The organism is Streptococcus cristatus (assembly GCF_003943505.1).
Taxonomy (GTDB): Bacteria; Bacillota; Bacilli; order Lactobacillales; family Streptococcaceae; genus Streptococcus; species Streptococcus cristatus_E.
Window position 1 is genome coordinate 229724 of sequence record NZ_RJPS01000002.1, and the last position, 42049, is coordinate 271772.

41 protein-coding genes, 1 pseudogene and 1 riboswitch (1 of these 43 only partly in view) are annotated in these 42049 nt (G+C 43.6%); of the genes and pseudogenes, 11 read left to right on the forward strand and 31 right to left on the reverse strand.

Annotation, left to right across the window (positions count from 1 at the left end; translation table 11 throughout):
* From D8792_RS03250 to D8792_RS03285, 7 genes are all read right to left on the reverse strand, one after another.
* Positions 1–222, reverse strand: partial view of an inositol monophosphatase family protein gene (locus D8792_RS03250; RefSeq protein ID WP_125372864.1) — the 5' end (the start) only. Its footprint begins 549 nt before the window's first position; the window shows 222 of its 771 coding nt (coding positions 1–222); it begins with the start codon at positions 220–222; its stop codon lies beyond the left edge, outside the window.
* Complete coding sequence (locus tag D8792_RS03255; protein ID WP_005590249.1) at positions 212–490, reverse strand: UPF0223 family protein; 279 nt, start codon at positions 488–490, stop codon at positions 212–214. Before D8792_RS03255 ends, D8792_RS03250 begins: the two co-directional genes overlap by 11 nt.
* Before the next feature lie 3 nt (positions 491–493).
* On the reverse strand, positions 494–892 hold the full coding sequence (locus D8792_RS03260; protein WP_005590248.1) for a Spx/MgsR family RNA polymerase-binding regulatory protein: 399 nt from the start codon (positions 890–892) through the stop codon (positions 494–496).
* A gap of 119 nt (positions 893–1011) precedes the next feature.
* Positions 1012–1935 carry a bifunctional riboflavin kinase/FAD synthetase gene (locus D8792_RS03265; protein WP_312023814.1) on the reverse strand — a complete coding sequence of 308 codons (924 nt, stop codon included), beginning with the start codon at positions 1933–1935 and terminating at the stop codon, positions 1012–1014.
* Positions 1936–2068: 133 nt separating this feature from the next.
* A complete protein-coding gene (gene galE, locus D8792_RS03270) occupies positions 2069–3070 on the reverse strand; it encodes a UDP-glucose 4-epimerase GalE (RefSeq protein ID WP_048763943.1) in 1002 nt (333 codons plus the stop codon).
* Between the two features lie 77 nt (positions 3071–3147).
* Positions 3148–4632, reverse strand: a complete 1485-nt coding sequence (galT, locus tag D8792_RS03275) for a UDP-glucose--hexose-1-phosphate uridylyltransferase (protein ID WP_125372866.1) — start codon at positions 4630–4632, stop codon at positions 3148–3150.
* 219 nt (positions 4633–4851) lie between these two features.
* Positions 4852–6030: a galactokinase gene (locus D8792_RS03285; RefSeq protein WP_125372867.1), complete on the reverse strand. Its 1179-nt coding sequence runs from the start codon at positions 6028–6030 to the stop codon at positions 4852–4854.
* A 198-nt stretch (positions 6031–6228) separates the two neighbouring features.
* On the opposite strand from D8792_RS03285, the gene D8792_RS03290 reads away from it, so the two are divergent.
* Both D8792_RS03290 and birA read left to right on the forward strand, forming a co-directional pair.
* Positions 6229–7230, forward strand: a complete 1002-nt coding sequence (locus D8792_RS03290; protein WP_048764688.1) for a LacI family DNA-binding transcriptional regulator — start codon at positions 6229–6231, stop codon at positions 7228–7230.
* A gap of 13 nt (positions 7231–7243) precedes the next feature.
* Complete coding sequence (birA, locus tag D8792_RS03295; RefSeq protein WP_125372868.1) at positions 7244–8179, forward strand: bifunctional biotin--[acetyl-CoA-carboxylase] ligase/biotin operon repressor BirA; 936 nt, start codon at positions 7244–7246, stop codon at positions 8177–8179.
* Positions 8180–8267: 88 nt separating this feature from the next.
* Here the strand turns inward: birA and D8792_RS03300 are convergent, their stop codons facing one another.
* The 3 genes from D8792_RS03300 to dnaG form a co-directional block, all read right to left on the reverse strand.
* Complete coding sequence (locus D8792_RS03300) at positions 8268–8606, reverse strand: metal-sulfur cluster assembly factor (RefSeq protein WP_045497205.1); 339 nt, start codon at positions 8604–8606, stop codon at positions 8268–8270.
* A 122-nt stretch (positions 8607–8728) separates the two neighbouring features.
* Positions 8729–9841, reverse strand: a complete 1113-nt coding sequence (rpoD, locus tag D8792_RS03305) for an RNA polymerase sigma factor RpoD (RefSeq protein ID WP_002895944.1) — start codon at positions 9839–9841, stop codon at positions 8729–8731.
* Positions 9842–9843: 2 nt separating this feature from the next.
* Entirely contained in the window at positions 9844–11646 is a 1803-nt protein-coding gene (dnaG, locus tag D8792_RS03310) for a DNA primase (RefSeq protein WP_312023812.1), read from the reverse strand.
* Positions 11647–11783: 137 nt separating this feature from the next.
* On the opposite strand from dnaG, the gene mscL reads away from it, so the two are divergent.
* Positions 11784–12170 (forward strand): large conductance mechanosensitive channel protein MscL, encoded by a 387-nt coding sequence (gene mscL, locus D8792_RS03315; protein WP_048764698.1) that lies wholly within the window; start codon positions 11784–11786, stop codon positions 12168–12170.
* Between the two features lie 253 nt (positions 12171–12423).
* Here mscL and rpsU read toward each other — a convergent pair whose 3' ends face one another.
* From rpsU to D8792_RS03355, 6 genes and pseudogenes are all read right to left on the reverse strand, one after another.
* Positions 12424–12600 carry a 30S ribosomal protein S21 gene (gene rpsU / locus D8792_RS03325; RefSeq protein ID WP_000048054.1) on the reverse strand — a complete coding sequence of 59 codons (177 nt, stop codon included), beginning with the start codon at positions 12598–12600 and terminating at the stop codon, positions 12424–12426.
* Positions 12601–12765: 165 nt separating this feature from the next.
* Positions 12766–13389 carry a Type 1 glutamine amidotransferase-like domain-containing protein gene (locus D8792_RS03330; RefSeq protein WP_125372870.1) on the reverse strand — a complete coding sequence of 208 codons (624 nt, stop codon included), beginning with the start codon at positions 13387–13389 and terminating at the stop codon, positions 12766–12768.
* A 13-nt stretch (positions 13390–13402) separates the two neighbouring features.
* Complete coding sequence (locus D8792_RS03335; protein WP_376739433.1) at positions 13403–13975, reverse strand: class I SAM-dependent methyltransferase; 573 nt, start codon at positions 13973–13975, stop codon at positions 13403–13405.
* A 479-nt stretch (positions 13976–14454) separates the two neighbouring features.
* Positions 14455–14910: pseudogene (locus D8792_RS03340) on the reverse strand (M56 family metallopeptidase); the annotation flags it as partial.
* A 15-nt stretch (positions 14911–14925) separates the two neighbouring features.
* Positions 14926–15303, reverse strand: a complete 378-nt coding sequence (locus D8792_RS03345) for a BlaI/MecI/CopY family transcriptional regulator (RefSeq protein ID WP_048765241.1) — start codon at positions 15301–15303, stop codon at positions 14926–14928.
* Between the two features lie 260 nt (positions 15304–15563).
* Positions 15564–15920, reverse strand: a complete 357-nt coding sequence (locus D8792_RS03355; protein ID WP_125372872.1) for a DUF1304 domain-containing protein — start codon at positions 15918–15920, stop codon at positions 15564–15566.
* Between the two features lie 192 nt (positions 15921–16112).
* Here D8792_RS03355 and D8792_RS03360 point away from each other — a divergent pair, with 192 nt between their 5' ends.
* Together D8792_RS03360 and D8792_RS03365 are read left to right on the forward strand one after the other, a co-directional pair.
* Positions 16113–17429 carry an FAD-containing oxidoreductase gene (locus tag D8792_RS03360; protein ID WP_125372873.1) on the forward strand — a complete coding sequence of 439 codons (1317 nt, stop codon included), beginning with the start codon at positions 16113–16115 and terminating at the stop codon, positions 17427–17429.
* 110 nt (positions 17430–17539) lie between these two features.
* Complete coding sequence (locus tag D8792_RS03365; protein WP_048766655.1) at positions 17540–18508, forward strand: NAD(P)/FAD-dependent oxidoreductase; 969 nt, start codon at positions 17540–17542, stop codon at positions 18506–18508.
* Positions 18509–18540: 32 nt separating this feature from the next.
* Here the strand turns inward: D8792_RS03365 and whiA are convergent, their stop codons facing one another.
* The 4 genes from whiA to D8792_RS03385 form a co-directional block, all read right to left on the reverse strand.
* On the reverse strand, positions 18541–19452 hold the full coding sequence (gene whiA, locus D8792_RS03370; RefSeq protein ID WP_005590210.1) for a DNA-binding protein WhiA: 912 nt from the start codon (positions 19450–19452) through the stop codon (positions 18541–18543).
* On the reverse strand, positions 19449–20426 hold the full coding sequence (locus tag D8792_RS03375; RefSeq protein WP_125372874.1) for a YvcK family protein: 978 nt from the start codon (positions 20424–20426) through the stop codon (positions 19449–19451). Before D8792_RS03375 ends, whiA begins: the two co-directional genes overlap by 4 nt.
* Positions 20423–21313 (reverse strand): RNase adapter RapZ, encoded by an 891-nt coding sequence (rapZ, locus tag D8792_RS03380; protein ID WP_125372875.1) that lies wholly within the window; start codon positions 21311–21313, stop codon positions 20423–20425. Before rapZ ends, D8792_RS03375 begins: the two co-directional genes overlap by 4 nt.
* A 67-nt stretch (positions 21314–21380) precedes the next feature.
* Positions 21381–21764 carry a RidA family protein gene (locus tag D8792_RS03385; RefSeq protein ID WP_125372876.1) on the reverse strand — a complete coding sequence of 128 codons (384 nt, stop codon included), beginning with the start codon at positions 21762–21764 and terminating at the stop codon, positions 21381–21383.
* Between the two features lie 133 nt (positions 21765–21897).
* A riboswitch (PreQ1 riboswitch) is annotated at positions 21898–21942 on the forward strand.
* 121 nt (positions 21943–22063) lie between these two features.
* Between D8792_RS03385 and D8792_RS03390 the strand changes: the two genes are divergently transcribed.
* Both D8792_RS03390 and D8792_RS03395 read left to right on the forward strand, forming a co-directional pair.
* Positions 22064–23041, forward strand: coding sequence for a nucleoside hydrolase (locus tag D8792_RS03390; protein ID WP_125372877.1), 978 nt, complete (start codon positions 22064–22066; stop codon positions 23039–23041).
* A 4-nt stretch (positions 23042–23045) separates the two neighbouring features.
* Positions 23046–23612: a LytS/YhcK type 5TM receptor domain-containing protein gene (locus D8792_RS03395; protein WP_125372878.1), complete on the forward strand. Its 567-nt coding sequence runs from the start codon at positions 23046–23048 to the stop codon at positions 23610–23612.
* A gap of 146 nt (positions 23613–23758) precedes the next feature.
* Here D8792_RS03395 and D8792_RS03400 read toward each other — a convergent pair whose 3' ends face one another.
* The 5 genes from D8792_RS03400 to D8792_RS03420 all read right to left on the reverse strand — a co-directional run bounded on the left by D8792_RS03400 (position 23759) and on the right by D8792_RS03420 (position 27797).
* Positions 23759–24676: an aspartate carbamoyltransferase catalytic subunit gene (locus D8792_RS03400; protein WP_125372879.1), complete on the reverse strand. Its 918-nt coding sequence runs from the start codon at positions 24674–24676 to the stop codon at positions 23759–23761.
* Between the two features lie 56 nt (positions 24677–24732).
* Positions 24733–26013: a uracil-xanthine permease family protein gene (locus D8792_RS03405; RefSeq protein ID WP_125372880.1), complete on the reverse strand. Its 1281-nt coding sequence runs from the start codon at positions 26011–26013 to the stop codon at positions 24733–24735.
* Positions 26010–26537, reverse strand: coding sequence for a bifunctional pyr operon transcriptional regulator/uracil phosphoribosyltransferase PyrR (gene pyrR / locus D8792_RS03410; RefSeq protein ID WP_125372881.1), 528 nt, complete (start codon positions 26535–26537; stop codon positions 26010–26012). The genes D8792_RS03405 and pyrR overlap by 4 nt, the downstream gene beginning before the upstream one ends.
* 286 nt (positions 26538–26823) lie before the next feature.
* On the reverse strand, positions 26824–27450 hold the full coding sequence (locus D8792_RS03415; protein ID WP_125372882.1) for a Pr6Pr family membrane protein: 627 nt from the start codon (positions 27448–27450) through the stop codon (positions 26824–26826).
* An 8-nt stretch (positions 27451–27458) separates the two neighbouring features.
* Positions 27459–27797, reverse strand: a complete 339-nt coding sequence (locus D8792_RS03420; protein ID WP_005590197.1) for a zinc ribbon domain-containing protein YjdM — start codon at positions 27795–27797, stop codon at positions 27459–27461.
* 207 nt (positions 27798–28004) lie between these two features.
* On the opposite strand from D8792_RS03420, the gene D8792_RS03425 reads away from it, so the two are divergent.
* The 3 genes from D8792_RS03425 (at position 28005) to D8792_RS03435 (ending at position 30517) form a co-directional block, all read left to right on the forward strand.
* A complete protein-coding gene (locus D8792_RS03425; protein ID WP_125372883.1) occupies positions 28005–28529 on the forward strand; it encodes a hypothetical protein in 525 nt (174 codons plus the stop codon).
* Positions 28530–28567: 38 nt separating this feature from the next.
* The gene (locus D8792_RS03430; protein ID WP_125372884.1) at positions 28568–29080 is read left to right on the forward strand and encodes a transcription repressor NadR; all 513 of its coding nucleotides are present in this window, start codon (positions 28568–28570) and stop codon (positions 29078–29080) included.
* A 138-nt stretch (positions 29081–29218) separates the two neighbouring features.
* Complete coding sequence (locus D8792_RS03435) at positions 29219–30517, forward strand: aminotransferase-like domain-containing protein (protein WP_125372885.1); 1299 nt, start codon at positions 29219–29221, stop codon at positions 30515–30517.
* A gap of 177 nt (positions 30518–30694) precedes the next feature.
* Here the strand turns inward: D8792_RS03435 and D8792_RS03440 are convergent, their stop codons facing one another.
* From D8792_RS03440 to D8792_RS03455, 4 genes are all read right to left on the reverse strand, one after another.
* The gene (locus D8792_RS03440; RefSeq protein ID WP_125372886.1) at positions 30695–32434 is read right to left on the reverse strand and encodes an ABC transporter ATP-binding protein; all 1740 of its coding nucleotides are present in this window, start codon (positions 32432–32434) and stop codon (positions 30695–30697) included.
* Positions 32431–34179 (reverse strand): ABC transporter ATP-binding protein, encoded by a 1749-nt coding sequence (locus D8792_RS03445; protein WP_125372887.1) that lies wholly within the window; start codon positions 34177–34179, stop codon positions 32431–32433. The genes D8792_RS03440 and D8792_RS03445 overlap by 4 nt, the downstream gene beginning before the upstream one ends.
* Positions 34180–34291: 112 nt before the next feature.
* Positions 34292–34963, reverse strand: coding sequence for an MmcQ/YjbR family DNA-binding protein (locus tag D8792_RS03450; RefSeq protein ID WP_125372888.1), 672 nt, complete (start codon positions 34961–34963; stop codon positions 34292–34294).
* A gap of 11 nt (positions 34964–34974) precedes the next feature.
* Entirely contained in the window at positions 34975–35607 is a 633-nt protein-coding gene (locus D8792_RS03455) for a copper homeostasis protein CutC (protein ID WP_125372889.1), read from the reverse strand.
* Positions 35608–35888: 281 nt separating this feature from the next.
* Between D8792_RS03455 and pepT the strand changes: the two genes are divergently transcribed.
* Complete coding sequence (gene pepT / locus D8792_RS03460; RefSeq protein WP_125372890.1) at positions 35889–37112, forward strand: peptidase T; 1224 nt, start codon at positions 35889–35891, stop codon at positions 37110–37112.
* Positions 37113–37285: 173 nt separating this feature from the next.
* Here the strand turns inward: pepT and D8792_RS03465 are convergent, their stop codons facing one another.
* Positions 37286–38434: a glycosyltransferase gene (locus tag D8792_RS03465; protein ID WP_125372891.1), complete on the reverse strand. Its 1149-nt coding sequence runs from the start codon at positions 38432–38434 to the stop codon at positions 37286–37288.
* A gap of 117 nt (positions 38435–38551) precedes the next feature.
* On the reverse strand, positions 38552–42049 hold a 3498-nt coding region (locus D8792_RS11790; RefSeq protein ID WP_125372892.1), incomplete at its 5' end, for a collagen-flanked surface repeat-containing protein.

Genomic DNA, 42049 nt, shown 5'->3' on the forward strand with positions numbered 1-42049 from the left:
GATGTCGTGTCTCAGCTCATTTTCCTCAGCCAAAATCGCGTCGTCAGGATACTGAGCTAAAATTTTCCCAACCAAGTCATCCTGGATGAAGCGGTCCATTTGAGTCACCAAGTCAGTCGGGCTGCTCTTTTGTAGGACATCCAGGTCATCATAGAGATGCTCCCTTAAAAAAGCGCCTGCCTGATAGACTATTTCTTTCGCAAAATGAAATTTATTTTCCAAGAGAAATCATTCCTTTCCCTTTCCTTTTTGCCTCCTGAACAGCCCGATAAAGAGAATAGCCACTGACCGTCTCAAATTCACGGCCGAGTCGCTTCTCTTCTCCCTTACTGGGAACAACTTTCTTGAAGACTGCATAAGACTGGAGCAGTTTCTCCGCTTGAATCTTCTGTTCATAGGCTTGCTCTACGTCATTAAAAAAAGAAAGCACTGAAGCAAGCTCTTCAGTGCTCCACGATAAGTCTAGTGGGTAACTATAATTTTTTTCCATATTTTAAATATCAGCACGCATAGTTGCGGCTCTTAGTTCTTCTTTCCGATAGCCTCTAGGCAAGAAAGCACGGATTTCATCTTCATTGAAGCCGATTTGCATTCGTTTACCATCGAGTATAATTGGGCGACGCAAAAGACTAGGATTTTCCTCAATCAGCTTAATGAGCGTTGAAATCGATAAATCCTCTACATCTAAATCTAGTTTTTGAAAAATTTTTGAGCGGGTTGAGATGATGTCATCAGTGCCATTTTCTGTCAATGAAAGAATGTGTTGCAATTCTGGAGCGGACAGAGGGCTCGTCATGATATTATGCTCCGTAAATGGAACTTCATGACCAATCAACCAAGCACGCGCCTTGCGACAGGAAGTGCAGCTAGGCGATAAAAATAGTGTAATCATGCTGTTCTCTTCTTATTTTTATATAGTAACTAATTCTATTATACTAAATTTTATCTCTCTTGACTAGATATTTTTGAGAATCGGCCTGAAATACTAAGAAAAATATCAAGAACTGACATTTATTCCGAACATTCCCAGTGTTTTGCCACTTCTTCATCACTCTTTAACTGACCAACCAGTTCTTCAATACCATCAAATTTGACCATGGAACGAATCTTATCTAGCCAGATAATTCGAATCGTATCGCCATAGATTTCCTCCGCAAAGTCAAATAGATTGGCCTCAAACCGAAGTTCATCTCCTTCAAAGGTCACATTTTTGCCAACGCTAGCCATGCCTCGATAAATCTTGCCATTGTGCTCAACATCCACCACATAGACACCATCTGCTGGCAAAATCACGCGATCCAAAGGAGCTAGATTAGCTGTTGGATAGCCAATGGTACGCCCCCTAGCATTGCCATGAACCACAATGCCACGAGTAGAGAGAGGATAGCCTAATAGCTGATGCGCCTTGGCAACATCACCATTTTGGATGGTTTCTCTAATCCGAGTAGAAGAGATTTTTTCCTCATCTTGATTGACTGATGAGACAATGACAATCCGACCATCGAAATAGTCTGCAAGCTCCTCTGCCTTTCTCTTGTCAGATCCAAAATGGTAATCAAAACCTGCTACAACTGCCTTTGCTTTAAGCGCAGCAACGTACTTATCAAAAAATTCTTGAGCAGTATTTTTAGAAAAATGGCTAGTAAAGTCAATCAAGTAAAGGTAGTCCACACCCAAATTTTCTAAGTGAGCAGCGCGTTCCTCCGGATAATTCAAATGCAACATCAACTCTGGCTGATAGCGGACAAAAGCTAATTTTGGCGACTCAGGAAAGGTCAGTACAGCAATCTTCAGTCCTTGCTCTTCTGCGATTTTCCTTGCTTCCTTAAAAAGTGTCTGATGTCCCTTATGCAGGCCGTCAAAATAGCCCAGAACCAAGACTGTATCTTCTTCCTGATTTATCTCTAATTCATTATTTATTCGTCTTATTTTCATCATTTTTCTATTTTACTATGTATCCGCTTTTTTTACAACAAATTAAATCCCATGAAAAGAACTTCTATCGCTCCAAGAAAACACCTTGCTATCTCTAACAAAGTGTCTCTGTAAATATTTTAAACTACACTGGTTACTGACGATCATCATAGCCATTCGGATGACTGGAATGCCATTTCCAAGCGGTTTCGATAATGGTTTCGATATTGTCAAATTTCGGCTGCCAGCCCAAAACTTTTCTCGCTTTCTCAGAGGAAGCAATCAGCGTATCTGGATCCCCTGGACGCCGCTCTGCTATTTCCAAAGGAATAGGATGTCCGGTCACCTTACGGGCTGCTTCTACGATCTGCAGGTTGGAAAAACCAGTCGAAGAGCCAAGGTTAAAGGCATCCGAAGGTTGACCAGCACGTAGATGCTCAACAGCCAGAATATGGGCGTCAGCCAAGTCGAAAGGATGGACATAATCGCGGACATTGGTCCCGTCTGGAGTATCGTAATCGTCACCAAAGACGGCAATCTTCTCACGTTTGCCCTGAGCCACCTGAAGCACAATCGGCAAGAGATGTGTTTCAGGTCCGTGGTCCTCGCCAATCGATCCGTCGGGCTTGGCACCCGCCACATTGAAATAACGCAGGGCTACAAACTTGATGCCATAGGCCTGGTCCGCCCAGCGCATAATGGTCTCCATCATAAGCTTGCTCTCACCATAAGGATTGATAGGCTTTTGCGGAGTCGTTTCCAGAATCGGAACTTCCTCAGGGATGCCATAAGTCGCCGCTGTCGAAGAAAAGACAATGTTCTTAACACCGCATTCCTGCATGACCTCCAAAAGGGAAACCATGCCGGCTGTGTTATTGTCAAAATACTTGAGCGGATCCACCATAGACTCTGCGACCAGTGAAAATGCAGCAAAGTGAATGACTGCATCGATAGATGGATGTTTGGCAAAGACATCACGCATAAAGTCCTTATCCGCCAAATCCCCCTCATAAAAGACCGCTTTCGGATGGACGGCTGCCCGATGGCCAGTCACCAAATTATCAACGACGACTACCTCTTCCTTGCCTGCCGCTACCAGACGGTCTACCATGTGCGAGCCGATATAGCCAGCCCCACCTAATACTAAAATTGCCATGTTTCTCTCTTTCTCGTCTTGATTTATACTTTAACTATTTTATCAAAAATAGGGACAAATGAAAACTCTCACTGCAATTATTCTTCTTTCAAACCAACAGATTGGACGAAGCGCATGAAAGCTTCCTTGCCCTCCTCTGTTCGCTTGTAAACTCCAGCATCTTCCAGTACTCGGCTGAAAATCTGTCCAACCGAGGCTTGAACTACTCCTTCCACCGTCTCAGCGGTAACATCTGGATTCTGGTCTTTGAGTTGATTGGCCCACTCCTGATGATAGACAGCAACCTGACAGTTTTCTCCCAGCAGAAACAGTTCCACCTGCTTGAGTTCTTCCTTGAGACGAGGCGGCAGAATAGCCAGTCCCATAACCTCAATCAGACCGATATTTTCTTTCTTAATATGCTGAACATCTCTATGAGGGTGGTAAATGCCGTCCGGATGTTCTGAGGAAGTTTGATTGTCCCGCAAGACCAAGTCTATCTCAAAAGATCCATCTTTCCTGCGGGCAATCGGTGTGATGGTATGATGCGGTTCACCCTCAGACTCTGCCAAGACCTGCACACTTGGGTCAGAATAGGCCCGCCAAGCTTGCAAGATCTTGTCTGCCAATTCAATCAACTGTTCCTTCTTCTCAGATTTCAGACGAATGACGGACATAGGCCATTTGACAATACCTGCTTCCACCTCATCAAATCCGCTAAAAGTAAAGCTACAATCCAGCTCTGCTATTTCCATAGGGAAGGTATGACGTCCGCCCTGATAGTGGTCGTGGGTCAGGATAGATCCGCCGACAATAGGCAGGTCGGCATTTGAGCCTGCGAAATAGCCTGGAAAGGTCTCGACGATGTCCAGCAGGCGCTCAAAGGTCAGCCGGCTAATGGCCATAGGAAGGTGCTGGCTGTGCAGAAAGATGCAATGTTCATTAAAATAAGCATAGGGCGAATACTGGAAGCCCCACTCCTGTCCAGCCAAATCAAATCGAATAATCCGATGGTTGGCGCGGGCTGGGTGATCCAAGCGACCCTGGTAGCCTTCGTTTTCCATGCATAGCTGGCAAGCTGGATAATGGCTATTCTTAGCCTTTTTAGCTGCCGCAATCTCCTTAGGGTCCTTTTCTGGCTTGGAAAGATTGATGGTGATTTCCAAATCTCCATATTCAGTTGGCGATTTGAAAGCAATGTTTTTAGCAATGGCCTTAACCTTGATATAGTCATTCTTTTGACTAAGTTGGTAAAAATCAGCCACGGCTTGCTCGGGATTGGAGGCATAAGTCATCCAGAAGTCCCGATTGAGCTGGCTAGGGGCTGGTGTGATGAAGTTCATAAGCTCAGCTCCCAGTATATCCTGCTCAGCCAGGGTATCATTAATCGTCCCATTCTTGACAGCCATAGCTACCAAGTCATCCTTCAGGTCAATTAGCTGCTTAGCCTTCGTCTCCTGCTCTGCCACTGTCTCTCCAACCAGAGCCATGACACGATTGCTCAGATAGATGGTGTCCATTTCCTCGAAACTGCTATTGTCAATCACTGCTGACACAAAAGCATCCAGTAACTTCTTGGACATAGATCTTCCTTTCTCTTGCTAATAAAGAGAGTGGGACAGAAATCGGTAATTCGTTAGAATTCGATTTCGTCGTCCCACCTCCGCACAGTTGAGTAGGGCTGTAAAAGCTGATGAAATCAGCGTAGTAGTGCCCACTCAACCACTGCGTCTTGCTCGACAATCCAAAGACAATTGAGAGGCTAGGACTTTTGTCCCAGACTCAAGTTCCTTTTCTCTGATTTAGTCCAGCACTCGGCTTCCGCCAGCTACTTCAGCAATGTAGAAGCTAGGTGCATAGCCGACAACTTCTTGATACTTGCGGCCGACATTTTCTTTGAAAGATTCCACCGCATCCTTAACAACTAAAGCAATGGCGCAGCCACCGAAGCCTGCTCCGGTCATACGAGCCCCAAGAACACCTTCTTGCTCCCAGGCCGTGTGAACCAAGGTATCCAGCTCTAGACCAGTCACCTCATAGTCATGTTCCAAAGAAACATGGGACGCATTCATGAGACGGCCAAACTTGTCAAGAGCACCTGCCTGCAAAGCTGCCCGCGCTTGCAAAGTGCGTTGATTTTCCAAAACAGCATGGCGAGCCCGTTTGAGACGATTTTCGTCCTCTATCAGATAGCTATACTCGTCAAAAGACCACTCATCCAACTCACCCAAGGTAGCAATAGACAGCTTGCGGTTCAGTTCTTCAACAGCTTTTTCGCACTCCGCCCGACGTTCATTGTACTTAGAGTCAGCCAGCTCACGACGCTTGTTGGTATTCATAATCACTACGACATTGTCCTTGAGATCAAGCGGCACCAAGTCATATTCAAGAGTATTGGTGTCAAGGTAAATAGCCCGCTGGTCAGCACCCATTCCGATTGCAAACTGGTCCATAATACCAGAATTAACCCCGATAAATTCATTTTCAGTTAATTTACCGATTTTCACTAGATCCAAACGTTCCAACTGCAAATCAAAGAGTTTCTCAGCAATGACACCCGTCAAAAGCTCTAGTGATGCAGAAGATGACAAGCCAGAACCATTTGGAATATTTCCATAAACATAGANATCCATGCCTCCATCAATCTTATGGCATGCCTCCTGCAGAAAATACAGGACTCCTTTCGGATAGTTGGTCCAGTTATGCTCAGGCTCAAAGTGAAGATTTTCCAGTGGCACTTCAATAATCCCTTTTTCTTCAAAATTTCCCGAGAAGAATCGCAAGAGCTGGTCGTCCCGCTTGCGAGCCGCCCCATAAGTTCCTAGANAAATGGCTGCAGGAAAGACATGACCGCCGTTATAGTCCGTATGCTCACCAATCAGATTGATCCGACCGGGTGAAAAGAAAGTATGGTCCGCTTCTACTCCAAAAATCTTGGCAAAATCTGCGCGGATTTGCTCCGCTGAAATTAGGTTTGACATAAACTAAACTCCTTTAAAATAAATAATCGATATTGTAATCGTTTTCTTGATTTTATTATAACTTTTTCCGAGTAAAACTTCAATAAATTTAGTAAATTTTTACTTAATAAAATAATTGGGTAATATTTACTAAATTCCTCTTTGTTATTTACTAGTTTTTGAGGTATAATAGCCCATATAAGACAATAGGAGAAAAAAATGGCTACGATTAAGGATATTGCACAGGCTGCTGGAGTCTCTCCCGCTACGGTCTCTCGCGTACTCAACTACGACCCAGGCATGTCAGTCAGTGATGGCACTCGTAAAAAGATTTTTGATATCGCTGAGCAGCTAAACTATAAAAAATCAAGAAAAAGGAAGCCAAGCAAGACTCAGGCCTACCGTATCGGGCTCATCGAATGGTACACTGAGCAGGAAGAGCTCGATGACCTTTACTACTACTCCATTCGTTTGGGCATTGAAAAAAAAGCTCAAGAATTGGGCTATGAGATTCTCAGAGTCTTTCAAAATGATTCTCTTGAGCAATTGAAAGACATTGATGGCTTGATTGCCATCGGCAAATTCAGCCCAGCTCAAATCCAGCAGCTGGAGCAGTACAGTAGCTACTTAGTTTTTGTCGACAGTGATACGCTCAATACAGACCACAGCTGTGTGACGGTTGATTTTGAGAATGCTGTACAGAAGGTCCTTGAGCACTTCATGAACGCTGGTTTTGACCAGATTGGCATGATTGCTGGGCAGGAAAGAACCTCTGACCAGGCTAGCCTCATCAGCGATCCTCGTCTAGCGAGCTTTCAGCAGTATCTGTCTGAAAAAGGAATCTTTCACGCTGACTTGGTTAAGGTAGGCAGCTTTTCTTCGGAATCAGGCTATCAGATGATGACAGAGCTTATCAATGAACGCAAAGACCAGCTACCACCCGCCTTCTTCATCTCTAGCGATGCTTTGGCAATTGGTGCCTTACGGGCTCTGCAAGAACACGGAATCCAAGTTCCCCAAGATGTCAGCATCATTTCATTTAATGATACCTCTATTGCTAAATACATCTATCCCAGTCTCAGTACGGTCACCGTTTTTACAGAAGAAATGGGCAAGCAGGCTCTGCATATTCTAAATCAAAGTTTAACATCCGAAGAGGATTCCATTCCCTATATGGTCAAACTTTCTACCAAGCTGACCATTCGAGAAAGCAGTATATAATAAAAAAGAACTTATGAAAACCTACGAACAATTATTTACCATCCTCAACCAAGCTGACGATTATGTCAACGGAGAAAGTCTGGCCCAGAAATTGGGTATTTCCAAGACTTCCATTTGGAAGGCCATTCAGCGCTTGGAAAAAGAAGGAATCCAGATTGATTCCGTTAAAAAACGAGGCTATAAGCTCAAGGCGGGGGATTTACTAATCCCAGAAATCATTGAAAAGAAGGCACCTATAAAGGTTTCTTTCAACCCCAACTGCCAATCTACTCAGATAGATGCCAAAGCAGGTCTGGAAGCGGACGGCGAAGCAAATACCCTCTATCTAGCTGCTGCTCAATCCGCTGGTCGCGGTCGCTTCGGCCGAGATTTTTTCTCTCCAAAACAGGGTGGGTTTTATATGTCCCTCCATCTCAAGCCTAACCTGTCTTTTGATCAGATCCCTGCTTATACTCTCCTCACAGCTGGAGCCATCTATCAGGCTGTAAAAAATCTAACCCTCATAGACATAGATATCAAGTGGGTCAACGATATTTACTACAAGGATAAAAAAATCGCAGGTATTTTAACCGAGGCTACTACTTCCGTCGAGACAGGCTTAGTCACAGATATTATTATCGGGGTCGGGTTTAATTTTTGCGTTAATGATTTTCCGGAAGAATTGCAATCTAAGGCCGGCTCACTCTTTACTGAGCAGGCTCCTGTCAGCAGAAATGAGCTGATTGCTGAGATATGGAGATGTTTCTACGAAAGCGATCCCCAAGACCTGCTCTATCTTTACAAAAAGCACTCTCTAGTCCTCGGTCGCCAAGTGAGCTTCCAGCAAAATAATCAAACCTATAAGGGAATTGCTAGCGATATCTCGAACAGTGGCCAACTTCTAGTCCAGTTGGATAAGGGACAAAGTATCTGGCTCAACAGTGGGGAAATTTCACTAACTAGCTGGTAGTCTACCTAATTGGCATTCAAAAAGCACTTGATGTTTCGTTTCAAGTGCTTTTTCGTATAATCAATCAATTTTTTCCAGTGTGATGTCGCTATTTAATCCCCAAAGCGATTCGAGCATAACGACTCATCTTTTCCACTGTCCAAGCTGGGTACCAAACCAACTTAACATCCGTCTTGGTAACCTCTGGAACATCTGACATAGCATCATAGATCTGGTCAGTCAAAAGATCCGCCAGAGGGCATCCCATAGTGGTCAAGGTCATATCGATTTCCGTTTCTCCAGTGGTCTCATCAAAACGGATCTCATAGATTAGACCTAGATTGACAATATCAATCCCCAGCTCTGGGTCGATGACCTGCTCCAAGCTCTCTAAAATACGCGTTTTAATCTTTTCAACTTCTTCAGGGCTGTATTTTTTTTCTGACATGCATATCCTCCTTATAGATATGGCAAAAGTTCAAGTTAACTTGAGGGGCTTTGTTTTCAGCTAGGTTTTCAGTCTTGACGCTTCCTGATGAAAGATTTCTGCTCCTCGCTGCTCTTCATTTCTTAATCTTCGATAAAGTCTCTGAGTGGTTTACTGCGGCTTGGATGGCGGAGTTTACGCAGGGCTTTGGCTTCAATCTGACGAATCCGCTCACGAGTCACATTGAAGACCTTGCCGACATCTTCCAGTGTCCGCATTTTCCCATCGTCCAGACCAAAGCGCAGACGCAAGACGTTTTCCTCACGATCCGTCAGCGTATCCAAGACCTCATCCAGCTGCTCACGAAGGACGACACGAGTTGTATAGTCGACTGGATTTTCAATCACTTCGTCCTCGATAAAGTCTCCCAGATGGCTGTCATCTTCCTCACCGATAGGTGTTTCCAAAGAAACTGGCTCCTGAGCAATCTTGAGAATCTCACGAACCTTATCTGGTGTCATATCCATCCGCTCAGCGATTTGCTCTGGTGTTGGATCCTGACCTAATTCCTGCAAGAGATTGCGTTGCTCGCGGACCAGCTTGTTAATGGTTTCCACCATATGGACTGGAATCCGAATGGTCCGAGCTTGGTCAGCAATCGCACGGGTAATGGCCTGACGAATCCACCAAGTCGCATAAGTTGAAAACTTAAATCCTTTGGTATAGTCAAACTTATCAACGGCCTTCATCAGCCCCATGTTTCCTTCTTGAATCAAGTCAAGGAACTGCATCCCACGGCCAACATAGCGCTTAGCAATAGAAACAACCAAACGAAGATTGGCCTCAGCCAGACGCTGCTTGGCTTCCAAGTCTCCCTGCTCTACCAAAATAGCCAGCTCCTGCTCCTCTTCATTGCTGAGAAGGGGCACAACCCCGATTTCTTTCAGGTACATGCGGACTGGGTCATTGACCTTGGCTGAATTGCTGCCTAAGAGCTCTTCATCCGTCAGCTCCGCTTCTTCCTCTTCAGTATTCAAGACACGCGCGCTGGGATTTCCTTCTTTATCTGTAATCGAGATGCCTGCATCCTGAATGCGTTGCAGCAAATCCTCAATCCCATCAGCGTCCAAAGTGAAAGGAATGACCAGCTGGTCATTGATTTCATCGTCTGTCGCTACACCTGTCTGCTTGTGATTGCGGATGAATTCTGCAATTTGAACGTCTAATGTTGTTACTTCTTTTTGTTTTGTAGCCATACCTACTCCATTCTTCTTTTTTGTGCGATTAAGCGCTCCACCTCTAATATAGCGGCATTCTCATCTCCAGTATGCAAAGCTTCTCGAACCTTTTTGCTAATCAGCTGATTATTCTTACGAAGCAATTCGCGTTCTCTAGTCAGCTCAACTTCTGCTAACTCTCCGTCTTCCATCTCCTCTGGCAAATCTTCCTCCAACATCCGATACCAAAGTTGCTGGACTCTTTCTGGTAAGCTAGATAAATCCTGCGAAGTCACTTCACCATTGGCTAGTAAAAGCTCGTATAACTCCTGCAGTTCCGCCGTATCAAAGGCGAAATCTATGCGAAGCCGATAATTATTTAAAACCAGCGGATTGTGTACCATACGATAAAGGATATGGATTTCTGCCTTTATCAGCCGTGATAGCTGTTTAGACAGCGGAAGATCTACCAGTACAGGTCTTCTTAGAGATTCCGACTGTTGCCCACTTCGGCTATTTCGTTCAGCCAAACGACTATTGTTAACCGTATTCTCTACCTGCTGGTAATCAAAATCTGGCAGCAACTCAGCCAACATATAAATATAGGAATTCTGAGCTGTAATAGACTGCGTCTGAGCAATGATTGGCGCCATTCGCTCCACGAATTCAATCTGAGCCTGCAGATTTTCAATATTATCCGGTTTGAGATAACGCAAAAGGAACTCTACATCACTAATTCGTGTTTTGGTCAGAAATTGTCGCAATTCCTCGGCAGAGTTTTTAGCAATAAACTCATCCGGATCCATATTGTCAGGAAAGGACACAATCTCTACCGGCATATCCCGCAGCTCTTCTAAAGCCTTGGCTGTCGCAGCCTGACCAGCCCTGTCTCCATCATAAGTCAGAATGATTTTCTTGCAATACTTACGCAGATGCTGGACATGCTCAGGAGTCAGAGCCGTTCCCATAGATGCGACTGCATTTTCAACTCCAGCCCGATAGGCCGCGATTACGTCCATAAAGCCCTCCATCAGATAGACTTCATGGCTCTTTTTAATCACCGGCTTGGCCTTATCCAGATGATAAAGCTCATAGCTTTTATTAAAAATAGGGGTGCTGCGACTATTCTTATACTTGGCAGTCTGTGAACCAGCCTCCGAATCTTGCCAAATCCGACCAGAAAAGGCGACGACCTGACCCTTGTCATTGGTCAAAGGAAACATAATCCGGTTCTGAAAAGCATCGTAGACCAGATTATTCTCTGCTAAATTAAAAAGTCCTGAGTTCATGATAGTGGACTCATCAAACTTACCAGCCATGCTCTTATGAAGATAGTTGCCTTCATTGGGAGCCAGACCGATTTGAAAATGCTTAATGACTTCATCCGTCAGCCCACGCTGGTAAAGATAAGCGCGTGCTTCTTCTCCTATTTTGGTCGTCATAAGAACCGCATGGTAAAACTTTGCTGCCTCTGTATGAATATCGTAGAGCGCCTGATGCGGATGAGCCTGTCTCGGTCGATCTGCGCTAGCTCTCTCCATACCTAAGGAAATGCCCGCTCTGTCCGCGACAATCTGCACAGCATCCATAAAGGATACGCCTCGATAGTCCTCAATAAACTTGAAAACATCCCCCGACTTGCCACATCCAAAGCAGTGATAGAACTGCTTATCCTCTACGACATTGAAAGAGGGCGTCTTTTCGCCATGAAAGGGACAAAGTCCCAGAAAATTTCTCCCAGCCTTGGTCAAGGCTACTGTTTCTCCTATGACATCGACGATATTGACACTATTTTTTATTTCAGAAATCATTTCTTTATCCAATAGACAATACCTCCAATTCATCACAGAATATCACTCTATATTTTATAATAATTTGACGCAAATGTAAAACATTTGATAGGCAAATAACTTGAAATAATTGCTACTTTAAGCTATAATATAATCACAAATATTAAATTATTTCTTGAAAGGAAAAGAAAATGTTAAAGGATCTTAAAGAATTTTTGCTACGCGGTAACGTGATTGACTTGGCAGTCGGGGTTATCATTGCGAATGCTTTCGGAGCAATCGTCAACTCATTGATTACTGACGTTATCACTCCTCTCTTCCTCAATCCAATTTTGAAAGCTGCAAACTTGAAGCAAATCGCTGAATTGAAATGGAACGGAATTGCTTATGGTAACTTCTTGAGCGCCGTGATCAACTTCTTAGTAATCGGTACTGTTCTCTTCTTCATTGTTAAGGCTGCGGAAAAAGCACAAAATCTTACTAAGAAAAACGAAGAAGCTGCTGAAGAAACACCAGCTGGACCAACAGAACTTGAAGTTCTACAAGAAATCAAGAGCTTGCTTGAAAAACAAAACTAATATGCAAACAGAGGCTGGGACAAAAGTCCTAGCCTCTCAATTGTATTTGGATTGTCGAGCAAGACGCAGTGGTTGAGTGGACTCTATTACGCTGATTGCATCAGCTTTTACAGCCCTACTCAACTGTGCGGAGGTGGGACGACGAAATCGAATTCTAACGAATTACCGATTTCTGTCCCACTCTCTGTTTTATTATACGCTTTCCATCCAAAAGAAAAAAACAGCCAAATCGGCTGCTTTCTCATTCTAGTTATTAGAATTTTTTACGTTTACGAGCTGCTTCCGATTTGCGTTTGCGTTTTACAGAAGGTTTTTCATAGAATTCACGTTTGCGTGTTTCTTGAAGAGTACCAGCTTTAGTAACCGCACGTTTGAAACGACGAAGAGCATCGTCAAGAGATTCATTCTTACGTACTACTGTTTTTGACATTTTTTTCACTCCCTTCAAGTCCAAGATCTATTCTATTCTACACGCAAAATAGATAAATGTCAAGAAAAAAACTGCCATAAACTTATATTATCTTCACTTTCTTTTTTAGAAGCAACAAATTGTTAGAATGAACATCATAATAATAATAGCAAAAAGAAATTTATTTTAAGTCTGTTCAGAAACGACTTCTCTTTCTTCACCATTTACAATTACGGCTTGGGAATTGTTTATTAGCATTAAACTGAGCTGATTTTTATACATTTCAAAGGTCTTCTGACTACTATCAGTAAAAGGTTCCTCACCATAATGTGGAAGGATGTAAAAATCCACTTCATCCAATCCTGCTGTATCAGATAACTCTGTCGCTACCGTCTTGTCGTCCATGAGTTTATTATAGTCAATATCCTTGGCTGTAATAATAGCCCCTGCTGATTCTCCTACATAAACCGACCCATCTCGTATTTGTTCTTTGATAAGATGTAGGAGTTGCTTTTTCTTTAATTCTTGCAATAAATAAAATGTATTTCCGCCTGAGACATAAATAATCTTACTTTGGAAAATCTTTGCCTGCGCGGTTTCTCGATCACAAGAAGCAATATCCAGAATCTCTATCTCAAAGCCTAAATCTCTGAATGTTTGCTGAGCCTCATCGATATAGGCAGTATAGTCCTCTTTGTTCCCAGCGGTAGGAATAAATAAAACCTTTTTTTCTAGATTCTTTTCCTTTGCATAATCACTAAAAAGATTTTTGACACCAGCAAAATATGAACATAAAAATAATTGTTTCATGATTGTACCTCCATTAGTTTTTAACGATTTTATAAAGGATCCACGATCCCTTTCTTTGACTAGTTACGAGCTCAAAGCCTATTGATAACAAGAATCGTCTAAATGCTTCTTCGCTTTGGACCTCTGGTAAAAAGTAAGACAACTTGTTATATTCACAAGCCAGTAAGAGCATCCCATCTGATTTGAGTATCCTTCGAAGCTCTATAAAAGAAGCATCTAGGTCTTGCCAATGAAAATGCGTTTGAAAAGCTGTAATCAAATCAAAACTTTCATCAGAAAATCCTGTCTCCCTAACGTCTCTTCGTTCAAAATTTAGATTGACCATCCCTATCTGTTTGGCTTGAGCTATTGCAGTGTCTGAAATATCGATTCCAGTTATAGTACTTTGCGGAAAGGTTTCTTTCAGTAGGATGGTTGAACGGCCGTTCCCAACTCCTACATCTAAGATTACAGGGTAAAATGTCCTATCCAGATGACGAATTGCCCATACAAACATGGGGATATAGGCTCGATTCCACAATTTCATCATTCGTTTTCCTAGAAAGCCCGAAGGATTCTTTGATTGCTGAATCAAAGAATGAAACATGAGTAATAAAAGTATGATAGAAATAATGATTATTATATGAAGCACTCTTCAACCCTCCACTTCTGGATAGCTACATTATACCATTTTTAGAGAGATTACAGCTAAATCAATCAACAAAATACTTGCATCCCAAAAGATAACTTTTGGGATGCAAGTCATTCAAAACGACTGTCTTTTACCTTACAAGTTTTTTCGTTTTTTGGCTTCTTTCGAGAAGGAAATATTCTTAATCTTCTCATAGCGTAAGAAGCGTTGGATGAGGCGTTGGTCGCTTACATCTGGTTTCAAATCAACCACATAGTCCAACTTGATAAACTTATTGTCAACTGACTGGATCGAGGTCAAATCAAAACTTTTGCAGGCTGTTTCAAAGATTGCTTCAAAAAGAACTTCATAGTCTAATTCAGCTGGAAACTGAATTTGGACATAACGTCTGGTTTGACTAACCGAACTAAATCCCATCTTTTCTTTGATCAAATGCAACTGGAACAAAGTTTCTTCGTCCTCAACCTCTGTCCCCCAACGTTGCAACATCTTTTTGAAACGGATATAAGAATAAGCATATCTCCCTAGGTTAAATGCACAACCAAGCAGCCAAATGGCAAAGAATATTTCAAACCAAGGCAGCCCTAGATAAGCCTCCCAGAGATTGGCCTGGCTAGCTTTTTCAGATACTTGAGAAACAGCTTGCTCTCCACTTGTCTGGGTAGCCCTAACGGCTGTCTGAACAGTCGATCCAGTACCAGCCGAATAAAGCCAGAATCAAACTGAGGTCGGAATGGGAACAGAAAACTCAGCAAGATTAAAAACTATGTAAAATACTTGACCTTGACCGAAATCTTGGTCTTAAGGGCTGCAAAAAGAAGGCTCAAAAACAGAACCAATATCGTGGTTGAGAAACTGGTTAAGAGGAAAGACATCAGGAACTGTTTCATGGATACTACCTCATGTTACTCTTTCTGATTCAGTAAATTACGTAGCTCATCCAGTTCATTTTCTGAGAAAGAATTGGACGAAAAGAGAGTCTTGACAAAGCCTCCCATTGAATGACCGCTGTAGCGCTTCAAAAAGTCTGACGTTTCTACCTCTAGGTACTCATCTTCCGAAATTAAGGCCGTGTACTGCCTTTCACGCCCCTTGCGAACACTTTCTAAAAAGCCCTTTTCCGTCAAGCGAGCCAGAACTGTCAACAAGGTCTGAGGCTTCCAATGATTATCTTCACCCAGCTTTTCCATAATTTGAGCAGAAGTCGTTGGATTTGGCAGGTGCCAGATAATCTTTAAGATGGCAAATTCACCATCTGGTAAACGTTTAATTGAATTATTCATCATATTCCATCCTTTCTAAAGTCTCTTCCTAATTTTATTCTACACATGTCTAATAAAAAAGTCAATCATTATGTAAAAAAAGAGAGTGGAACAGAAATCGGTAATTCGTTAGAATTCGATTTCGTCGTCCCACCTCCGCACAGTTGAGTAGGGCTGTAAAAGCTGATGAAATCAGCGTAGTAGAGCCCACTCAACCACTGCGTCTTGCTCGACAATCCAAAGACAATTGAGAGGCTAAGACTTTTGTCCCAGACTCCTTTTTAGAAAAATAAACTCAGTAACGTCAACATTGCCAAACCACCCTGCTTGAACAGGATTTTTGGGTCACTGGTCACTGCACCGTAAGCAGCTACCAGGATGATATAAACCATAAAAATTCCCAGCCAAACTAGACTAGGCTGCACAAAGGCCGCAATCAAGACCAAAACAGCTATCAGCCCGTTATAAACTCCTTGGTTTTTGAAAAGTGTATTGACCGACTGCTGCTCCAACTCCTCTTGAGGCATACCAAAGACCCGTGCTGTCGTAGCTGAAGTCGTCGCAATGGTCTCTAGGTACATAATATAGAAAAATTCCAAGGCAACCAAACTTGCCAAAATCAGTGTAAAAATAGACATTTCTTCTCCTTATAGAAATTCATGACGAAAAGAAGTATAACATAGTGCAAGAAAAAGCGCTAGAATTTCGTTCCAATAAAATGGACAAAGTGTACTAAAATGCTTTATAGTGCATTTTTAAAATAGGCGTAGCAAAATTCAGCATTTTCTGATTAGATATGATACAATCTTTTTGAAAAATGGAGGTAAATTATGTTAACCTATGATTTAATTGTCATCGGCTTTGGTAAGGCCGGTAAAACATTGGCAGCCAAAATGGCGGCCCAAGGAAAAAAAGTTGCTTTGATTGAGCGAAGCAAGGCTATGTACGGGGGAACCTGTATCAATATCGCCTGCATCCCAACCAAGACCCTACTTGTCGCAGCTGAAAAAGGTCTAGCTTTTGACCAAGTCATGGCTGAAAAGAATGCTGTAACCAGCCGTCTCAATGGAAAGAACTACGCAGCAATCAGTGGCGCTGGTGTCGACATCATTGATGCGGAAGCTCATTTCCTTTCAAACAAAGTCATCGAAATCACAGCTGGTGATGAGAAGGAGGAACTGACTGCTGAGACTATTGTCATCAATACTGGTGCTGTTTCCAATGTCCTGCCAATTCCTGGACTGACTGAAACCGAGCATGTCTATGACTCAACTGGCATTCAAAATCTGAAGGAACTTCCTAAACGTTTAGGAGTTCTGGGCGGCGGTAACATCGGCCTAGAATTTGCTGGACTCTACAACAAACTGGGCAGCCAGGTGACTGTGCTGGATGCTGCTCCTGTCTTTCTCCCTCGAGTAGAGCCTTCTATCGCTGCCCTAGCTAAGCAATACATGGAAGAAGACGGAATCCAACTCCTGCAAAATGTGCAAACCAAGCAGATTAAAAATGATGGTGCTGAAGTTGTCGTTGTGACTGAGGATGGAGAATTCCGCTTTGATGCCCTGCTCTATGCTACTGGCCGCAAGCCGAATGTTGAACCACTGAAGTTAGAAAATACAGATATCGAGCTGACAGAGCGCGGAGCTATCAAGGTTGATAAACACTTGGAAACATCTGTACCTGGTGTATTTGCAGCTGGCGATGTCAATGGCGGTCTGCAGTTTACTTATATCTCACTGGATGACTTCCGTATCCTTTATAGCTATCTGGCTGGCGATGGCAGCTACACACTGGAAGACCGTAAAAACGTCCCTACCAGCATGTTCATCACACCTCCTTTGGCTCAAATCGGATTAACCGAAAAGGAAGCTCAAGAGCAAGGATTGCCGATTGCAGTGAAGGAGATTCCAGTCGCAGCAATGCCTCGTGGACATGTCAATGCTGACTTACGCGGTGCCTTCAAGGCTGTTGTCAACACTGAAACCAAGGAAATTGTCGGAGCGACTATCTTCTCAGCAGGGGCACAGGAAATTATCAATATCCTGACTGTGGCTATGGATAATAAGATTCCTTACACCTACTTGAGCAAGCAAATCTTCACCCACCCAACCCTGGCAGAAAACCTCAATGATTTATTTGCTATTTAATGTTAAGCCCCTGATGGGGCTTTTACAATCCCTACAAAAATTTAACTACATTTCAACCTATTTTTGTGATACAATAATCCTAGTTTATTTTAAAAAGATTGAGGAAAATTATGTCTGAACTGTATGATATTACGATTATCGGCGGCGGTCCAGTTGGCTTATTTGCTGCTTTTTACGCTCATTTGCGCCAAGCCAAGGTGAAAATTATTGATTCCTTGCCTCAGCTGGGCGGTCAGCCAGCCATTCTCTATCCAGAAAAGAAGATTCTGGATGTGCCGGGCTTTACTAATTTGACTGGCGAAGAGTTGACTCAGCGTCTGATTGAGCAGCTGGAGACTTTCCAGACTGACATTTGCCTCAATGAAACAGTGCTGGATATCGTTAAAGCGGATGATGGGTTCACCATCACGACTTCTAAGGCTCAACATCAGACCAAAACCATTATCATCGCCATGGGAGGTGGTGCTTTCAAACCGAGAGCTTTGGAGCTAGACGATACTGAAAGCTACAGCAACCTCCACTATCATGTTTCAAACATCAACCAGTACGCAGGCAAAAAGGTTGTCGTTCTGGGAGGCGGCGACTCGGCTGTTGACTGGGCGCTAGCTTTTGAAAAGATTGCGGAAACCAGCCTAGTTCACCGTAGGGACAACTTCCGGGCTTTGGAGCATAGTGTGGAAGAACTCAAGGCTTCTAGTGTTGAGATTAAGACACCATTTGTACCCAGTCGATTGGTCGGCGAAAATGGCAAGATAACCCACTTGGAAATCAGCCAAGTCAAGGGAGAGGAAAGTCAGCTTTTGCCTCTGGATCATCTCTTTGTCAACTACGGTTTTAAATCCTCTGTCGGCAATCTCAAAGATTGGGGCTTGGAGCTCAACCGTCACAAGATCTTGGTCAATAGCAAGCAGGAAACTTCTGTACCAGGAATCTATGCAGCTGGAGACTGCTGCAGCTACGAGGGGAAAATTGACCTGATTGCAACTGGGTTGGGTGAGGCACCTACTGCTGTCAACAACGCTATTAACCATATCTATCCTGAGCAAAAAGTCCAACCCAAACATTCTACCAGCCTATAAAAAACAGCTGCCGAGCTCGAGCTCAGCAGCTTTTATAATTCATCTGCGATTTTATTGATTTTTCTCAAGCGATGATTGACACCGCTCTTAGTCAGTGGTCGGCTCAGACTATCAGCTAGCTGCTGGATGGAGTAGTCTGGATGTTGGATACGAAGCTGGGCTACCTCCTGCAAATCTACAGGTAGACTCTCAATGCCGATATTATCGCTGATTTTGGCAATATTGTTGATGGTTTTCATACTGGCTGTGACCGTGCGAGCGATGTTCGCTGTCTCCGCATTATTGGCGCGATTAAGATCGTTGCGCGCTTCCCGCATGAGCTTAAGAGACTCGAACTCAGCCATGGCTTCCATAGCACCGATGACAATGAGAAAATCCATAATATCCTCAGCCCGCTGCAGATAGGTGACAGCTCCCTTCTTGCGCTCAATGGTCTTGGCATCCAGCAGAAAACGCCGCATCAAGGCAGCTAAATCCTCAGCATGATCCAAATAAACGGACAGGATTTCCAGCTGGTACTTACCTGAGTCCGGCTCCCGCATGCTGCCATTTGAGAGAAAGGCCCCTCGTAGGTAGGCTCGGCTAGCTTCGTCATCTGACAAAATAGCCTGATCAATCCCTGCCTCGATACCAAAAAAGGAATCAGCCAAGTGCAGGTCAGAAAGGATCTCTTCCACTTTCTGATCTAGAAATACTGTATAAACTCGGTTCTTGCGCAAGTTGGTCTTCTGATGGTGGCGGATTTCTGACTTGACCTGATAAAGATCCAACAGCAATTCATAGAGATGGCGAGCAATCTTGGCATTTTCTGTTGAAATGGATAAGGTGAGGCCAGTCGAAGAAATTCCTAAACTACCAGCCATCTTGATCATGGCAGCCAACTCATTTTTGTCTTTTACAGATAAGCTTAAAAGCTCTTCTTTTACTTTTACTGTAAAGCTCATTTGCGCACCTGTATAATCTGCATCAATTCATCAACAACCAACTCACCGTCATGGAAAGCCCCGCCATTTTCCAATCGAAGGAAATTCGATGAAATGACACGCGGAACTTGCTCTTGCAGCCCTTGAAAATTATGCTCAACCTGAACCAGATATTCATCAAATTTATTGCTGTTCATATACTCGCGCGGAACTGGCTCGATATTGACCAAGACAGTATCAATGAACTTTTTGCCCAGATGACGATGCAATACTTGAACGTGGTCGCTATCTGAAAAGTGCTCAGTTTCGCCGCGCTGGGTCATGATATTGCAGACATAGGCCACTTCTGCCTTAGTATCTAAAATAGCTTGGCCGATTTCTTCGATTACGAGGTTTGGCAAGATGGAGGTAAAGAGAGAACCCGGTCCCAGCACCACCATATCGCTATCCAAAATGCTCTGGACCACCTTTCTACTGGCAACAGGCTTTTCATCATCATAGGTATTGGTCACATAGACCCGCTCAATCATCCCAGCCTTACTGGCTAGATTACTCTCACCGACAACTTCCGTTCCATCAGTAAACACAGCATGCAGAGTCAGCGGAGTGTCGCTTGAAGGGTAGATTTTACCTGTTGTATGGAAAAACTTAGTCAGAAGCTGCATAGCATTATAGGTCGAACCCTGCATTTCGGAAATGCCTGCAATAATCAGATTCCCCAAGGGATGACCTGCTAGAACACCATCTCCTTTGGCAAAGCGATACTGGAAGACCTTCTCATAAAACTTTGGCATATCAGACATGGCGACCAAAACATTTCGCAAGTCACCCGGCGGCGTCAGCTGCTGGATGTTTTTACGCAGCTCACCAGAACTACCGCCATCATCTGCAACTGTGACAATAGCTGTGATCTCCACATCCTTTTTACGCAGGCTGTCTAAAATGACTGAAATCCCTGTACCGCCGCCGATAACTGTAATTCTCGGTTTTCTCATGAGCGGTTCACCGTTTCCTTCCGGCGATTTTTGTCGCGATGACTGGCATTAACTGGCCAGTTTTTCGCTAAATCATCCGCCAAACGCTGTGCAAAGGCTACACTACGGTGCTGTCCGCCCGTGCAGCCGACTGCGATGGTCAGTACAGACTTTCCTTCCTTTTGATAGCCTGGCAAAATCGGCTCAATCAAGCCTAGCAGGTTCTGGTAAAATTCTTCTGACTCCGCATGGTTCATGACATAGTCAAAGACATCCTTGTCCAATCCTGTCTGATTACGCAGCTCAGGTTTATAGTAGGGATTTGGCAGGAAACGCACATCAAAAACCAAGTCCGCATCCAGAGGCAAACCGTATTTGAAACCAAAACTCATAACCTCGATGCGGAAACTGTGCAGGTCAGCCTGGTTTGAAAATTGTTCAGAGATGGTCTTTCTGAGCTCCCGTGGTGTCAGTTCTGTCGTATCTACAACATTTTGACTGAGATTTTTCAGAGGGGCTAAGAGTTCACGCTCCAGTTTGATTCCATCTAAAATTCGCCCGTCAGCTGCCAAAGGGTGACTGCGTCGCGTTTCTTTATAGCGAGCTACCAACTCCTTGTCGGCCGCATCCAAAAATAGAATTTTAAAATCAATTTCCGTGCTTCTTTCTAGCTCATCCAGAATATCCTGAATCTCCAAAAAGAAGGAGCGACTCCTCATATCAACAACCAGAGCCAACTTATCATTGTCCTTTGTCCCTTCGACCAACTGCAAAAACTTTGGTACTAAGGTCGGCGGCATATTATCAATGGTAAAATAACCCAAATCCTCAAAAGACTGGATGGCGACAGTCTTTCCGGCACCGCTCATTCCTGTCACAATCACTAATTGAATCTTGTGTTCAGCCATTCTTTCTCCCTTCATCTAACATTTTATTTCTAAAAAAGGACGGGAAACTTCTCCCGGTCCCAATCATTTATTCTACAATCTCAGCAATGACTTCGATTTCGATTTTTACATCACGAGGCAAGCGAGCCACTTCTACTGCCGAACGAGCTGGAAACTCGCTCTTAAAGGCCGTTTTGTAGACCTCATTAAATGGCACAAAATCATTGATATCACTTAGGAAGCAGGTCGCCTTGACCACATGGTCAAAATCTGTTCCAGCCGCTTTCAAAATAGCTCCTACATTTTTCAAAACTTGCTGGGTCTGCTCTTCAATCGTTGCTCCTACAATTTCTCCTGTCTCTGGTGATAAAGGAATCTGACCACTTGCAAATAAAAGGTTGCCAACGATTTTTCCTTGAACATATGGTCCGATTGCTGCTGGTGCTTTATCTGTTTGTACTATTTTTGCCATTGTATTCTCCTCATTTCTTTTATCTTACTTATTATATCATAAAGTCAAAAGACTGACTATTCTTGTCCTCCTTCCCATTGACTTTTAGGAAATTTTTCTTTATGATAGTAAATGCATAATTCAAAACACTTGTTTTGGACTGGTTCGCAAACTTCCCAGTATAAAAAACTAAGTACCCTTATATTCTAAAGTAATGTAATTGCGCATAGTTTTTTCTGGTGTCCTGCCACTTTGGCAGAACTAACTGAGAGGTTGAGACGGAGGTTTCAGCCTTATTTTATTTCTCAAAAGGAGGACCTATGAAAAGAAAAGTTATTATTGACTGCGATCCTGGCATAGACGACAGCCTAGCTCTGCTCTATGCCCTACAACACCCTGACTTAGAGGTCGTCGCTTTGACCATAGTTGCTGGAAATGTCCCAGTAGAACTTGGTCTTGAAAATGCCTTTAAAATCTTAGAAAGGCTGAATCGGCTGGATATTCCAGTTTATGTAGGAGACGACAAACCCTTGGTTTGTGACTTCGTCTCCGCTCAGGACACCCACGGCATGGATGGATTGGGGGAAAGCGGGATAACAAGAAGCAGCTCCACCCAAGCCCAACTACAAGCAGCTTATGACTTTCTAGCAGACTATTTCCAGAAAAATAGTGACACTTCCATCATTGCACTAGGGCCTTTGACCAATATTGCCTTGGCTCTTAGGAAAAATCCTAACCTTGGGCAGCATCTAAACCGATTTGTCAGCATGGGCGGCAATTACAAATCGCACGGCAACTGTTCGCCCGTAGCTGAGTACAACTACTGGTGCGATCCACATGCAGCCCAAGAAACCTACGAAAAACTTGGAAAAAAGATTGAAATGGTCGGTCTAGATGTCACTCGAAAGATTGTCTTGACACCCAATCTCTTGGAATATATGCGTTTTATCAATCCTGAAGTCGCTGACTTTGTCGGAAAAATCACTCGTTTTTACTGGGATTTTCATTGGGAGTATGAACATATCATCGGCTGTGTCATCAACGATCCATTGGCCGTTGCCCATTTCCTGCATGAGGATCTTTGCCAAGGCTTTGACTCCTTCGTCGATCTTACAACGGAAGGCATTGCCATGGGACAAACGCTGGTTGATGCTTATCATTTTTATGGTAAGGAAGCCAATGCTAAGGTACTGACCCAAGTAAACACCCAACTCTTCTTTCAGGATTTTCTCTCCGTGATACTCAACACTTCAAAGGAAATTATCTGCCAAGATCTAGAAACTTTAAATTTAGGATAAAATTATGAAAAAAACAACACCATTTACCATCACATTTACAGCCATCTGCATCGCTCTAAACTATATCGGGGCCAACATCGCACTTTTTCTAAAACTTCCTGTTTATTTGGATACTTTGGGAACGATATTAGCCAGCCTCATTTTAGGACCTATTTGGGGAGTAGGAACAGCGGTTGCTAGTGCTCTTATTAGCGCTTTTACAACAGACATTTCTGCTATTTATTTCTCTCCAGTAGCCATTCTTTTGGCTCTGCTTGTCTCGGTCTTTTTCACTGCTGATTCAAAACCAAGACTAAACCTCCTCTGGAAAACGGTTCTAGTCTCTCTACCAGCTACTGCTTTAGCCTCTCTGATCACTGTGATAGTCTTCAAAGGAATTACCCCAAGCGGCTCTAGTATTATCGTTCAAGGTTTACACGGTTTAGGCTTAGATTTGGTCACCAGCACCATCATCGTCCAAGCGCTAACCGACTATGCAGACCGACTCATCGTTATTGGAGTCAGTCTCATCTTCATCCCACAACTCAAAAAAGTCATCCCAAGAATCTTTGCAAAATCCAGTAATGCATAAATCAAAAGAACTACTCAAAAAACATAATTTCGAGTAGTTCTTTTGATTTTAACATTTGTTTTTTTATAAGTCTTTAAGATTAAGTTTAAAAAAGGAATAGGAAGACTCTTATTGAGTCCAATCCTACTCCTAAGCTACATTTGAGATTAATTTCGTCCTTTGAGAACAGCCTCAATGATAGCCATTCTGACAAAGACGCCATTTGTCATTTGTTCTACAATTCGAGATTTTGGAGCTTCAACCAAATGGTCTGCAATTTCTACATCGCGATTGACAGGCGCTGGGTGCATCAGGATAGCGTTATCCTTCATACGATCATAGCGCTCTTGCGTCAAACCATGAAGTTTATGATAATTCTCCTTAGAGAAAATAGAGTTATAGTCATGGCGCTCATGCTGCACGCGCAGGAACATCATCACGTCCACTTGGTCAATCACTTCGTCAATGGTTACGAACTTACCATAGTCAGCAAATTCTGCACTTCTCCACTCATCTGGACCAGCAAAGAAGAGCTCAGCGCCAAGACGTTTCAAGATTTGCATATTAGATTTGGCTACACGTGAGTGATCAAGGTCACCAGCGATGGCTACCTTCAAACCATCGAAGTGACCGAATTCTTGATAAATTGTCATCAAGTCAAGTAAACTTTGGCTTGGGTGCTGACCAGAACCATCACCACCATTGACGATAGAAGTTGTAATCGTTGGACTTTCGATTAATTCTTTATAGTAGTCCACCTCAGGGTGACGGATGACACAGACATCTACACCGAGAGCTGACATAGTCAAAATCGTGTCATACAAGGTTTCTCCCTTGTTGACTGAGCTTGTCTTGACATCAAAGTCAAGCAGGTCGCATCCAAGTTTTAATTCTGCTACTTCAAAAGCCTTGTGAGTCCGAGTTGAAGATTCAAAGAAGAGATTTGCAACGATATGCTGCTCATCATAATGAACCTTTGCGCCGTTTTTAAATTCAATCCCGCGCTTGATCAAAGCCATTACTTCTTCGTTCGTAAGGTGTTCCATAGATACAAGATTTTTAAGTGCGATTTGATTTGATGACATGATGTTATACTCCTTTTTTATTAAAAACTTTGGACAAATGTAGCAATCTCGTCAGCCTAATTTTTAGGTTCTGGCAGGATGAGGTAGAGGGCAATTCCGAGAACAGTTGACAAGGCAACTCCTGAAACTTGCAGACCTGATAGTTGCAGGGTCAGACCACCGATACCAGATACCAGAACGACACTAGCAATCAGCAGGTTCTTTTTGTTGTCAAAATTGGTTTGCGCTTCAATCAGAATTTTCAAACCACTGGAAGCAATTACCCCGAAGAGGGCGATGGAAATGCCACCCAAAACTGGACTTGGAATCGATTGGAGCAGGGCGGATACTTTTCCAACAAAACTCATGATAATCGCCAGTACAGCAGCACCAGCAATCACATAAACACTGTAGATTTTATTGAGTGCCATAACCCCGATATTTTCACCGTAGCTAGTCACTGGCGGAGCACCAAAGATACCCGCGATAACCTGAGCCAGACCATCTCCAGCTAAAGTCTTATCCAAACCAGGCTCTTTAAAGAAATCTTTGCCTGTCAAGCTATTCAGAACCATAACATGCCCAAAGTGCTCTGTCATCGTTACAAAGGCGATCGGTGCCATTGTTAGGATTGCACTTGGATACAATTTAAAATCATAATCTATAAACGGAAGATTCATTGGCGGAACGTGGAACCAAGAAGCTTTTGTCACGTTGGCAAAAGAGATAATCTCCTGACCTGTCACCGCTCCGACAATCAGAGCAAAGATATAGCCAACAATCAAGCCCAGCAGAACTGGAATAATACCAACGATTTTCTTACCGTAGATGTTAAATAGAATGACACAGAGGAGGGTTACCATCCCGATAGCAAAGTAGGTGATGTCGTAGACCTTCTGGTCTCCAACGGTCTTATACATCACATCGCCAACGGCTGTACCCGCTAGACTCAGACCAATCACCATAATGATAGGCCCTACCACTACTGGCGGCAAAATCTTATCAATCCAAGCGTTGCCTGCGAATTTCACAATGAGGGCTACGATGAAGTAGACTAGACCACCCGTGATAGCACCTTGTGCAACCGCAGCAATCCCATCTGTCTTCATCAGCATTTGCATGGCAGCGATATAAGCAAAGCTGGAACCCATATAAGCAGGGATTTTGTACTTGGTCACTGTCAAGTGGGCCAGCGTTCCCAAACCACTTGAAAACAGGGCTACTGCTGGGTCAATTCCCACCAGAATCGGAACCAACACCGTCGCACCAAACATGGCGAATAGATGCTGGAATGAAAGTCCTAAGAGTAAACCAGGTTTTGGCATATCATGGACATCGTATTTAATTTCTTGACTCATCTTGTCTCCTCCTCTACAATCAGAACTCGGTCCTGACCATCTTTTTCAGTCATTTCAACAATAATCTCTTCGCGGCGGCTCGTTGGAATATTTTTGCCAACATAGTCTGATCGAATCGGTAGCTCACGGTGCCCACGGTCCACTAGAACGGCAAGACTGACGCGTGATGGCCGCCCATTGCTGACAAGATTATCAATGGCTGCACGGATGGTCCGACCTGTATAGAGTACATCGTCGACAAGAATCACTTCGCGGTCAGTAATCTCAACTGGAATCACTGTCGTGTCTTCCTTGACCTTGATGTCGTCTCGGAAGGGCTTTGTATCCACTTCGCAAACTGGAATCTCAATTTTCTCTAGCTGAGCCAGTCTTTGCTGGATCCGCTTGGCAATGAAAACCCCTCTGGTCTTAATGCCTGCCAAAACGATTTGGCTTAAATCCTTGTTGCGCTCGATGATTTCATAGGTGATTCGCGTGATGGCACGATTCATAGTGATCTCATCGACAACTTCCTTTGTCTTCATCTAAACCTCCTAAAAACATTAAAAAAGTCTCCTTTTGCAAGGAGACCTCAGAAAATAGAGACAGGCTGAAACAAGACGCACTTGTCACACTCCACCTATCATTTTTACTTTGCTCCTTGCCTATCTCTCTGGATAGAATTAAAGGACTATTTAATTGTTTATAACTATACCACAATTTCAATTCCATTTCAAGAAAAAAATGAACTTTTTTCACGATAAATTGCTAATCCATTTCAACAAAATAAAAAACAGAGAACATCTGTTTTCTATTTCCTACTATAGTACTCTAAGCTTTCTTCTTTGAAAATGAGATAGATTTGATTCCGTAGAAAACATAACCAAAGACTAGATAAGCCACAAAGATAATCAAGCACATCTTGATAACATAAGGCCAACCGTGCTTATAGACATTAAGGAAAAAGTAGGGAAAGGGTTTATCCTTGGCATTCGGAATATCAATTTTCAAGAAAAAACCGTTAATAAGGGCAAAAATCATGTAAATCAGCGGAACACTTGTCCAAGAAATGGGATCAAACCAACGATACTGCCGAGTTTTATCAAATACAAGAGTATCAAAGAAAAACATGAGAGGTACAATGTAATGGCAAAGGAAATTTTCCAAACGATAAAAATCTGTCGCAATCGGAGCTAGGAGCAAGTGATAGACAACGCAGGTAATCATGATACACATGGTCACGCCGCCCTTCACGCGCAACAGCTTGGAACTCTCCCAATTATTGTCTGTCCACATCCTAAAAATGAGATAGGCTGTGAATAACAGAACCAGAAGATTAGACAAGACCGTGTAGTACATCAGCATTCCTACGCCAAGTTTAGCAATTTCCAGATAGACTCCGACAAAAGCTAAAACCAGAAGAAGAAGGCGATAAGAAAGAATTATTTTTTTATTCATAGCGCTTCTCAGATTTTCTTGACAAATTCTGACTTGAGCTTCATAGCACCAAATCCATCAATCTTACAGTCAATATTGTGGTCGCCTTCGACGATGCGGATATTTTTCACGCGCGTTCCTTGCTTGAGATCCTTAGGAGCCCCTTTGACTTTCAAGTCCTTGATTAAGGTAACTGTATCCCCATCGGCCAACTGGTTTCCATTCGCATCAATAGCCACTGGACCAGCTTCTCCTGCTGCAACTTCTGCAGGATCCCATTCGTAGGCACATTCTGGACAAACCAAGAGGACACCATCTTCATAAACGTATTCTGAATTACATTTTGGGCAATTTGGTAAATTATTCATTAATTCATTTCTCCTTATAAGTGGGCAGACATTCAGAAAAGAATAAGAACCGAATGACAGCCATATTTTACCGTCTTATTATACGATATTTTATCTTATTTGACAAATAGGCAAAGAAAATCACTTGTTTTCAAAAAACTTTCTTGACTTTTATGACAAAACAATGTACTATTCTAGTGTATATACAGAAGTTAAAAGGAGTTTATTATGAAACCAACATCCAAAAATCAGTTTATGACACTGACCGCTTTCTTGACTGCCCTAGCCATCGTTATTCCGCTGGTTATGCCGATTAAGATCGTCATCCCGCCTGCTTCCTTCACTTTAGCTAGCCACGTTGCTATCTTTCTGGCCATGTTCATCTCGCCTCTCATGACAGTGATTGTCGTCCTCGGCTCTACCATCGGATTTTTCATGTCTGGCCTTCCTTTCATCATCACCCTGAGAGCCCTGTCTCACCTACTCTTCGGGACTATCGGCGCTCTTTACCTGCAAAAGCATCCTGAAACACTGGACAGTCAGAAAAAGATCTGGATCTTTAATTTTGTGCTGGCCCTGATTCATGCCTTTGGTGAGGTAGTGGTCTGCATTCTCTTTTATACGACGACAGCCTATCCGGCGAATGCCTTCTATATCCTCTTCGGTTTAGTTGGATTTGGCACAATTGTTCACAGCATGGTGGACTTTGTCATTGCAAAATTTGTCTATCAGGCTCTGAAAAAGATTCGCTAAACCTTGAATCTCCTAATGTTTTGATTTACAATGAAGATATGACAAAAAAACGAAGAAATGATGTATTAGAGCTTTTAAAAGAAGCTCGGCAACCTTTAAACGGACAATTTTTGGCGGAACAATTTCATGTCACTCGCCAGATTATCGTTCAGGATATTGCCCTGCTGCGAGCCGATGGCACTCCCATTATCAGTACCAATAGGGGCTATCTCTATAAAGAAAGCAATCAACCTGCTCATTTTCACCGTCTTTTTAAACTCAAGCATAAGGTGGACGATATCGAAGCCGAACTTTTAGCCATCGTTGATAATGGTGGACGGGTACAAAATATCATGATTGAGCATCCTGTCTATGGGGAAATCCAGACCTATCTGAAATTGACCTGCCGTCGCGATGTGCAGCAATTTTTAGAGCAAGTCTCAGAGAGCGATTTTCGTGCCTTATCCGAACTGACAAATGGAATTCACTACCATTTAATCGAGGCAGATTCTCAGCAGGACTTAGACTATATCGAGGAAGCCTTAGCGACACTGGGCTTTCTGCAAGAATAGGCACGGCGCAAATGTTCTAGATTGAACCAGTTTTGAAGGAAATTCAAGGCTGGTTTTTATATTTTGAATGAACAAGAAACTTTGTCAACTTCCTAGAAATAAGGTAAAATAAGAGAAAGAAATCTGTGGGGGGACAGAATGACAGCAAAAGCTAAATACCAAGTCATCATGGATAGAATTATCAGGGATATTGACAAGGGAAGACTTACTACGGGGCAAAAGATTCCTTCCGTCCGCAAACTGGCAGACCGCTACCATTGTAGCAAAGATACTGCTCAGAAGGCCTTGATTGAGCTTCGTTATCAGAAGTACATTTATGCCGTGCCTAAGAGCGGCTACTATGTCTTGGAAAATGACCAAAATAAAAAGGAAGATATGGAGCTGGCTGTGACAGACGACCGCCACCAAGCCTACGAAGACTTCCGCCTGTGTGTCAATGAAACACTGATTGGTCGAGAAAACTATCTTTTCAACTACTATTCCCAACAAGAAGGACTGGAGGAGTTGCGACAGTCAGTACAGCGCTTGCTTTTGGACTCCGTAGTCTACACTTCTGCAGACAATTTGATTCTGACTTCTGGTACCCAACAAGCCCTCTACATTCTCTCTCAGATTGATTTTCCCAATGGCAAAGACACCATTCTGGTTGAGCAGCCCACTTACCACCGAATCAATGATTTACTTCTAAATCAGAAACTGTCTTATGAGACCATTGAGCGTAAACCGACTGGGATTGACCTGAAAGAGTTAGAGAGGATTTTTAGAACAAGGCGGATCAAGTTTTTCTATACGATTCCCCGTTTCCACTATCCACTAGGACATTCCTACAGTCGTCAGGAAAAGGAAGAAATCCTTGCCCTTGCTGAACGTTATGATGCCTATATTGTTGAAGACGACTATCTGGCCGACTTTGATAGTAAGCGAGAACTGCCTTTTCACTATCTAGATAATAGTCAGCATGTCCTCTATATCAAGTCTTTTTCTACCAGTCTCTTTCCTGCCCTGCGCATCACGGCCTTGGCTCTGCCCCCTCAGATTCGAGAAACCTTTCTGTCCTATAAAAAAGCGGTTGACTACGACAGTAACCTCATCATGCAAAAGGCTCTCTCCCTCTATATTGACAATCTGATGTTTGAAAAGAATCGTCTAGGCTTACTTAACCGACTGGAAACTGAAAAAACTAAGGCACAATTCCTCTTGGACGACCTCCATTTCCCTCTGCCCCACCAGTTGACAACAGATGGCGTGATTTTTGACCTCCAATCCCTCCCCTCAGTCAGCTCTCTCAAACACAGCAAGCTACCGCTGGACTTTTTTGAAAGCAGCTACATTCAGACCTGCCCCTACCGCTATGCTAAGCTAGGGTTTGATGATTTAAAAGAAAATCTGGAAAAATTTAAAGAATATCTAAAAAGAGAGTGGGATAGAAATCGGTAATTCGTTAGAATTCGATTTCGTCGTCCCACCTCCGCACAGTTGAGTAGGGCTGTAAAAGCTGATGAAATCAGCGTAATAGAGCCCCCTCAACCACTGCGTCTTGCTCGACAATCCAAAAACAATTGAGAGGCTAGGACTTTTGTCCCAGCCTCTTTTCTTTGAATTTTTCCTTGTTTTTCAGGCATCCAACATCCCAGCCTGCAACTGGTACATTTTCTTATACGTTCCATTTTGCGCTAGAAGCTCTTCATGGCTACCAGACTCAATGATGCGCCCTTTATCTAACACGTAGATGCAATTGGCATCCTGAATCGTAGACAGCCGATGGGCAATAGCAATAGTGGTTCGACCCTGCCGCATTTTCCGGAGGGAATGCTGGATCAGCTCCTCAGTTTCCGAATCAATGTTGGCAGTGGCTTCGTCCAAAATCAAGATTTTAGGCTTAGTTGCGATGGTTCTGGCAAAAGCCAAAAGCTGTCGTTGCCCACTAGAGAAGGTGGAGCCGCGCTCGGTAACTGGACTATCATAGCCCTGAGCTAGTTGGCTGATAAAGTCATGGGCATCAACAAACCGAGCTGCTTCTTCGACCTCTGCTTGTGACAGACTCTCCTGATACATGCGGATATTAGAGGCAATGGTGCCGTGGTAGAGGAAGGGATCCTGCAAGACAAGACCGAAATTGCGTCGTAATTCTGCTTGACTATAGTCCCTGATGTCTCTGCCATCGATAAGAATCCTACCTTTTTCAAATTCATAAAAGCGCAGGAAAAGATTGATAATGGAGGATTTGCCCGAACCCGTTGACCCGACAAAGGCAATCGTCTCACCTTGCTTAACGCTAAAGGAAATGTCCTTTAGAATCTCTCTCTTTCCATCATAGGAAAAGGTCACATGCTGAAAATCAATATTGCCCGCCTGAATCTCAGGTCCTTCTTCTGCTTGCTCAGGCTCATAGTCTCTGCGATCCATCAGTTCAAAAACGCGCTCCGCAGCGACCATCGATGTCTGAAGAACAGAGTAATTTTGCATGACATCGATCAAGGGATTGAAAAGCTGGTTGACATACTGGATGAAAGCATACATGACACCAGCAGTCACTCCAGCTACTTGCCAGCTCAAACCAAAATAAGTCAGAATAAGAGCATAAGCCAAGATTTTCAGCAAGGACATGGCTGGGCGCAGAAAGAGGCTGTTCACATTCAGATAGCGATTGCTAAAGTCCAGATGCTCTCCATTGATTGCTTCAAATTCTTCGATTAGCCGCTTTTCCTGACTAAAAGCTTGAATGATCCGCATCCCTTCAATGCTCTCAGAAAGTTTGACATTGAGGTCGCTCAGTCTGGCTCGAACTTGCTTGAGCAAGCGATTGGACAGCCGCTGATACAAGATAATCGAGCCAAGCATGATGGGCAAAAAGAGGACAATCAGCAGAGTCAGCCGCCAATTCAGAGCCAGCATGGTTGCAATTGTCACTACCAAGATAAGTATAGAGCTGAGGAAGTTCGAAAAAATACTGCTAAACATATCAGCCACTGACTGGGTATCGTTGGTCAAGCGGGAAACAATAGCTCCTCCTGCAGTCTGATCAAAATACGCCATCCCTAATTGCTGCATATTCGCAAAAGTCTCCTGACGGAGATCGCGGACAATGCTATAAGCCACTCGTGCAAAAGCATACTGCCCCAGAAAAGTAAGGAGCACCCGCAAAAGAAAGAGACCATAGTAAATTGCCAGCAGATAGAGACCACTTTGGGCTGCCTCTCGGCTGACAAACTGGTCAATATAAGAACGAGCCAAAAGTGGCAAGGCCGTTGTCACCAGAGTTGTCGCAAAAATAAAGACTAGAGCCAGTAGACTAATCCATTTGTAGCGCCACATATAACCTAGGAGGCGTCTAAAAGTTGATTGTTTTGTCATTTTGCAGACTCCTCCTCAAAGCGTTCATATAATTGTTGATTTTGATAGGTTTGAGCATACCAGCCCTCTGCTGCCAGAAGTTCTTGGTGGCTGCCTCGCTCCTTAATACGGCCATTCTCCAACACTAGAATCAAATCCGCATGGACAATGGCTGACAGACGATGAGCAGTGATAATGGTCGTCTTGTCAGCTCGTTCCTGCTTGAGATTTTCTAAAATCATATGTTCGGTCTTGGCATCCACTGCCGACAAGGAATCATCCAAAATCAAAATTTCTGGATTGGTGATGAGGGCTCTGCTCATAGCCAAACGCTGCTTTTGACCACCAGAAAGCGAGACGCCCCGCTCGCCAAGTAGCGTATCCAAACCATTCGGCATAGCCTTAATATCCTCATAAACACCACACAGCTGGGCTGCTCGGATGACCTGCTCCTCTGACAGTTCTGGATTGGCAAAGCGGATATTGTCCCGAATGGACAGGGCAAAGAGTATCTGATCCTGAGGCACATAACCAATCAGACCGCGCAGATCCTTAAGAGTATACTCTCGGATATCGTGGCCATTCAGATAAATTGCTCCTTCTTGAATATCCTGCTCCCGAAGCAAGAGGCGCAGCAGGGTGGTCTTCCCAGATCCAGTCGGCCCGACAATCCCCAAGGTCTGTCCTTTTTCTAATGTAAAGTGAATATCCTTCAAAGTGGCTTCATTCTCATAAGCAAAGTAATCTATCTCATAGTCCAGTCGACCATTTTGAATACTGGCAAGTGGCTGCTGGGCTTCCTCGACATCCGACTCTTCAGCCAGCAAGTTCTCAATCCGTTCATAGGAAACGGCTCCCCGCTGACTGATATTCACTAGGTACCCCATCGCCTGCAGTGGCCACACTAGCATATCCAGATAAGTCATAAAGGTAACCAGCTCACCGACTGTAAATTGCCCTTGGGAAATAAACATTCCCCCGAAAATCAGGGTCAGAACATAGGATAAGCCGACAAAAATTAGCACCATGGGATCAAAAAGGGAATTGTACTTGGCAGCCAAGATATTCTTTTGATAGACTTCTTGGTTGATGGCCGCAAAAGACTCCGTCTCCGCATCCTGATAGCCAAAGGACTTGGTTACTTTAATCCCCGCTACGCTTTCCTGAACTTTATTGTTGAGATCTGAAAAAGCCTCCTGAGCCGCTTTAAAGCTCTCGTGATTCTTCCGACCAATCAAGCTGGTTCCCCAAGACAGAAAGGGCAAAGGGAGAATGGCAATCAGGGTCAACCGCCAGTTCAAGACCAGAAACATGGTAATGAGGGTCACCAAGGCCGTAATAGAAGCATCTACCGCTGACATAACACCACCGCCAGCCACGCTAACTACCGCATTGATATCATTGGTCGCATGGGCCATGAGGTCACCCGTTCGGTATTTTTGATAAAAACTTGGCGACATCCGTGTAAAATGCTCAAAAAGCCGTAAGCGTAAGATGCGTCCCAGATTATTGGCCGTACCAAAGATATAGAGCCGCCAGACATACCGCAAACCATACATGATAAAAGCAGACAAAATCAAAAGGAGAAGATTATAAGTAAGTTCTCCAGCAGTTAGACTCCGCCCAGCAATCCGGTCTATGACCTGCCCAATGACCCGTGGCGGAATCAGATTAAACACACTGACCAGAGACAAGGCCAAGATGCCAATCATATAACGCCGCTTTTCCAGTTTAAAAAACCAGTCTAGTTTTCTGATTAGATTCATTTCGTTTCCTCATTCCAAACAAAGGACGGACAGCCCTTAATCCGACTGTCCGTTTCTCACTATCTCTATTATACGCTATTTCATCTAAAAATGAAACTCAGGCAAACTATGCTCATCTTTTCTTAGTCAGGACAAAGCTGATATCCAGCAAATCAAAAAGTTGCTGATCCGACAAGGTTCCATCCAAAGGCAAGCTAAGCCAGTATTTTTTATTCATATGAAAGGCGGGATAAATTCCCTTTTGCTGAATAAGTTCCGCAACTCGGTCACTCTTGACATTCAGGACCTCGATCGCACCACTGCGCTCCTTTTCAAATTTAGACCAATTGGTCGTCAAAAAAGCTCCGTACCATTTCTTGCTATCCTGATGGCGAAAAACAGCGGCCCCATTAGAGCTTTTACGAGAAGAATTCTCCCAGAAATACTCTAACTGCCCCTGATAAGTAGCCGCCACATAAGAGCTCAGTCGCTGACTTTGCTCATAAAGAAAACCTACTTCCTCAAAGCAATGCTGCCGAATGTCCAGCAGGACTTCCTGACAGGCCACCCTGACTTGACCAACAAATTCTCCAGCCATACTTTCCATCTTGACTTGTCGGTACTCGTCACCTGTATCCAAGTCAAACACCTGAAAATCCAGCTTTCCATCGAAAATCAGCACATTAATCTGGAAATCATCAGCCATAATCTTGGTCGAATAGCCATATTCTGCACCAGACCTGACAAAGCCATAATCCAGTAAACTCTCTTCCTTCAGCCTGTATTTTTCAAATAAATCCAACATGAGCTTGCCTGCTAAAATACTACTTTGGTGCCGTGCAATTGATCAACACCCAAAGTGTCAGCAATCTCAGCACGATTTTCTAGGTTGATTCCACCACCAGGTAAAATTTCTATCCGCCCTGCCGCATGCTCAATCAATTCATCCAGCCAAGCCAAATGCTCTAGAATGGACTCTGACGCTGGCCCGCCATGAGTCAAAATCCGCTTAACTCCATGTTCAACCAGCCAGTCTAACTCTCCAAACTGATATTCAGCAGGAATAGCGTCAAAAGCCATATGGAAGACCACATCCAGTCCCTGAGCTGCTTCAAGCAGCCGTTCCATCTTAGGATAATCAATCTCGTTATTTTCCGTTAAAACACCGAAAACGAGGCCATGGCTCCCCGCCTCACGTGCCTTCTGAATGTCCGAAAGCATTATCTCGATTTCCCCATCTGAATAGACAAAATTCCCGCCGCGAGGACGAATCATGGTCATCACAGTCGCATCATAAGGCTTGACCATTCGTACTGTAGCCTCGATGACACCGTAGCTAGGCGTTGTTCCACCAACTGATAGGTTATCACACAGCTCAACCCGCTTGGCTCCAGCCTCTAAAGCCTTGTCTAGTAAGGTGACATTCTCTGCACAAAATTCATAAATCATGGCACTACCTCTTATTTACTATATTGATTTTCTACTTTTTATTATATCACAAAATTTCTTTTAAATTGCGCCTCTAGCATATTTGCCACTGTTTTTCTCAACAATTTTATATTAATAGCTTGCAAAAATTTTCTATTGTCTACTCTTACAAATCTTATTTTCAGCTATTTCCACTACGACCATCTTCCAAGACTTTTCAACTAGAGAAATATTGACTTACAGATGTCTTTTGTTCAAGATTGTGCTAAAATAGACTTAATCTATGAAAACAAGGAGCNTTTATGAAATACCCTAATCTTTTAGAGCGTTTCCTGACCTATGTCAAGGTCAACACACGCTCAGACGAAACATCTACTACTACACCCAGCACNCAGAGTCAGACAGACTTTGCTAACAATNTCCTCATTCCTGAAATGAAGCGAGTTGGCTTGGAAAATGTCTACTACCTACCAAATGGCTTTGCGATCGGAACCCTGCCAGCTAACGACCCAAGCTTTACCCGCAAAATCGGCTTTATTTCTCACATGGATACGGCTGACTTCAACGCAGAAAACATCCAGCCGCAGGTCATTGAGAATTATGATGGCGGTGTGATTCCGCTGGGGAAATCCGGCTTTAACTTGGATCCTGCAGACTTCGCCAGTCTCCATAAATACAAGGGCCAAACCCTGATTACAACTGACGGAACAACCCTTTTAGGCGCAGATGACAAGTCTGGTATTGCTGAAATCATGACTGCTATCGAATACCTGTCTGCCCATCCAGAAATCAAGCATGGAGAAATCCGAGTTGGCTTTGGACCAGACGAAGAAATCGGTATCGGTGCTGATAAATTTGACGCTGAAGACTTCGATGTAGACTTTGCCTACACAGTGGATGGCGGACCTCTAGGCGAGCTTCAGTACGAAACCTTTAGCGCTGCTGGAGCAGAGCTAACCTTCCAAGGACGCAATGTCCATCCGGGAACTGCCAAAGACCAAATGGTCAATGCACTCCAGCTGGCTATTGACTTCCACAACCAGCTGCCAGAAGCCGACCGTCCAGAGAATACTGAGGGCTACCAAGGTTTCTACCACCTGATGAACTTGACCGGAACTGTCGAGGAAGCTCAAGCCAGCTACATTGTCCGCGACTTTGAGACAGAGGCTTTTGAAAATCGCAAAGCTGCTATGCAGGCTATTGCTGATAAAATGAACCAAGAACTGGGTAGCGAGCGCGTCATTTTGACCCTCAAAGACCAGTATTACAACATGAAGCAGGTCATTGAAAAGGACATGACACCAATCAACATCGCTAAGGCGGTCATGGAAAGTCTGGACATCCAGCCGATCATCGAGCCGATTCGTGGCGGAACTGATGGCTCTAAAATTTCCTTTATGGGCATTCCGACACCTAACCTCTTCGCCGGTGGTGAAAATATGCACGGCCGCTTTGAATATGTCAGCCTAGAAACCATGGAACGCGCTGTCGATACTATCATTGGCATCGTCTCTTATCAAGAATAAAATAAAGAAACAGAAATTCATAAGGAATTTCTGTTTTTTTGACTTTTAAAACTGAAAGTTAAGCTAACACCAACTGCTCCAAGAGCAAAAAAGGAGAAGACCAATTGGTCCTCTCCAAAGTTTGGCATGTATCAGGCCGTTATAGTCTACAAAAACTGTAATGACAGATTCAATTAAGCTTCTGGACCGTTGATTACCTCTATAATCTTCTCAATAATCTCATTATCTAGATACTGTTCGAACTGAGGTAAGTATTCATAATAGTTCTTATAAGTATCGGCCTGTCCTGCCAGAATTAAAGCTCTGAAGCCTTGGTAGGCAACTTCAAAATTCCCTATTTTGACACCATTTTCTAACAATTCAAATGGAATCCAATAGTCATAAACCCTATTCCAGCTGAAAAGGCTATCTGGATTCAATTCTAAATCCTTGGCCATATAAGCATAAGCAAAAGCAATGTGGTGCTGCCCTGCCTCTCTATACAATTTGGCTAATTGAGACCATGCTTCAGCGCGATTAGGGTTAATCTGGATAGCTTTTTCCAAATACTCCCGTCCTTCAAGAGCTTTCCCTTCATTTTCATAAATTTGCGCTATTTCTAGACAAGAATAATAAGCTTCCTCTGACCATCCATCCATCATAACTGCACGTTTTTTAAACCAAGACAAGGCCTCCTGGTATAAACCTGCATCACGATAAGATCTCGCGCAATAAAAGGTATATCTAGGCTCTAAGTCAGGGTCTTGATTATTATAAACGGCATTTGCAAGTACAGTTGCATCATGATAATATTTATCATCGTCTAGACTTCGTGCGCCTCTTGTTCTTGCAATAACTGAATAAGGTCCTACAAGATTTCCATAACTGGCACCTTCAGGCAATTCAATAAATTCATGCACGACTCCTCGCCAATAGATTTCTGGATTATTTTTAAAAAGAGCTACACGACGAAATGAAAGAACTCCACTCTCATCTGAAAAATTGAGATAATAGGCATCTGCTTCAAGATCAGTAGAAATTTTTAAACTACCTTCAACGAAATCATCTGCATCAAAGATTAGAATATAGTCTCCCTTTCCTCTTGCATAATTTAGGGCTAAATTTCTATTATGTGCAAAGTTTTGCCATTCATCTTTGTGCAATTCTCCTGGAATCCCCACCTCACTAAAAAAGTTCAAGATGAGGTTTTCCGTTCCATCTGTGGAGCCAGTGTCAGAAATGACCCAGTAGTCAAATGTGATTGAATTGACCAAATTTTGGAGTGTTTCCAAAATTATATGGGCTTCATTTTTTACAATCATATTCAATACAATTGATGACATTCAATTCCTCCAAAACATTAATACAACAAAACTAGAGGCTAGTAGAATTTTAATAATNCTAATAGCCTCTGTTTTACTCTAAACTTGATATTGCTTAAATTTTATAAAGAGAATATCTTAGAGTTCTTCTTCTTTTCGCTTAGAAACACCTAAGGCAGCTAGAAGTGCAGCTGATAGAAGTCCTGCGCCTACCACACCTACTTCATGGTTGCTATTGTCACCAGTCTTAGGAAGGGTTCCTGACTTAGCTACTACTTTGGTTGTTCCTGCAGGTTTTGTTGGCTTAGCTGGAACTGTTGGAGCTGTTGGAACTACTGGTTTTATTGGATTAGTAGGACCTGTAGGACCAGTTGGGCCTGTAGGACCGGTTGGACCAGTTGGGCCTGTAGGACCGGTTGGACCAGTTGGACCTGTAGGACCAGTTGGACCTGTAGGACCGGTTGGGCCGGTTGGACCGGTTGGGCCTGTAGGACCAGTTGGGCCGGTTGGACCTGTTGGGCCGGTTGGACCGGTTGGACCTGTTGGACCTGTAGGACCAGTTGGACCTGTAGGACCTGTAGGACCGGTTGGGCCGGTTGGACCTNTTGGACCTGTAGGGCCGGTTGGACCGGTTGGGCCGGTTGGACCGGTTGGGCCGGTTGGACCTGTTGGACCGGTTGGGCCAGTTGGACCTGTAGGGCCGGTTGGACCTGTTGGGCCGGTTGGACCTGTTGGACCGGTTGGACCGGTTGGGCCGGTTGGACCAGTTGGACCGGTTACACCCTTGCCATCTTTACCGTCCTTACCATCTTTACCATCTTTTCCGTCTTTGCCGTCCTTACCATCTTTACCATTTCTGATAATTGTAGAAGATGTTACTTCATCAGAATCAACCTTACCATTGTTATTCTTATCAATTCCAACAAGAATAGTAACACTACCATCTTCATTTTCAACGAGCGTTACAAGTGAGCTTTGACCATCTTTTCCGTCTTTGCCGTCCTTGCCATCTTTTCCGTCTTTTCCATCTTTAACGATAGTAGCAGAGGTTACTTCATCTGAATCAAGCTTACCATTGCCATTTGTATCAAAACCAATCTTAATGGTGTGTGTTCCATTTTGATTATCAACTACTTCTGCTAATGGTGTCTTACCATCTTTACCGTCTTTCACGATAGTCGTTGACGTTACTTCACTTGGATCAAGTTTACCATCACCATTCTTATCAAGACCAACTTTAACAGTATGCGTACCATCGTTGTTGTTAACTACTTCAGTTAATGATGATTTACCATCTGCACCAGTTGCTCCTGTCGCTCCTGTAGCACCGTCTTTCACGATAGTTGTTGACGTTACTTCACTTGGATCAAGTTTACCGTCGCCATTCTTATCGAGTCCAACTTTAACAGTATGAGTACCATCGTGGTTATCAACTACTTCAGTTAATGATGATTTACCATCTTCACCTTTATCGCCCTTAGCTCCTGTAGCACCAGTTGCGCCAGTTGCGCCATCTTTAACGATAGTCGTTGACGTTACTTCACTTGGATCAAGTTTACCGTCACCGTTCTTATCGAGTCCAACCTTAACAGTGTGCGTTCCGTCGTTGTTGTTAACTACTTCAGCTAATGGAGATTTTCCATCCTTACCGTCTTTAACGATGGTAGATGAGGTTACTTCGTCTGGATCGAGCTGGCCATTGTTGTTCTTATCAAGACCAACTTGAACAGTATGAGTTCCATCGTTGTTATCTACAACCTTAGCCAATGATGGCTTGCCATCTGCACCTTTATCGCCTTTAGCTCCGGTCGCGCCTGTAGCACCAGTTGCGCCGTCTTTCACGATAGTTGTTGACGTTACTTCACTTGGATCAAGCTTACCGTCACCGTTCTTATCGAGTCCAACTTTAACAGTATGAGTACCGTCATTGTTGTTAACGACTTCAGCTAATGGAGACTTACCATCCTTACCGTCTTTAACGATGGTAGATGAGGTTACTTCGTCTGGATCGAGCTGGCCATTGTTGTTCTTATCAAGACCAACTTGAACAGTATGAGTTCCATCGTTGTTATCTACAACCTTAGCCAATGATGGCTTGCCATCTGCACCTTTATCGCCTTTAGCTCCGGTCGCGCCTGTAGCACCAGTTGCGCCATCTTTCACGATAGTCGTTGACGTTACTTCACTTGGATCAAGTTTACCGTCGCCGTTCTTGTCGATTCCAACTTTAACAGTATGCGTACCGTCGTTGTTGTTAACTACTTCAGCTAATGGAGATTTTCCATCCTTACCGTCTTTGATGATTGTTGAAGATGTCACTTCGTCTGAATCCAACTGACCGTTGCCGTTCTTATCAAGTCCAACTTGAACAGTGTGAGTGCCATCGTTATTGTCTACAACCTTAGCCAATGATGGTTTACCATCCGCTCCTGTTGCACCTGTTGCGCCATCTTTCACGATAGTCGTTGACGTTACCTCACTTGGATCAAGCTTACCATCACCATTCTTATCAAGACCAACTTTAACAGTATGCGTACCGTCGTTGTTGTTAACTACTTCAGTTAAAGATGATTTACCATCTTCACCCTTAGCTCCAGTTGCACCTGTTGCGCCATCTTTCACGATAGTCGTTGACGTTACTTCACTTGGATCAAGCTTACCATCACCATTCTTATCAAGACCAACTTTAACAGTATGAGTACCATCGTGGTTATCAACTACTTCAGTTAATGATGATTTACCATCTGCACCTTTATCGCCCTTAGCTCCGGTCGCGCCTGTAGCTCCAGTTTCACCTTTATCGCCTTTAGCTCCGGTAGCTCCTGTGGCTCCAGTTGCGCCAGCTTTTCCATCCTTACCATCTTTGACAATAGTTGAAGATGTCACTTCGTCTGGATCAAGCTCACCATTTCCGTTCTTATCGAGTCCGACTTGAACAGTATGAGTACCGTTATTGTTATCGACTACTTTAGCTAGTGGAGATTTTCCATCCTTACCGTCTTTGACGATTGTTGAAGATGTTACTTCATCTGGATCCAACTGGCCGTTGCCGTTCTTGTCGAGACCAACCTTAACAGTATGAGTACCGTCGTTGTTGTCTACGACTTGAGCCAATGATGGCTTACCATCTTCACCTTTGGCACCAGTTGCGCCTGTAGCACCAGTGGCACCTTTATCGCCTTTGGCTCCGGTTGCTCCGGTTGCTCCGGTAGCACCTGTTGCGCCAGCTTTTCCATCTTTGACGATAGTTGAAGATGTTACTTCATCTGGATCAAGCTGACCATTATTNTTCTTATCAAGTCCGACTTGAACAGTATGGGTACCATTGTTGTTATCAACAACCTTAGCTAGTGGAGATTTACCATCTTTTCCGTCTTTAACGATTGTTGAAGAAGTTACTTCGTCTGGATCCAATTGGCCGTTGCCATTCTTATCCAGTCCAACTTTAACAGTATGAGTACCGTCGTTGTTGTCTACTACTTGAGCCAATGATGGCTTACCATCTTCACCTTTGGCGCCTGTTGCGCCTGTTGCGCCAGTTTCACCTTTATCGCCTTTGGCTCCGGTCGCGCCTGTAGCACCAGTTTCACCTTTATCGCCCTTAGCTCCGGTTGCGCCTGTAGCACCAGTGGCACC

What these genes read in the sequence shown, in the direction of transcription:
- D8792_RS03255 (WP_005590249.1), bottom strand. Translation starts at nt 490, where the DNA reads ATGGAAAAAAATTATAGTTACCCACTAGACTTATCGTGGAGCACTGAA.
- D8792_RS03260 (WP_005590248.1), bottom strand. Translation starts at nt 892, where the DNA reads ATGATTACACTATTTTTATCGCCTAGCTGCACTTCCTGTCGCAAGGCG.
- D8792_RS03265 (WP_312023814.1), bottom strand. Translation starts at nt 1,935, where the DNA reads ATGAAAATAAGACGAATAAATAATGAATTAGAGATAAATCAGGAAGAA.
- galE (WP_048763943.1), bottom strand. Translation starts at nt 3,070, where the DNA reads ATGGCAATTTTAGTATTAGGTGGGGCTGGCTATATCGGCTCGCACATG.
- galT (WP_125372866.1), bottom strand. Translation starts at nt 4,632, where the DNA reads ATGTCCAAGAAGTTACTGGATGCTTTTGTGTCAGCAGTGATTGACAAT.
- D8792_RS03290 (WP_048764688.1), top strand. Translation starts at nt 6,229, where the DNA reads ATGGCTACGATTAAGGATATTGCACAGGCTGCTGGAGTCTCTCCCGCT.
- birA (WP_125372868.1), top strand. Translation starts at nt 7,244, where the DNA reads ATGAAAACCTACGAACAATTATTTACCATCCTCAACCAAGCTGACGAT.
- D8792_RS03300 (WP_045497205.1), bottom strand. Translation starts at nt 8,606, where the DNA reads ATGTCAGAAAAAAAATACAGCCCTGAAGAAGTTGAAAAGATTAAAACG.
- rpoD (WP_002895944.1), bottom strand. Translation starts at nt 9,841, where the DNA reads ATGGCTACAAAACAAAAAGAAGTAACAACATTAGACGTTCAAATTGCA.
- dnaG (WP_312023812.1), bottom strand. Translation starts at nt 11,646, where the DNA reads ATGAATTGGAGGTATTGTCTATTGGATAAAGAAATGATTTCTGAAATA.
- mscL (WP_048764698.1), top strand. Translation starts at nt 11,784, where the DNA reads ATGTTAAAGGATCTTAAAGAATTTTTGCTACGCGGTAACGTGATTGAC.
- rpsU (WP_000048054.1), bottom strand. Translation starts at nt 12,600, where the DNA reads ATGTCAAAAACAGTAGTACGTAAGAATGAATCTCTTGACGATGCTCTT.
- D8792_RS03330 (WP_125372870.1), bottom strand. Translation starts at nt 13,389, where the DNA reads ATGAAACAATTATTTTTATGTTCATATTTTGCTGGTGTCAAAAATCTT.
- D8792_RS03335 (WP_376739433.1), bottom strand. Translation starts at nt 13,975, where the DNA reads ATGTTTCATTCTTTGATTCAGCAATCAAAGAATCCTTCGGGCTTTCTA.
- D8792_RS03345 (WP_048765241.1), bottom strand. Translation starts at nt 15,303, where the DNA reads ATGAATAATTCAATTAAACGTTTACCAGATGGTGAATTTGCCATCTTA.
- D8792_RS03355 (WP_125372872.1), bottom strand. Translation starts at nt 15,920, where the DNA reads ATGTCTATTTTTACACTGATTTTGGCAAGTTTGGTTGCCTTGGAATTT.
- D8792_RS03360 (WP_125372873.1), top strand. Translation starts at nt 16,113, where the DNA reads ATGTTAACCTATGATTTAATTGTCATCGGCTTTGGTAAGGCCGGTAAA.
- D8792_RS03365 (WP_048766655.1), top strand. Translation starts at nt 17,540, where the DNA reads ATGTCTGAACTGTATGATATTACGATTATCGGCGGCGGTCCAGTTGGC.
- whiA (WP_005590210.1), bottom strand. Translation starts at nt 19,452, where the DNA reads ATGAGCTTTACAGTAAAAGTAAAAGAAGAGCTTTTAAGCTTATCTGTA.
- D8792_RS03375 (WP_125372874.1), bottom strand. Translation starts at nt 20,426, where the DNA reads ATGAGAAAACCGAGAATTACAGTTATCGGCGGCGGTACAGGGATTTCA.
- rapZ (WP_125372875.1), bottom strand. Translation starts at nt 21,313, where the DNA reads ATGGCTGAACACAAGATTCAATTAGTGATTGTGACAGGAATGAGCGGT.
- D8792_RS03385 (WP_125372876.1), bottom strand. Translation starts at nt 21,764, where the DNA reads ATGGCAAAAATAGTACAAACAGATAAAGCACCAGCAGCAATCGGACCA.
- D8792_RS03390 (WP_125372877.1), top strand. Translation starts at nt 22,064, where the DNA reads ATGAAAAGAAAAGTTATTATTGACTGCGATCCTGGCATAGACGACAGC.
- D8792_RS03395 (WP_125372878.1), top strand. Translation starts at nt 23,046, where the DNA reads ATGAAAAAAACAACACCATTTACCATCACATTTACAGCCATCTGCATC.
- D8792_RS03400 (WP_125372879.1), bottom strand. Translation starts at nt 24,676, where the DNA reads ATGTCATCAAATCAAATCGCACTTAAAAATCTTGTATCTATGGAACAC.
- D8792_RS03405 (WP_125372880.1), bottom strand. Translation starts at nt 26,013, where the DNA reads ATGAGTCAAGAAATTAAATACGATGTCCATGATATGCCAAAACCTGGT.
- pyrR (WP_125372881.1), bottom strand. Translation starts at nt 26,537, where the DNA reads ATGAAGACAAAGGAAGTTGTCGATGAGATCACTATGAATCGTGCCATC.
- D8792_RS03415 (WP_125372882.1), bottom strand. Translation starts at nt 27,450, where the DNA reads ATGAATAAAAAAATAATTCTTTCTTATCGCCTTCTTCTTCTGGTTTTA.
- D8792_RS03420 (WP_005590197.1), bottom strand. Translation starts at nt 27,797, where the DNA reads ATGAATAATTTACCAAATTGCCCAAAATGTAATTCAGAATACGTTTAT.
- D8792_RS03425 (WP_125372883.1), top strand. Translation starts at nt 28,005, where the DNA reads ATGAAACCAACATCCAAAAATCAGTTTATGACACTGACCGCTTTCTTG.
- D8792_RS03430 (WP_125372884.1), top strand. Translation starts at nt 28,568, where the DNA reads ATGACAAAAAAACGAAGAAATGATGTATTAGAGCTTTTAAAAGAAGCT.
- D8792_RS03435 (WP_125372885.1), top strand. Translation starts at nt 29,219, where the DNA reads ATGACAGCAAAAGCTAAATACCAAGTCATCATGGATAGAATTATCAGG.
- D8792_RS03440 (WP_125372886.1), bottom strand. Translation starts at nt 32,434, where the DNA reads ATGACAAAACAATCAACTTTTAGACGCCTCCTAGGTTATATGTGGCGC.
- D8792_RS03445 (WP_125372887.1), bottom strand. Translation starts at nt 34,179, where the DNA reads ATGAATCTAATCAGAAAACTAGACTGGTTTTTTAAACTGGAAAAGCGG.
- D8792_RS03450 (WP_125372888.1), bottom strand. Translation starts at nt 34,963, where the DNA reads ATGTTGGATTTATTTGAAAAATACAGGCTGAAGGAAGAGAGTTTACTG.
- D8792_RS03455 (WP_125372889.1), bottom strand. Translation starts at nt 35,607, where the DNA reads ATGATTTATGAATTTTGTGCAGAGAATGTCACCTTACTAGACAAGGCT.
- D8792_RS03465 (WP_125372891.1), bottom strand. Translation starts at nt 38,434, where the DNA reads ATGTCATCAATTGTATTGAATATGATTGTAAAAAATGAAGCCCATATA.